The organism is Streptomyces sp. NPDC048278 (genome assembly GCF_040652195.1).
GTDB lineage: Bacteria > Actinomycetota > Actinomycetes > Streptomycetales > Streptomycetaceae > Streptomyces.
This window is the reverse complement of sequence record NZ_JBEZLP010000022.1, coordinates 115,344-173,014: the sequence shown is the minus strand read 5'-3', so window position 1 is coordinate 173,014 and position 57,671 is coordinate 115,344. Positions and strand designations below refer to the sequence as shown.

At 72.2% G+C, this 57,671-nt stretch carries 44 protein-coding genes and 2 pseudogenes (2 of these 46 cut by a window edge); 30 read left to right on the top strand and 16 right to left on the bottom strand.

Annotation, left to right across the window (positions count from 1 at the left end; all coding sequences use genetic code 11):
- Both AB0D74_RS32225 and AB0D74_RS32220 read left to right on the top strand, forming a co-directional pair.
- A protein-coding gene (locus AB0D74_RS32225) for an HSP90 family protein (RefSeq protein WP_362594811.1) crosses the window boundary here: on the top strand, window positions 1-853 show its final stretch. The gene continues 995 nt to the left of window position 1, outside the view; 853 of the gene's 1,848 nt are visible here — the last part of the coding sequence; the start codon falls outside the window, past its left edge; the stop codon is at window positions 851-853.
- Window positions 854-855: 2 nt separating this feature from the next.
- Window positions 856-3,798: a hypothetical protein gene (locus tag AB0D74_RS32220; protein ID WP_362594809.1), complete on the top strand. Its 2,943-nt coding sequence runs from the start codon at window positions 856-858 to the stop codon at window positions 3,796-3,798.
- A 19-nt stretch (window positions 3,799-3,817) separates the two neighbouring features.
- On the opposite strand, the gene AB0D74_RS32215 is transcribed toward AB0D74_RS32220, so the two are convergent.
- Window positions 3,818-4,981, bottom strand: coding sequence for a cytochrome P450 (locus AB0D74_RS32215; protein ID WP_362594807.1), 1,164 nt, complete (start codon window positions 4,979-4,981; stop codon window positions 3,818-3,820).
- A gap of 172 nt (window positions 4,982-5,153) precedes the next feature.
- On the opposite strand from AB0D74_RS32215, the gene AB0D74_RS32210 reads away from it, so the two are divergent.
- Both AB0D74_RS32210 and AB0D74_RS32205 read left to right on the top strand, forming a co-directional pair.
- Window positions 5,154-5,807 carry a helix-turn-helix domain-containing protein gene (locus AB0D74_RS32210; RefSeq protein WP_362594805.1) on the top strand — a complete coding sequence of 218 codons (654 nt, stop codon included), beginning with the start codon at window positions 5,154-5,156 and terminating at the stop codon, window positions 5,805-5,807.
- A 345-nt stretch (window positions 5,808-6,152) separates the two neighbouring features.
- Window positions 6,153-9,482, top strand: coding sequence for a lectin (locus AB0D74_RS32205; protein ID WP_362594803.1), 3,330 nt, complete (start codon window positions 6,153-6,155; stop codon window positions 9,480-9,482).
- A 78-nt stretch (window positions 9,483-9,560) separates the two neighbouring features.
- Here AB0D74_RS32205 and AB0D74_RS32200 read toward each other — a convergent pair whose 3' ends face one another.
- The 3 genes from AB0D74_RS32200 to AB0D74_RS32190 form a co-directional block, all read right to left on the bottom strand.
- Window positions 9,561-12,221, bottom strand: coding sequence for a trehalase family glycosidase (locus AB0D74_RS32200; RefSeq protein ID WP_362594801.1), 2,661 nt, complete (start codon window positions 12,219-12,221; stop codon window positions 9,561-9,563).
- Window positions 12,222-12,433: 212 nt separating this feature from the next.
- On the bottom strand, window positions 12,434-14,143 hold the full coding sequence (locus AB0D74_RS32195; RefSeq protein WP_362594799.1) for a carbohydrate binding domain-containing protein: 1,710 nt from the start codon (window positions 14,141-14,143) through the stop codon (window positions 12,434-12,436).
- A 388-nt stretch (window positions 14,144-14,531) separates the two neighbouring features.
- Window positions 14,532-15,458 carry an NADP-dependent oxidoreductase gene (locus tag AB0D74_RS32190; RefSeq protein ID WP_362594797.1) on the bottom strand — a complete coding sequence of 309 codons (927 nt, stop codon included), beginning with the start codon at window positions 15,456-15,458 and terminating at the stop codon, window positions 14,532-14,534.
- A gap of 50 nt (window positions 15,459-15,508) precedes the next feature.
- Between AB0D74_RS32190 and AB0D74_RS32185 the strand changes: the two genes are divergently transcribed.
- Window positions 15,509-16,144 (top strand): helix-turn-helix domain-containing protein, encoded by a 636-nt coding sequence (locus AB0D74_RS32185; protein ID WP_362594794.1) that lies wholly within the window; start codon window positions 15,509-15,511, stop codon window positions 16,142-16,144.
- Window positions 16,145-16,298: 154 nt separating this feature from the next.
- Here the strand turns inward: AB0D74_RS32185 and AB0D74_RS32180 are convergent.
- Together AB0D74_RS32180 and AB0D74_RS32175 are read right to left on the bottom strand one after the other, a co-directional pair.
- Window positions 16,299-16,790, bottom strand: a pseudogene (locus AB0D74_RS32180) (SDR family oxidoreductase); the annotation flags it as partial.
- Between the two features lie 38 nt (window positions 16,791-16,828).
- Window positions 16,829-17,701: an aldo/keto reductase family oxidoreductase gene (locus tag AB0D74_RS32175; RefSeq protein ID WP_362594792.1), complete on the bottom strand. Its 873-nt coding sequence runs from the start codon at window positions 17,699-17,701 to the stop codon at window positions 16,829-16,831.
- 131 nt (window positions 17,702-17,832) lie between these two features.
- On the opposite strand from AB0D74_RS32175, the gene AB0D74_RS32170 reads away from it, so the two are divergent.
- Window positions 17,833-18,267 carry a helix-turn-helix domain-containing protein gene (locus AB0D74_RS32170; protein WP_362594790.1) on the top strand — a complete coding sequence of 145 codons (435 nt, stop codon included), beginning with the start codon at window positions 17,833-17,835 and terminating at the stop codon, window positions 18,265-18,267.
- Window positions 18,268-18,378: 111 nt separating this feature from the next.
- Here the strand turns inward: AB0D74_RS32170 and AB0D74_RS32165 are convergent, their stop codons facing one another.
- Window positions 18,379-20,334 carry a LamG-like jellyroll fold domain-containing protein gene (locus AB0D74_RS32165; RefSeq protein WP_362594788.1) on the bottom strand — a complete coding sequence of 652 codons (1,956 nt, stop codon included), beginning with the start codon at window positions 20,332-20,334 and terminating at the stop codon, window positions 18,379-18,381.
- 516 nt (window positions 20,335-20,850) lie between these two features.
- Here AB0D74_RS32165 and fusA point away from each other — a divergent pair.
- The 9 genes from fusA (at window position 20,851) to AB0D74_RS32120 (ending at window position 30,839) form a co-directional block, all read left to right on the top strand.
- On the top strand, window positions 20,851-22,953 hold the full coding sequence (gene fusA / locus AB0D74_RS32160; protein ID WP_362594786.1) for an elongation factor G: 2,103 nt from the start codon (window positions 20,851-20,853) through the stop codon (window positions 22,951-22,953).
- A 413-nt stretch (window positions 22,954-23,366) separates the two neighbouring features.
- Window positions 23,367-24,683, top strand: coding sequence for a sugar ABC transporter substrate-binding protein (locus AB0D74_RS32155; protein WP_362594784.1), 1,317 nt, complete (start codon window positions 23,367-23,369; stop codon window positions 24,681-24,683).
- Between the two features lie 5 nt (window positions 24,684-24,688).
- On the top strand, window positions 24,689-25,681 hold the full coding sequence (locus AB0D74_RS32150) for a sugar ABC transporter permease (RefSeq protein WP_362594782.1): 993 nt from the start codon (window positions 24,689-24,691) through the stop codon (window positions 25,679-25,681).
- A gap of 7 nt (window positions 25,682-25,688) precedes the next feature.
- Window positions 25,689-26,528, top strand: coding sequence for a carbohydrate ABC transporter permease (locus AB0D74_RS32145; protein WP_362594845.1), 840 nt, complete (start codon window positions 25,689-25,691; stop codon window positions 26,526-26,528).
- A gap of 26 nt (window positions 26,529-26,554) precedes the next feature.
- The gene (locus tag AB0D74_RS32140) at window positions 26,555-27,913 is read left to right on the top strand and encodes a GH1 family beta-glucosidase (RefSeq protein WP_362594780.1); all 1,359 of its coding nucleotides are present in this window, start codon (window positions 26,555-26,557) and stop codon (window positions 27,911-27,913) included.
- Window positions 27,914-28,134: 221 nt separating this feature from the next.
- A complete protein-coding gene (locus AB0D74_RS32135; protein WP_362594778.1) occupies window positions 28,135-29,004 on the top strand; it encodes a helix-turn-helix transcriptional regulator in 870 nt (289 codons plus the stop codon).
- Entirely contained in the window at window positions 29,001-29,186 is a 186-nt protein-coding gene (locus AB0D74_RS32130) for a DUF397 domain-containing protein (protein WP_362594776.1), read from the top strand. The genes AB0D74_RS32135 and AB0D74_RS32130 overlap by 4 nt, the downstream gene beginning before the upstream one ends.
- A gap of 177 nt (window positions 29,187-29,363) precedes the next feature.
- Window positions 29,364-30,053 carry a hypothetical protein gene (locus tag AB0D74_RS32125; RefSeq protein WP_362594774.1) on the top strand — a complete coding sequence of 230 codons (690 nt, stop codon included), beginning with the start codon at window positions 29,364-29,366 and terminating at the stop codon, window positions 30,051-30,053.
- A 60-nt stretch (window positions 30,054-30,113) separates the two neighbouring features.
- Window positions 30,114-30,839, top strand: a complete 726-nt coding sequence (locus AB0D74_RS32120) for a YcnI family protein (RefSeq protein ID WP_362594772.1) — start codon at window positions 30,114-30,116, stop codon at window positions 30,837-30,839.
- A 238-nt stretch (window positions 30,840-31,077) separates the two neighbouring features.
- Here AB0D74_RS32120 and AB0D74_RS32115 read toward each other — a convergent pair whose 3' ends face one another.
- Window positions 31,078-31,950, bottom strand: coding sequence for a CDP-alcohol phosphatidyltransferase family protein (locus AB0D74_RS32115; RefSeq protein ID WP_362594770.1), 873 nt, complete (start codon window positions 31,948-31,950; stop codon window positions 31,078-31,080).
- Between the two features lie 121 nt (window positions 31,951-32,071).
- Here AB0D74_RS32115 and AB0D74_RS32110 point away from each other — a divergent pair, with 121 nt between their 5' ends.
- The 5 genes and pseudogenes from AB0D74_RS32110 to AB0D74_RS32090 all read left to right on the top strand — a co-directional run.
- The gene (locus AB0D74_RS32110) at window positions 32,072-33,055 is read left to right on the top strand and encodes a dehydrogenase (protein WP_362594768.1); all 984 of its coding nucleotides are present in this window, start codon (window positions 32,072-32,074) and stop codon (window positions 33,053-33,055) included.
- Between the two features lie 160 nt (window positions 33,056-33,215).
- Window positions 33,216-33,614, top strand: coding sequence for a 6-carboxytetrahydropterin synthase (locus tag AB0D74_RS32105; RefSeq protein ID WP_362594766.1), 399 nt, complete (start codon window positions 33,216-33,218; stop codon window positions 33,612-33,614).
- A complete protein-coding gene (locus AB0D74_RS32100) occupies window positions 33,611-34,813 on the top strand; it encodes a glycosyltransferase family 4 protein (protein WP_362594764.1) in 1,203 nt (400 codons plus the stop codon). The genes AB0D74_RS32105 and AB0D74_RS32100 overlap by 4 nt, the downstream gene beginning before the upstream one ends.
- Entirely contained in the window at window positions 34,810-35,829 is a 1,020-nt protein-coding gene (locus tag AB0D74_RS32095; RefSeq protein WP_362594762.1) for a trans-aconitate methyltransferase, read from the top strand. Before AB0D74_RS32100 ends, AB0D74_RS32095 begins: the two co-directional genes overlap by 4 nt.
- Window positions 35,826-36,752 (top strand): annotated as a pseudogene (locus AB0D74_RS32090) (lysylphosphatidylglycerol synthase transmembrane domain-containing protein); the annotation flags it as partial. The gene AB0D74_RS32095 and the pseudogene AB0D74_RS32090, both read left to right, overlap by 4 nt.
- Window positions 36,753-36,805: 53 nt before the next feature.
- On the opposite strand, the gene AB0D74_RS32085 reads toward AB0D74_RS32090, so the two are convergent.
- The gene (locus AB0D74_RS32085; RefSeq protein WP_362594760.1) at window positions 36,806-37,564 is read right to left on the bottom strand and encodes a creatininase family protein; all 759 of its coding nucleotides are present in this window, start codon (window positions 37,562-37,564) and stop codon (window positions 36,806-36,808) included.
- A 38-nt stretch (window positions 37,565-37,602) separates the two neighbouring features.
- Between AB0D74_RS32085 and ribA the strand changes: the two genes are divergently transcribed.
- Together ribA and AB0D74_RS32075 are read left to right on the top strand one after the other, a co-directional pair.
- Window positions 37,603-38,262, top strand: coding sequence for a GTP cyclohydrolase II (gene ribA / locus AB0D74_RS32080; protein WP_362594758.1), 660 nt, complete (start codon window positions 37,603-37,605; stop codon window positions 38,260-38,262).
- Window positions 38,263-38,317: 55 nt separating this feature from the next.
- The gene (locus tag AB0D74_RS32075; protein ID WP_362594756.1) at window positions 38,318-39,463 is read left to right on the top strand and encodes an FAD-binding oxidoreductase; all 1,146 of its coding nucleotides are present in this window, start codon (window positions 38,318-38,320) and stop codon (window positions 39,461-39,463) included.
- A gap of 16 nt (window positions 39,464-39,479) precedes the next feature.
- Here the strand turns inward: AB0D74_RS32075 and AB0D74_RS32070 are convergent, their stop codons facing one another.
- Window positions 39,480-40,703, bottom strand: a complete 1,224-nt coding sequence (locus AB0D74_RS32070) for a serine hydrolase domain-containing protein (protein WP_362594754.1) — start codon at window positions 40,701-40,703, stop codon at window positions 39,480-39,482.
- A gap of 233 nt (window positions 40,704-40,936) precedes the next feature.
- Between AB0D74_RS32070 and AB0D74_RS32065 the strand changes: the two genes are divergently transcribed.
- Window positions 40,937-41,362, top strand: a complete 426-nt coding sequence (locus AB0D74_RS32065; RefSeq protein WP_362594751.1) for a PPOX class F420-dependent oxidoreductase — start codon at window positions 40,937-40,939, stop codon at window positions 41,360-41,362.
- A gap of 68 nt (window positions 41,363-41,430) precedes the next feature.
- Window positions 41,431-41,772 (top strand): VOC family protein, encoded by a 342-nt coding sequence (locus AB0D74_RS32060; protein WP_362594749.1) that lies wholly within the window; start codon window positions 41,431-41,433, stop codon window positions 41,770-41,772.
- Here the strand turns inward: AB0D74_RS32060 and AB0D74_RS32055 are convergent.
- The 3 genes from AB0D74_RS32055 to AB0D74_RS32045 all read right to left on the bottom strand — a co-directional run bounded on the left by AB0D74_RS32055 (window position 41,669) and on the right by AB0D74_RS32045 (window position 45,806).
- The gene (locus AB0D74_RS32055; RefSeq protein ID WP_362594747.1) at window positions 41,669-42,883 is read right to left on the bottom strand and encodes a glycosyltransferase; all 1,215 of its coding nucleotides are present in this window, start codon (window positions 42,881-42,883) and stop codon (window positions 41,669-41,671) included. The two genes, AB0D74_RS32060 and AB0D74_RS32055, sit on opposite strands and share 104 nt — an antisense overlap.
- Window positions 42,884-42,958: 75 nt before the next feature.
- Complete coding sequence (locus AB0D74_RS32050; RefSeq protein WP_362594744.1) at window positions 42,959-44,281, bottom strand: nucleotide sugar dehydrogenase; 1,323 nt, start codon at window positions 44,279-44,281, stop codon at window positions 42,959-42,961.
- Window positions 44,282-44,384: 103 nt separating this feature from the next.
- Window positions 44,385-45,806, bottom strand: a complete 1,422-nt coding sequence (locus AB0D74_RS32045; RefSeq protein ID WP_362594742.1) for a glycosyltransferase family 4 protein — start codon at window positions 45,804-45,806, stop codon at window positions 44,385-44,387.
- Between the two features lie 101 nt (window positions 45,807-45,907).
- Here AB0D74_RS32045 and wecB point away from each other — a divergent pair, with 101 nt between their 5' ends.
- Genes wecB through AB0D74_RS32025 form a run of 4 tightly spaced genes read left to right on the top strand, consistent with a single transcriptional unit; the run spans window position 45,908 to window position 51,681 of the window.
- The gene (gene wecB / locus AB0D74_RS32040) at window positions 45,908-46,996 is read left to right on the top strand and encodes a UDP-N-acetylglucosamine 2-epimerase (non-hydrolyzing) (protein ID WP_362594740.1); all 1,089 of its coding nucleotides are present in this window, start codon (window positions 45,908-45,910) and stop codon (window positions 46,994-46,996) included.
- On the top strand, window positions 46,989-47,639 hold the full coding sequence (locus AB0D74_RS32035) for a methyltransferase domain-containing protein (protein ID WP_362594738.1): 651 nt from the start codon (window positions 46,989-46,991) through the stop codon (window positions 47,637-47,639). Before wecB ends, AB0D74_RS32035 begins: the two co-directional genes overlap by 8 nt.
- The gene (locus AB0D74_RS32030) at window positions 47,639-49,498 is read left to right on the top strand and encodes a hypothetical protein (protein ID WP_362594736.1); all 1,860 of its coding nucleotides are present in this window, start codon (window positions 47,639-47,641) and stop codon (window positions 49,496-49,498) included. The genes AB0D74_RS32035 and AB0D74_RS32030 overlap by 1 nt, the downstream gene beginning before the upstream one ends.
- Window positions 49,495-51,681, top strand: coding sequence for a glycosyltransferase (locus AB0D74_RS32025; protein ID WP_362594734.1), 2,187 nt, complete (start codon window positions 49,495-49,497; stop codon window positions 51,679-51,681). The genes AB0D74_RS32030 and AB0D74_RS32025 overlap by 4 nt, the downstream gene beginning before the upstream one ends.
- 14 nt (window positions 51,682-51,695) lie before the next feature.
- Here AB0D74_RS32025 and AB0D74_RS32020 read toward each other — a convergent pair whose 3' ends face one another.
- The 3 genes from AB0D74_RS32020 to AB0D74_RS32010 all read right to left on the bottom strand — a co-directional run bounded on the left by AB0D74_RS32020 (window position 51,696) and on the right by AB0D74_RS32010 (window position 55,128).
- The gene (locus AB0D74_RS32020) at window positions 51,696-52,580 is read right to left on the bottom strand and encodes an acyl-CoA desaturase (RefSeq protein ID WP_362594843.1); all 885 of its coding nucleotides are present in this window, start codon (window positions 52,578-52,580) and stop codon (window positions 51,696-51,698) included.
- 323 nt (window positions 52,581-52,903) lie between these two features.
- A complete protein-coding gene (locus AB0D74_RS32015) occupies window positions 52,904-54,265 on the bottom strand; it encodes an MFS transporter (RefSeq protein ID WP_362594732.1) in 1,362 nt (453 codons plus the stop codon).
- 197 nt (window positions 54,266-54,462) lie between these two features.
- On the bottom strand, window positions 54,463-55,128 hold the full coding sequence (locus tag AB0D74_RS32010; RefSeq protein ID WP_362594730.1) for a TetR/AcrR family transcriptional regulator: 666 nt from the start codon (window positions 55,126-55,128) through the stop codon (window positions 54,463-54,465).
- Window positions 55,129-55,285: 157 nt separating this feature from the next.
- On the opposite strand from AB0D74_RS32010, the gene AB0D74_RS32005 reads away from it, so the two are divergent.
- Window positions 55,286-56,167: a shikimate dehydrogenase gene (locus AB0D74_RS32005; protein WP_362594727.1), complete on the top strand. Its 882-nt coding sequence runs from the start codon at window positions 55,286-55,288 to the stop codon at window positions 56,165-56,167.
- A gap of 88 nt (window positions 56,168-56,255) precedes the next feature.
- Window positions 56,256-57,671 carry the 5' portion of a TIM barrel protein gene (locus tag AB0D74_RS32000; RefSeq protein ID WP_362594725.1) on the top strand. 366 nt of this gene lie beyond the right edge of the window, so the window shows 1,416 of its 1,782 coding nt (coding positions 1-1,416); the start codon lies at window positions 56,256-56,258; its stop codon lies beyond the right edge, outside the window.

The window sequence follows — 57,671 nt, the reverse complement described above, 5'->3', positions numbered from 1 at the left end:
CCTCGCCGCGGTCCGCGACGCCCTCGCCGAACGGCTGCGCTCCTGGATCGCCCGGACCGCCGCCAGCGACCCCGACCTCCTCGGCCGTTTCCTCCAGACGCACCACCTGGCCGTCAAGTCGCTCGCCGTGCACGACGACGAGATCCTGCGGATGCTGCTGCCGTGGCTGCCGTTCGAGACCACCGACGGACACGCCACCCTCGACGAGTTCGCGCGCACCCACCGCACCGTCCTCGTGACCTCCAGCGTCGAGGAGTTCCGGCAGGTGGCGGCGATCGCCGCGGCGGCCGGGCTCGGTGTCGTCAACGGCGGCTACACCTACGACCGCGAACTGGTCCACCGGCTGCCGGAGATCAGGCCCGAGGTCGCCGTCGCCGATCTCGACCCGGGCACCCTCACCGCCCACCTCGACACCGTCGACCGGGAGACGGAGCTCGCCGCCGCGGCCTACCTCGCGCAGGCCCGCGACGCCCTCGCCGTCTTCGACTGCGACGTCGCCCTGCGCACCTTCCAACCCGCCTCCGCGCCCGCCCTCCTCCTCGACAGCCGCGAGGCCCGGCACGAGCGCAGCCGCTCCCAGCTCGCCCGCGAGCAGCAGGGCGGCGTGTGGGGCGACATCCTCGGCCACCTGCGCCAGGAGGCCCCGCGGGCCCAGCTGATCCTCAACCAGCTCAACCCGCTGGTCCGCACCGCGGTCACCATCGACGAGCCCGAACTGGCCCGCACCAGCGCCGAAGCCCTCTACGGGCAGGCCGCGATGCTGTCCCGGCGCCCGCTCAGGCCCGCCGAGTCGAGCCTCATCAACCGCTCCTTCCTCGACCTCCTCGCCCACGCCCTCCGCAAGGACAGCTGACGATGCCCTCCGCACCCCATCCCCAGAACACGGACGAGCTGTACCAGGCGCTCCAGGAGAACGACCGGCGCCCCTACGGCCGCACCCGCACCGTCACGGCCGAGGAACTGACCGAGGCCGCCGAGCAGTTCGCGGAACCCCGGGCGCTCGTCCACGCGCTCCTGGAACTCCAGGAGGCCTACACCTACGGCTCTGAACCCCGTAAGTCGCCGGTCGTCTTCGCCCGCCTGCTCACCCTCTTCGACGAACAGCCCGACGTTTTCGACGAGCGGCTGCGGCACATGCTGTTCTGGCGGTTCAAGTGGGTGGCCAACGCCCTGATCGCGCTCCCCGAGATACCCCTCGCGAGTCTGCGCCAGTGGCTGACCGAGATGCGCGACCGGTACGAGAAGGCCGGCCTGGCGCTCCAGCCCTACTACGCACAGGCCTACCGGCTCGCCGCCCACGCCGGCGAGGACACCGGCCTCGCCTACGAACTGTGGGCGGGACGCACCCGGACCCGGCTCAGCGACTGCGAGGCCTGCGAGATCTGCGACCGCGCCCTGTACCACCTCGACGGGGACGACGACGAGCGGGCGCTGCGCACCTGGGAGCCCGTCCTGGCCGGGAAGGAGTCCTGCCAGGAGGAGCCCGCCCGGTCCGTCTCCTACGCGCTGCTTCCCCTGCTGCGCACCGGCGCCGCCGACCGGGCCCGCGCCCTGCACCTCTCCGGCTACCGCGCCTGCCGCCGCAACCCCTCGATGTCCGGCGAGGTCGGCCGCCACCTGGAGTTCTGCGCGCTCACCGGCAACGAGGCCCGCGGCCTCGAACTCCTCGCGGAGAACCGGAACCTGTTCGACGAGGTCGACTCGCCGCTGGACCAGCTCGGCTTCCTCACCGGCGTGGAGGTCCTCCTCCAGCGCGTCGAACTCCTCGGCCACGGCGGGCTGCCCGCCGCCGGCTACGCGGGCCGCACCTGGACGGTGGCCGGCCTGCGCGCCGAGGTGCGGGGCCGCGCCGACGACCTCGCCGCCCGCTTCGACACCCGCAACGGCACCACGGCCCACACCGACCGGCGCCGGGCCCGCCTCGACCGCGCCCCCCTCCTGGACGCACTCGAACTGACCCTGCGCGCCCGTGGCCTCGACGACGTGGCCCCGGCGGCCGTACCCGCGCCCGCCTCGGCGCCTGCCGCCGTGCCCGAGTCGCTGCCCGAACTCATCACCCGGGCACGGGAGCTGGACGACCGGGGACATCCGGACGCGGTGGCCTGCTGGGCCCGGCTGCGCACCCTCGTCGCCGCCCCCGGCTACGTCCACCCCGACGACCCGGCCGTGGGGCCGCTCGTACGGCTGCGCGCCGACCTGCTGGAGGACGAGGCGGGCCGGGCGGGCGACAAGGAGGAGTTCGACGAGGCCGCCGCCCGGTACGAGGAGGCCGCGGGCCTGTACGACGAGGCCGGGGCGCCCGGCCACGCGGCGCTCGCCCGTGCCTGCGCGCTGCTGCCCGCGGGCGGCCTTCCCGGCGAGCACGGCGACGAGGCCGAGGAGCGGGCCGCCGCGCTGACCGCCGCCCACGCGGCCCTGGTCCGGCTGCACGAGGAGGCGTCGGGCCTCGCCCCGTACCAGGAGGCCCGTCTGCTGCGGCTGCGGGCGACCGCGCTCGGCATGCGGTTGCAGACGTCGAGGAACGACGAACACATCGCGCCGGTCCTCGCCGAGGTGGACCTGCTGCTCGACTTCGCCACCCGGCACGACATCACCGGACAGGTCTCCGGCGCCCTTCTGCTGCGGGCCAGCACGTACGCCGTCTCCGGCGACCTGCCCACCGCGATCACGCAGATCGACGCCCTCCTCGACCGGCTGAAGGCGGACGGCCCCGCCTGGTACCTGCCCCGCACGTTCGCGCTGCGCGGCCGGATCCAGCTCGGCCTCAAGGATCCGAAGGCCGCGCACGCGGACCTGACCGAGGGCCTGCGGCTGGCGGCCGACTGGCCGTCCCACGCCGGCGGCGCCGCCCGCCTCCACGGTGACCTGGCCGAGGCGTCCATGCGGCTGGGCCGCCCCGACGAGGCGCTGCGGCACCTGACCCGCTCCGCGGAGCTGGAACTGCGCCGCGGCAGCCGCTTCGACGCGTTCTGCACCTACAGCAACGCGGCCCAGCTCACTCTCGACCTGGGCCGCGTCGAGGACTGCATCGCGCTGCTCGACTCCCTCCTGGCCGAACCGGACATCGCCGCCGGGGAGGTGGACGACCGGCTCGTCGCCCAGCTGCGCCTGGCCCGCGCCCGCGCGCTGCACGCGGGGGAGGACCTCAAGGCCGCCACGGCGGAGTACGCCGCCCTCGCGGCCGAGTCGGCCGGCTGGGACGACGACCCCGGCAGCCACGCCATGATCGCCGCGGAGACCGCCATGCTCCTCGCCGAGTCCGGCGAGTTCGGCCCGGCCCGCGAAGCCGCCGACCAGGCCCTCGCCGCGCACGCCAGGGAACCGCGCTACGAGCAGCTCAGCAGCTGCCTGCGCGAACTCGCCCGCCTCCAGGCCCAGCAGCAGGGTGCCGAGGGCCTGGCCGACGCGCTCGCCCTGCTCGCCGACGCCGGCCGGGTCGCCGACGAGGCCCGGGCCGCGGGGTACCGGGCCCGGGGCCGCGACCTGGACAGCGCCCTCGCCTACGAGCACGGGCGGGTCAACGCCTACGCCAAGGAGTACGAGACCTCCCTGACCGCTCTGGACAAGGCGCTCGTCCTCCTCGGTGAACCCGAACCCGACTCCCACGACCGGGACCACGTCGGCGAGTGGGCCGAGTGCGTCCGGCTCGCGGCCGTCGTGCAGGGCCTCTACCTGGAACGCCCCGAGCCCGCCCTCGCCCGCCTGGACGGGGCGGTCTCGCGGCTCACCGACCTGGGCCACGCCGAGGAGACCGAGCCGCTGACCACCCTGGCGGCCCGGCTGCGCGACGAGGGCTGACCCGGCGGGCGTGCCACCCTCACCAGGTCACGGGCAGCTCGCTGACCCCGCCGGTGAGGGTGGTGCGCATCGTGAGGTCGTCGACGTCCTTGGCGAGCCGCAGACCGGGCAGGCGTTCGGCGAGGGCGGCGAAGACGATGCGGAGTTCCGTGCGGGCCAGGCTCGCCCCGATGCAGAAGTGCGGGCCGTGGCCGAATCCGAGGTGGTTGCGTTCCGGACGGTCGGGGTCGAAGGTCTCGGCGTCGGTGTAGACGGACGCGTCGCGGTTGGCCGAGTTGATGGAGAGGATCACGGCGTCGCCGCTGCGGATGGTGACCCCGGCGACGTCGACGTCGGTGTGGGCGTAGCGCAGCAGACCGAGGTCGCCGGGTGCGCCCAGGCGCATGATCTCCTCGACCGTGGCGTTGACCCGGCCGGCCGGGTCGGCGGTCAGTGCCTGCCACTGGTCGGGGCGGGTGAGCAGGAAGAGCGTGCCCAGCCCGATGCGGTTCACGGTGGTCTCGTGGCCGGCGAAGAGCAGCCCGACGCAGAGCCTGATCATCTCGGAGTAGTCGAAGTCCGCGTCGGCGCTCTGGGCGCGGACGAGGTCGGAGATGACGTCCTCGCCGGGCCGGGGGCGTTTGGCCTCGGCGAGCGTCGTCATGTACTCGTTGAACTCCTCGCGGGCCCGTTCGGCCTCGCCGCCGATGGCGTAGTTCGCCATCCGCTCCGACAGCGAGGCGAAGTGCTCGCGGTCGCTCTCGGGCACGCCGAGCAGCCGGCAGATGACCGCGACGGGCACCGGGAAGGCGAGTCCTGCGTGCAGGTCGACCACGCCGTCGGGCGCGGCGGCCCGTTCGGCGAGCATCCGGTCGATGCAGTCGTCCACCAGCTGCCGTACGTGATCGGAGAGCATCACCATGCGCCGGGCGGAGAACGCCGGGGTCAGCAGGCGGCGCATCCGGGTGTGGTCGGCCTCCTCGGTGGCGTAGTCGCCCGAGGGGCCCTCCTGCACCGCGGCGCTCGTGATGCGGGACGCCCGTTCCGGCTCGGGATGGGAGCGGCCCAGCCGCTTGTCGCCGAGGAGGTCGCGGACCTCCTCGAAGCGGGTCACCAGCCAGGCCGGATCCCCGGCCGGGGTGGTGACCGGCGTGATCGGCGCCTCCCGGCGCAGCACCGCGTAGAGGGGTGCGAGATCAAGCACGTTCGGTCGTGCGAAAGGTAGTCGGGAACGCTCGGCGGCACCGTTCATGGTCCTCCTCCTGGACCTCGGAACGCGATCTTCCGGCACTTCGACCGTAACACTTTATTGTCAGTCACTGCCAATAATGTTTTCGGCCAGTCGCCGCACGGCTCCGGCGTGGTTGGATCGCCCGATGGAGGACGTGACGGTGGACAGTGGCCCGATAGCGCCCCGCCGCGGACGGCCCCCGGTGAGCGACCGGCAGCGGCAGCGGCAGCGCCTGGAGATCTCCCGCCACGCGGTCCGGCTGTTCGCCGCGCACGGGGTGGCCGCCACCTCCGGCGAGCAGATCGCACGGGCGGCCGGTGTCTCGGAACGCACGCTGTGGCGCTACTTCCCCAGCAAGGAAAGCTGTGTCGAGCCGCTGCTCACCCGGTCGGTCGCGGCCTTCCGCACGGTCCTGCACGCCTGGCCGCCCGGCGTCGACCTCACCGAGCACCTGCGCGCCGCCTACCGGCCCGCACTCGACCCGTCGGCCGACGGGGACGCCGAGGCGGTCCTCACGGTGATCCGGCTGACCCACGGCGAACCCGCGCTGCGCGCCGTCTATCTGGTGCTCAGGGAGCGTGCGGAGGACACGTTCGCCGAAGTGCTCGCCGAACGCGCGGGCGGGGCGGCCGACCCGCTCGACGTCCGGATGCGGGCCGCCACCATGAGCGCCGTGCTCAAGGTGGCGACCGACGACCTCGCCCGGGCCGTGGCCGAGGAGGGCGTCACCCCCGAGGCGCTGCGCCGGCACCGCGAACAGCTCGCCGACGCGCTCAGCCTCGTCTCCCGGGGACGGTAGGGGCGTTGCCAGGGAGCCGTAACTCCCGCAAGCGCCCACGGCATTGAGCCCGGCGCACGCCCCTTCGTGAACTTCGCGCCCAGAAAGTCTTGTTGGCCTCGTTGACACGCCGCAAGCGCAGGCGTTTCACTCGACTCTCGTGCATGGCAACGTTGTCAGGCCGTGGGAGCGACCGGATTCGTTGCCTGTCGCCGGCATTCCGGTGGTTTTCGGCGCGCCGACACCTGATGTGCGAAGCACGAACTGCTGCGGAGGCAACCGATGGTGAGACCCCGACGTCCAGCCGCACCACGCTCCACCCGAGAGAGATTCCGCAGGCGCCTCGCCGTGGTCTGCGTCCTGGGCATGGCAGCCCTGCCGCTCACCGCGGCGGGCAGCGCCCATGCCGCGAGCGCCGGCACGCCGGCCCTCGTGACGGACCCCGCGTCCCTCGTCAACCCCCTGATCGGCACCTCCGGCGCGGTGGACACCTTCCCCGGCCCCGACATGCCGGCCGGCATGGTGCAGTGGGGTCCCGACACGACGCCGAACCGCCCCGACGGCGGCGGCTACGAGTACGCCGACAAGAAGATCTCCGGCTTCAGCCTCACCCACGTCTCGGGACCGGGCTGCCCGGTCGCGGGCGACCTGCCCGTGCTGCCGGTGACCGGCGCGCTCTCGGGCAACCTCGGCAGCACGTCGGTCGGTTTCAGCCACGCCGACGAGCAGGCGGCCGTCGGGTCGTACAAGGTCACCGACGCCAACGGCGTGAAGACCGAGCTGACCGACACCACCCGCGCCGGTCTCGGCACCTTCACGTTCCCCGCGGGACAGCAGGCGAACCTGCTGTTCAAGCTGAGCGGGGGCGCCACCCAGGTCGACGGGACCCGGGTCCAGGTGGTGAACGGCAAGGAGATCAGCGGCGCGATCGACAGCGGCCACTTCTGCGGCGCGAGCAACCGGTACACGCTGCACTTCGACATCAAGTTCGACCGGCCGTTCGCGGCGAGCGGCACCTGGGTCGGCAGCACCATCACCCCCGACGCGAAGTCGCTGAAGGCGGGCAAGGTCAGCCCGGCCCCGCAGAAGTCCACGTCCAGGCCGCTGAAGGAGAAGCACTTCACCGTCCCGGCGAAGCCGGCCCCGACGGTCCACGGAAACGCTGCCAAGGCCTCCGCCAAGACCTCCGCGACCCCGAGCGCCAGTGCCGCCTCCCGGCTGTCCAAGGCCGCCGACGCCGCCCAGCCGCCCACGACCGGCGCCAACGGCATGTACCTCACCTTCGACACCTCCGCGAACACCACGGTCACCGCGAAGGTCGGCATCTCGTACACGAGCGACGCCAACGCGGCGGGCAACCTCTCCGCCGAGATCAGGAACTGGAACGCCGGCGCCGTCGAGAAGGCCAACCACGACGCCTGGAACGCGGTGCTGAAGAAGATCGAGGTGGGCGGCGGATCCGCCGACCAGCAGACGCAGTTCTACACCGCGCTCTACCACGCCCTGCTGCACCCGAACGTCTTCTCCGACGCCAACGGCCAGTACATGGGCATGGACAACCAGATCCACAAGCTCGCCAAGGGCCAGAAGGCGCAGTACGCCAACTACTCGGGCTGGGACACCTACCGCTCCCAGACCCAGCTGATGGCGCTGGCCGAGCCCAAGGTCGCCAGTGACGTCGTCACCTCGATGCTCAACGGCTACGACCAGACGGGCCTGCTGCCCAAGTGGGCCTCGAACAACGGCGAGAGCTACGTCATGGTCGGCGACCCGGCCGCCGGCATCATCGCCGACGCGTACGCCTTCGGCGCGACGGACTTCGACACGGCCAAGGCCCTCGCCGCCCTCCAGCACGAGGCCACCGTCCCCAACAACGACCGCCCCGGCGAGTCGGTACGGGACGCCAAGGGCTACCTCCCGCTGGACGAGAACGACTACAACTGCTGCAACTTCTACGGCCCCGTCTCCACCCAACTGGAGTACGACAGCGCCGACTACGCCCTCGCCGCCTTCGCGAAGTCGCTCGGAAAGACGGACGTCTACACGAAGTTCGCCACCCGCGCCCAGGACTGGATGAACGTCTTCAACCCGCAGACCGGCTACATGCAGGCGAAGAACAAGGACGGCCAGTTCGCGGGCGGCTTCACCCCCGGCACCTCCAACGGCTTCGTGGAGGGCACCTCCGCCCAGTACACCCCGATGGTCCCCTTCAACCTGCAACAGCTCATCCAGGCCCGCGGCGGCACCAAGGCGTACTCGGCCTACCTGGACAGCCTCCTCGACGACATCACCAGCCCCGGCGGCACCGACGCCGACCTGAGCAACGAGCCCAGCGTCGAGATCCCCTGGGAGTACAACTACACGGGCCAGCCGTGGAAGACGCAGGCGGCCGTCCGCGCGGCCCAGCAGGGCCTGTACTTCAACGCCCCGGTCGGCTCGTTCGGCAACGACGACCTCGGCGCCATGAGCTCCTGGTACGTCTGGTCCGAGCTCGGCATGTACCCGGAGACCCCGGGCACGGACACCCTGGTCCTCGGCAGCCCGGCGTTCCCGACGGCGCAGGTGACCTTCGGCAACGGCAGGACGGTGCGGATCAACGCCCCGCAGGCCGCGCCCGACGCGCCCTACGTGCAGTCGCTCGACGTCAAGGGCAAGGCGTGGAACGCGTCCTGGCTGACGTTCCAGCAGTTCAAGGGTGCGGGCACGCTCGACTACACGCTCGGCACCCAGCCGAACACCTCCTGGGCGTCCGGCCCTTCGGCGGTACCGCCGTCGGACACCACGGGCGGCGGCCGGGTCCTGGCGGCGACCGGTCCCAGCAACGGCCTGGTCCTCCAGCCGGGCACCGGCGACGACGCCACCCTGAACCTGACCAACCTCGGCGCCAAGGCCGTCACGGTCGACTGGACGGCGACGGCGCCCTCCGGCGTCACCCTGGACACCGCCTCCGGCTCGCTGACGGTGCCCGCCGCGGGCAGCGCCGAGGCCAAGGTCCACGTGACGGCGGGCGCGACCGAGGGAACGTACCCGGTCACCTTCGCCCTGACCGACCACGCCACCGGTACGGCCCTGTCCGGCGCGACCCTGCGGGTGGCCGTCGCCAAGGCCGGCGCGCTGTGGCCGTACGCCACCAACGAGGGCATCTACCCCGACGGCACCACCTATTCGGGCGGGTTCGACGGCGGCGGCTGGGCCTACTCGCAGAACGCGCTGTCGGCGGCCGGCGTCACGAGCGGCTCCACCCTCACGGTCGACGGCGTCTCCTACACCTGGCCGACGGTGACCTCCGGTCAGCTCGACAACCTGGAGATGGCCGGCCAGACGATCCCGATGCCGGCCGGCACCTCCGGGTCGTCGCTCGGGCTGCTGGGCTCCGCGGTCAACGCACCGACCGACGGCAGCGGGGTCTCGGGCACGCTCACCGTCACCTACACCGACGGCACCACCTCCCAGGCGACGGTCGGCTTCTCGGACTGGACGCTCAACGGCGGCCCGAGCAAGCCGCTGCCGGGTGACACCACGGCCGTCACCACCGCCTACCGGAACACCGGGAGCGGCGGCCGGGACGGCGTGAAGACCTACGTCTTCGCCACGAAGGTCGCGCTGGATCCGTCCAAGCAGGTGGCGTCGGTGACGCTGCCGGTGACCGGCCAGACCGGCACCGACCACCTGTTCGCCTACGGCTTCGGTCAGTAACTCCGCTGACTCCACGGGAAAGAGGGCCGGTTCCCCGGGCATCCGCCCCGGGGGACCGGCCCTCCTCCGCGCCTGCCGCTACTGGACGTAGCAGTTCTTGACCGTCCCGGCCGCCGGGTCGTCGAAGACAGCGTTGTCACAGGGCGTGCCGCCCGTGAAGCTGCCGTAGGCGTAGCGGCCGTCGGCCCCGTAGGCGACCTCGTGGGTGCCGGTGAACGAACAACTCCCGTTCTCCGCCGCGCAGGTGGTCCACGTCGTGAACGTGGGCGGCGGGGCCGTCAGGTAGCAGGACTTGGCGGTGCCGGGCGTGGGGTCGGGGAAGGCCGTGTTGTCGCAGGCGGTGCTCGGCACGGTGGCATAGGTGTACGTGCCGTTCGCGCCGTAGGCGACGGTCATCACCCCGGCGTACGAGCAGGTGCCGCCCTCGGTGGCGCAGGGGGTCCACACGTTCGTCGTGGGCGGCGGGGCCTGGACGTAACAGGCCTTGGCCATGCCGCTGACCGGGTCGTCGCCGAACGCCGTGTTCGTGCACGCGGTGTCTCCGGTGGCGGTGAGGTAGTCGAACCGGCCCTGGGCGCCGAAGGCGAGGGTCTGCGTGCCGGAGACGGCGCAGCTGCCGTTCTCCAGTGCACACTGCGCCCAGGTGCCCGGCAGCGCGGTGTGCTCGGTGGGCGACACGGTGCCCGTGGCGGGATAGGCGACGGTGTACGAACCGGGCTGCACGCCGCGGAAGTAGATGTAGTCGGCGTCCTGGTCCGCGCTCGCGACGCCGGTGGCGCCGGTGAAGGCGGTGCCGTTCCATGCGGTGGTGCCGTTGATCGTGACCGTGTGGTCCAGCCCGAACCTCGGTACGGCGATCACCCCGGTGGAGCCGGTGTCGGAGCCCGTGTCGACCCGCAGGGTGAAGTCGCCGGCGGCGGGGTGGTCGTAGCCGACGTGGACGGTCTTTCCGGCGGCCACGGTCAGGGTGCCCTCGACATGGGTGAGGTCACCGGGGTGCGGGACGACCTGGTAGGCGGTGCCGCCCGCGCCGGTCGGCTGGATGCCCAGGACGTCGGAGGTGAGCGCGCCGGTGGGCCCGGTGGACCAGCCGTGCGCCATGCTGGTGAAGGAACCGCCGTAGGGGCCGACATCGCCCTGGTTCGAATACCCCTCCCAGAACGTGCTGTTGGTGCCGATCGGCGAGTCGAGCATGAAGCCCCACTCGGTCCTGATGAGGTTCAGGGCGTTGGTGTCGTCGCCGGCGGCGAGGTGGGCGTAGACCTCCATGGAGCCGGTGAACGGCGAGATGTTGTTGTTCCACTCCGGGGTCTGCGCGCCGCGGCTGCCCCAGCGGGTGCGCAGGTAGGCGGTCACGCTGTCGGCCTGTGCGGCGGAGGAGGTCACGCCGTACCAGACGGCGAGGGAGTTCCCGTCCTGCGGGTGGACGGTGCTGGTGGGGTTGTCCTTGTAGGCGCCGGTGGACGCGTCCCACAGACGGGAGTTGATCTGCGTCCTCAGGGCCGCGGCCTGGTTGCCGTAGCCGGTCGCCAGCGTGCCGTCGCCCTCGGTGCGGGCCAGGGACGCGCCGGTGGTCAGGACCCGGTAGAGCATGGCGTTGGCCGCGATGTTCTCCCCGCCCTGGCCGGTGCGGGCCCAGTCCAGGGTCCCGGTGACACCGAGCAGACCGTTCGAGTCGACCTTGGCGGTGATGAAGTCCACGCCGCGCTTGTACTGCGCCCAGATGCCGTCGAGCCAGCTCCGGTCGGCGGTGTCCAGGTAGTAGGTGTAGGTGCCGAGCAGCGTCCACAGGTGGTATGTGTCGGACCCGAAGAGATTGAACTCCGGCCCGCCCCAGGGGAGTTCGCCGGTCGGCTGCTGGATCTGGTAGACGGTGGTCAGGGAGTTGCGGGCGGCGGTCATGTCGCCGGTGCTCACATATGCCGTGGGTATGGAGATGCCCAGGTCGCCGGGCCACACGGAGCGGTCGCGCTTGGCCCCGTCGGACAGCACCTCGCTGCCCACCCCCACCACCGCGTTGTTCTCCCACCCGGAGGAGACCGGCGGATACGGCCGCCCCTGGGTCGGATCGATGGTGTCCATCTGCACGGTGTAGGCGCCCGCGTACCAGATGCGGTTGAGCAGCGTGTCGTTGGAGTAGAAGTAGTCCGGGTAGGCCGCCGGATTCGTGGCTCCGGGGGCGGCCGAGAACGCGAGCGAGACGCCGTTGACGTCCACCCAGCCACCGGAGTCGAGGAAGAGCGTCAGATAACGGAAGCCGCCGCGCAGCTTGTCGGCGGGCATGGTGTAGCTGCCGGCGCCGTCGGCCGTCGCGTAGATCGCGCCGTCCGTACCGCCGCCCGAGTTGTCGCTGCTGTTGCCGACGTACAGCGACGACTCGCTGAAGGCCAGCCCCACGCGCTGCCCGGCACCGCTCGCCCCGGAGAAGGAGAGGGTGACGATGCCGCCGACCTCCTTGCCGAAGTCCAGGGTCACGGCGGAGCCGTTGCCGTTCAGCCGGGTGGCCTGGTGCGACAGCACATGGGTGGGGTCGTTCACCGAGCCGGCGGTCCGGTACACCGAGACCGGTGCGAGCGTCCGCGAGGTCGGAGCGAGGTCGTAGGGGTCGCCGGGGGTGGCCGCGGCCGAGGTGGCGGCCTCCGCCGGCGGCGGGGACCCGAAGGGCGCCACGCCGCCGAAGGCCAGGCCGAGGCCGACGACGAGCGCGATGCGGAACGCGCCTTTGAAGGAATGGTTCACGGGATGTCTCTCCTCGGTCTCGTGGGGGAGGGCTTGCGTGCTTGAAACGTTTCAATCAAGGGCCGCATCCAGGCAGGCAAGGTTGACGCGTGCAAGTCGACAGGGTTGCGGAGCCTCGTCGTCCGGGCCGGAGCGGAGCGCGAAGCACGCCCCGCCGGCTCGCCCGGGGGTGAAGCCCGAGTTCGCCGCCGGGGCGCGCGTGGACGGCGCCGTCAGGTGAGGGTGAAGTCGTCCGCGTAGACGTCGGCCTGGCCGTACCAGCCGTGCACGAAGACGGTGACCGCCCCGCTGCTTCCGGTGGTGAAGCTGACCGTGAGCTGGTTCCAGCTGCTGCTGTTGGACCAGGTGCTCGCGGAGGCGCCGCCGCTGACGCCGATGTAGGCGTACGGGCCCTGCACCCAGGCGGTGAGGGTGTAGGTGTGGTTGGCGGACAGGGTGACGCTCTGGTCGCACTCGCCGGTGCTGCTGGAACTCGGCGCGACCTGGAGACTGTGGCTGCCTCCGTGGACCGGGCTGGAGACCACCGCGCTGCCGCCCGTGCAGGTCCAGGGGCTCGGACTGCCGGTCTCGAAGCCCGCGTTGGTCAGCGAGCCCCCGCCGCCCCCGCCGCCGGAGGAGGAGGTGACCGTGAGCGAGAAGGTCGCGCTGTGGCTGCCGCTCGCGGCCGTGCCGGTGACGGTGATCGGGTAGGTGCCCGCCGCCACGGACGAGCCGACCGTCGCCGTCAGCGTCGAACTGCCGCCGGACGTCACGGAGGTGGGGGAGAAGGAGACGCTGACGCCGGAGGGCGCGCCGGAGGCGGAGAGGCCGACGGACTCTGCGCTGCCGGAGGTGACGGCCGTACCGACGGTCGCGGTCGCCGAACCGCCCTGGGCGGCCGAGGCGGAACCCGGCGACAGGGACAGCGAGAAGTCGGTGGTGGTGCCTCCGCCGCCCCCGCCCGTGCTGCCCTCGTAGGGCACGAACGCGTCGGTGAACGCGAGCGTGTTCTGGCTGATCTCACTGCACGTGGAGAGCGAGTTGGCGCTGCCGCTGCACGGCTGGTCCCGGTTGGCCGACCAGAACGACAGGCGTCCGACGCCGTTCTGTGCGGCGAAGGACTCCACCGTCTGGGCGTCCGCGAGGGTGAAGGTGGACCCGTCGTCGTTCTTGCCGATCATCGGCGTGATGCCGAGGTTGGCGTAGGTGTAGCCGGAGTCGACGGACTGCATCTGCGCCAGCGTGGCCCTGGCCGCGGAGACCGCGCCCTGGCCCATCTCGGTGCCGGTGCCCGCGTAGTAGTCCATGGCCATGACGTTGACCACGTCGATCTTGATGCCCGCCGTCTTCGCGGCCTTGAGGATGTTGACGCCGTCGCCGGTGAGCCCGCTGGTCAGCACGGGCAGGGTCATGGAGAACTTCAGGTTGGGGTTGGACGCCTTGAGGTCCTTCATCGCCTGCATCTGGCGGGCCGCCGCCGCGGTGTCCGCGATGGCGGCGCCCTCGACGTCGAAGTCGAGCTGGGTGACGCCGTAGTCGTTGATGATGGCCTGGTAGCCGGCGTCGATGCTGCTCTGGGTCGAGCAGGTCCAGGCGAGCGGCTCTCCGCTGGCCCCGCCGGAGGAGATGATGACGGAGGCGCCCTCGGACTTCGCCCTGGCGATCTCGGGGTCGGTGTAGGAGTCGTTGCCGATGGGGAGCGTGTCGCCCCAGATCTGGGTGCAGCCCTCGCCGAGTACGAAGGCCGCCGTGTAGGCCTTGAGTCCGTGTCCCGTGACGGCGGTGTCGAGCAGTCCTTCCTGACCGTTCGACATGTCGACGTAGGGAGCGACGGAGTAGACGCTGCTCCCCGCGGCGCTGCCGGCGGGGGCCAGCGCGACGGTGACGCCGGTGGCCGCGAGTGCGAGCGCACACGCGGAGGCCGCAAATCTTGCCAGGTGCATGACATTGGCCCTTTCGGGATGCCCATCGAGGGCGGGATGGTGGGGGTGGGCCGAGATTTGGTACATACCAAACCGCCGTCGGGGCCTGCCAGTCAAGAGGACTAGACCAACTCCATACCATTCGGATGCCTCCCGTCTCCGGCGGACGGGCCGGAGACGCGGGTCCTCAGGTTCGGGGTCGTGCGATGGCGTCACGGCCCGCGGTCCCGTGTGCCGTCTCACGCCGTGTCATCCCTCGGTCGTCTCACCTTCCGTGTCGCTTCCTCGCTCGCCCCGGCGTCGCAGGGCGGCGCGGCCGGCACCACCGGGCCGGCATCGGCCGCCGTGCGCAGACCGGCGGCCCGCGCGCCGCCGCCGATGCGCGCGGCGAAGATCCGCCGGACAGGCCCTACGGGGTGAGTGCGATCTTTCCCCGTGCGTGCCCGGTTTCGCTCAACAGGTGGGCCGCTGCCGCGTCTTCAAGGGCGAAGGCGGCGGCCAGGGGCACGGTGAAGCGGCCCTGCTGTGCGAGGGCGGCGGCCTCGGCGAGCCCGTCGACGGCCTGCGGGTCCGCGTCGGGGCCGGCCGAGCGGGAGAGGTGGACCCCGTACCTGGCCGCGTTCAGGTCGGCGATGGTCACCACCCGGTCCGGGCTTTCGGCGAGGTCGACCAGGTCGGGCAGCGAACCCGAACCGGCGCAGTCCAGGACGGCGTCGACTCCGCCCAGTTCCAGGGCGCCGACCCGCTCGGCCGTGCCGGGTCCGTAGGTGATCGGTATCGCCCCCAACTCCGCTACGAACGCGTGATTACGGGAGCTCGCCGTACCGATGACGGTAGCGCCGCGAGCCGCCGCCAACTGGACGGCGACCGTGCCGACCCCGCCGGCCGCGCCCTCGATCAGCAGGACCGTGCCGGCGTCGGCCTTCAGCCGGTCGAGCGCGCGGGCGGCGGTCTCGATGTTCGCCGCCGCCGCGGCCTGTTCCCAGGTCAACGCGTCGGGCTTGGGCGCCCACGTCGCCAGGACGGCGTACTCGGCGTTCGCACCGCCGAGCTCGGCGAGATCGACGATGCCGAACACCGCGTCTCCCACCCGGACACCGGTGACGCCAGGACCGACCTCGTCGACCACACCCGCGGCGTCCACGCCGAGCACATGGGGCAGCGGCACCGGCATCATCGTGCGCAACCGGCCCGCGCGGAGCCTGCAGTCGGCGGGAGTGACGCCGGAGGCCCTTACGGAGACCCGGACACGGCCCGGCCCGGCGTGGGGTTCCGGCACGTCCGTCACCTCAAGGACGTTCGCGGGACCGTATACGGAGAAGGTCAGTGCTCTCATGCAGCCGGACGCTAACGGAACACCCCGTCCGTTTGACTAAAGTGAGAGCGGTGACGAACCGTTTGCCTCACTCGCTGCGCTCGGACGCCCGGGACAACCGGGAACGCATCCTCGCCGTGACGCGGGAGCTGTTCGCCGCGCAGGGCCTGGATGTGCCGATGCGGGAGATCGCCCGGCGTGCCGAGGTGGGCCCGGCAACCCTCTACCGGCATTTCCCGACCAAGGAGGCCCTGGTCACCGAGGTCTTCACCGAGGAGATGGCAGCCTGTACGGCCATCGTCGACGAGGGGCTGGCCGATCCGGATCCGTGGCGGGGCTTCTGCCGGATGATCGAGCAGGTGTGTGAACTGCACGCGCGGAACCGGGGCTTCACCGCGGCGTTCGTCTCGGCCTTCCCCCGCGCGATCGACTTCGCCGCGCAACGGGAGCGGGCGCTGGGCAAGGTCGCCGAACTCGCCCGCCGGGCCGGCACGACAGGCAGGCTGCGCCCGGACTTCGTCCTGGACGACCTGGTCATGGTGCTCATGGCCAACAGCGGTATCCGAACCACCACGCAGGACCTTGCCGTGGCCGCCTCACGACGCTTCGCCGCCCTGCTGGTCCAGGGCATGCGGGCCGAGTCGGCCATGCCCCCGCTGCCACCTGCGGTTCGTCTGCCGCTGACGGTGATGAACGTCCACCCATGACCCGCAGGTCCCGGCGGACCGACTGCATCCCGGGACCACGCCTCCTGCCGTGCGGGTCCGGGACCGATACCGGACGCGGCGCCGGTGATCGCCGTACTGCTGCCATGCAGGTGTGTGCCTGAGGGAGTGGCCCGGGGTGCGGGCCGCTCCTGTTTCAGGCGCCGGCGCCGCCGTCGACGGGGACGATCGCGCCGGTCACGTACGAGGCTCGGTCGCTGAGCAGCCACGCGGCGGCCTCGGCGATCTCCCGGGGCTCGCCCATCCGGCCCATCGGGATCCTGGCGCTCATGCCTTCGATGATTCCGGGCGTCGCCGCTTCCCATTCGTCGATCATCTCGGTGGCGGTGCCGCCGGGGGTGATGCCGTTCACCCGGATGTTGGCGGGAGCCAGATCGACCGCGGCGGTCTCGGTGAGGCTGTTGAGTGCGCGCTTCATGGCCCCGTAGGCGGGCAGGCCGGAATTGGCCCGGCGGCTACCGATGCTGGAGGTGTTGACGATGGCCCCGCCGCCGCCCTGCCGCATGAGCGCGACCTCGGCGTTCATGGCGGTCCAGTGCGAGCGGAAGTTCACGGTGAACTGCTCGTCGATGTCCTCGTCGCTGGTGGCGTCGACCGGACCGGGCCGCCGGCCACCGCGAGCACCGTGGCCGACAGGGGCGACGCGCATGCTGGACGGTTCGATGTTCAGTGGCCGATGCCGTTCAGTTCGCGCAGGTCTTCGTCTCCGAGGGAGAGGCCGGCGCCTGCGATGTTCTCGCGCAGGTGGGCGGTGGCCGAAGTGCCGGGGATGAGCAGGATGTTCGGGGAACGCTGCATCAGCCAGGCCAGCGCGACCGACATGGGCGTCGCCCCCAGCCGGTTCGCGACCTGCGAGAGGGCCTCCGACTGGAGCGGCGTGAAGCCTCCCAGGGGGAAGAACGGCACGTAGGCGATGCCGTCGGCGGCGAGGCGGTCCACGAGGTCGTCGTCGTGGCGGTGGGCGAGGTTGTACATGTTCTGCACGCACACGACCGGGGCGATGCTGCGCGCCTCGGCGACCTGCTCTGCGGTGACATTGCTGACGCCGAGGTGGCGGATCAGGCCCTCGTCCCGGAGGTCGACGAGCGTCTCGAATGCTTCGGTGATCGAGCCCGGCCGGGGGCCTTGAGCGTCGCCCATACGCATGTTGACCAGGTCGAGGGTCTCGACGCCGAGGGATTCGAGGTTCTCATGGACCTGTTTGCGCAGGTCTTCGGGGCGCCGGGCCGTGGGCCAGCCGCCCTGCGCGTCGCGGGTCGCACCCACCTTGGTGGCGATGAACAGCGGCTCCGGGTAGGGGTGCAGCGCTTCACGGATCAGCTCATTGGTGACGCGCGGTCCGTAGGCGTCGCTGGTGTCGATGTGGGTGATCCCGAGGCCGACCGCCGTGCGCAGCACGGTCAGGGCACCGTCGTGGTCCGCGGGCGGCCCCATGACCCACGGGCCGGCGAGCTGCATCGCGCCGTAGCCGAACCGGGTTACGGAGGAGTCACCCAGCGTCCAGGTTCCGCCGGGAAGAGGTGCGGAGGGCGTGTTCATCGTGGCGCCTTTCACTTCGTGCAAGGGGGTGGTGTCTCCAGCCCCCTTGCACCAGTGTTGGAGAGGAACTTCATGTCGGGAAGTAGGCACTCTGAGGTGCGTAACGACCCAGAAGGGGAGAGGCGAGATCGGTGACGACGACGAAGGCCGACGAGAAAGCGCAGGCCAAGGCGGAATACAACGCGTTCCTTGCGGTGTGCCCCAGCCGTCAGCTCCTCGACCGGATCTCGGACAAGTGGGTCGTCCTGATCCTGTGCGCACTGGGCGGTGACACCTCCGAACAGCCCGGCGCGTCCCCTGCCCCGAAGGCGATGCGCTACTCCGAGCTCGCCCGGCTACTGGTCGGCGTCAGCCAGAAGATGCTGACCCAGACCCTACGGGCCCTCGAACGCGACGGCCTGCTCACCCGCACCGTGACCCCCACGGTCCCCGTCACGGTCACCTACGAGCTGACCGACCTCGGCCTCTCGCTCCACCACCTGACAGGCGGGCTCAGACAGTGGGCCCAGACGCACATGGGACAGGTCCTCGTCAATCGCGAGAGCCACGACGCACGAGCTTCCTAGCGCGGACGGCGTTCTCCGTCGCCGTTCGGCCATCGCTCGGCCATCGCTCGGCCAGTGTTCGTGAGATTCGGCCGCAGGTTCTGAGATGCCGAAGGAGACGGGAGACCCGGCTCACCGCGCCGTCAGGAACTCGTCCGCGGCCAGCGGGCGGTTCACGATCCGGATGTCACCGACGCTGCCGTGGAACACCATGTCGACCGCGCCCGCGTACTCGTGGCCGCCCACCAGCCACGGCAGCCCGAGCGAGGTGAGGCCGGCCGACAGCCGGTTCGGGTTGTCGACGACCGGGGCGCCCTCGACGTACAGCCTCGTGCGGCGGCCGTCGTTGACCACCGCCAGGTGCCACCACTTGAGCTCCACCAGGCCGTGCCCCCAGTTGGTCGTCGGCCAGGTGGCGTTCAGCGGGTAGTGGTTGAACTGCGGCTCGCGGCCGTTGTTCGAGATGGAGAGCTGGAGCACCGGCTCGCCCGGGTCGGTGTTCCTGCCGTGCTTTCCGGCGTCCCCGGCCGAGCCGCGGCGGCTGAGCACCGACGCCCAGCCGTTGTTCCCGGCGTCCCAGTCCAGCGGCAGCATCACGAACGTCTCGATGGTGTACCCGGACTCGAACGTCTCGCCGTTCAGCGGGGCGTGTGTCCCGGTGGTCAGGTACGAGCCGTGCAGCGGGTTGCGGCCCCCGCCGAACCTCAGGCTGGCGTGCGCGGGCTGGTCGGGGTGGTGGTCGGCGGACCAGGTGAGCGCGTCGGCCGCGGTGCCCGGCAGGGTCACCACCGTCAGGTCGTTGCCCTTCCCGGACAGGTCACGGACGGTGTCGCCCGCACCGAGCGCGGTGCCGGGCGCGCCCTGCCCGTCGAAACGCCAGTACGCCAGCGTGCCCTTCACCAGCTCCCGGGCGGCCGGCCGGGCGGGCCGGGCCGGCACCGGGGCGAAGCCGGCGAAGCGTCGCTCGAAGTCGATCGGCACCGAGAAGTCGTCCACCGGACCGGTGATCCGGGCGTGCTCGGCCGCCAGTTCGGAACGGGACTCCGGCTCCTGGGCCAGGATCCACGGGTTGACCGTCTCCACGTCGATCGTGTTGCGGGCCAGGTCGAAGTGGTACAGCCGGATCATGCCGCCACCGCCGAAGTAGCGGTTCTGGTAGTTCGTGATGTGCAGGTGCACATCGTTGCCGGCGGCGTTCTTCGCGGTCGTCCGCGCGGGCGGCCAGTAGTGGCCGTTGAGGGTGAGGAAGATCTGGTCGTTGCCGTCGATCAGCCGGTCCCAGACCGTCCGGCCGTAGGCGGAGAGGACGGCGTTGTCCTCGGGGTCCCCCGACTCGTACGGGAAAACGTTGTCATCGTAGTCGGAGTAGACGAGGTCGTGCGTCGTGAGGATCACCGGCAGCTTCGGGTGGGCCTTGACGACGCTCTCGGCCCACGCGAAACCCTGCTCGCTGGTCCGCCAGTCCAGGGCGAGCAGCAGCCAGGAGCGGCCGGCGGCCCGGAAGATGTGCGCGGTGTTGTACCCGGTCGGGTCGGCCCCGGCGAACGTCTTCGCGTGCGCGAACCGCTGCGGGCCCATGGTCCGCAGGTACGGCGTGTCACCGCGGCTGTCGTCGCCGCTCACGTCGTGGTTGCCGGCCAGCACGCTGTAGCCGGCACCGTGCCCGTCCAGCAGCGCGAAGGCCTTGTCGACCTGCTGGAAGGAGGACGGGTCCGCGTCCTGGGTCAGGTCGCCGAGGTGCGCCATGAACACGATGTTGTCGCCGTTCGCGTCCCCGCTGTTCTCGACGACATAGCGGAACGACGCCTCCTGCGGCGTCCGGTTGACGCTGTCCTGGCTGCCCCAGTAGAGGAACTGGGTGTCCGGCATGACCGCGAGGGTGAACCGGAGAGCGTCCGTGTCCGGTCTCCAGGTGCCGGTCCTGGCACCGCCGTCGGCCTCCGCTGCGGACGCCGGCGGCGCGCCGAGCACGACCGCGCCGGTTCCCGCTGCCGCCGTTCCCGCGCCGGCCAGCGCCGTGCTGCGGAGAAAACCGCGCCGGCTCTGCCCGGTGTTCGCCTGTGCCGGGGTGTCGTCTCGATGGGACATGGGTCCGCCTTTCCCGTGCCGATGGCTCAAACGCGACGACGCTACCCAGCGGCGCTTCCGGTCGGGCGGCCAAGAGGTGACAGTCGAAGACCGGGCGCCTGTCCGGGACTTGAAGGATCGGGACGGCCGGTCGAAAACCGGGTGCCGGGCCCCGCGCCCCCTGCCTACACTCGTCCACTGTCACGCACCGTAGCCGCGACCCGCGGTCGCGGGGCTCTGCCGTGACGAGTCCGGACGAACGAGGGGAGAGGGCCATGCGTGAGCGCACCGCTGTCGTCCCCTCCCTTCCCCGCGCCCTTTCCCGCTTTGACGTGATCCTCGTGTCCCCGTCCCTCCGGTGCCCGCCGCGCGGTCGGCACCGGACTCCGTGACGCGCGACCGGATCCGTCAACCATCGGTACGTGTACCTGATCTGATGTCTCGTCAGGCATGACCGATCGGGCCTCGCCGCACGGGAAATCGCGCCGCCCCTTCCGGGAGCGATTCCGGGAACCGTCGTCCGAAAGGCACCGGGCCATGCGCACCGAACCCCGCACGAACTCCGTCAACCCCCTTGCCGCCGTTCGCAACCTGGGCATCCTCGCCCACGTCGACGCAGGGAAGACCACCGTCACCGAACGCATCCTCTTCGCCACCGGCACCATCCACCGACGCGGCGAGGTGCACGACGGCACCACCGTCACCGATTTCGACCCCCAGGAGCGCGACCGCGGCATCACCATCTTCGCCGCGGCCGTCAGCTGTGCCTGGGACGGTCACCGCATCAACCTCATCGACACCCCAGGACACGTCGACTTCGCCGACGAGGTCGAACGCTCGCTGCGCGTCCTCGACGGCGCGATCGCCGTGTTCGACGCGGTCGCCGGCGTGGAGCCGCAGAGCGAGTCGGTGTGGCGGCAGGCCGACCGGCACGGCGTGCCCAGGATCGCCTTCGTCAACAAGCTGGACCGTGCGGGCGCCGACCTCGACAGAGCCGTCGAGTCGATCCGCACCCGCCTGCACCCGGCCCCGCTCGTCGTCCAGTTGCCCATCGGCACCGAGGACGGCTTCACGGGCGTGGTCGACCTCGTGCGCATGCGGGCGCTGGTCTGGGCGGACGACGGCGGTACGGCGACGGAGGGGCCCGTCCCCGAGGAGCTGAGGGAGGCGGCGGACCGGCGCCGGCACGCGCTGGAGGAGGCGGTGGCCGCGCTGCACCCGACCGCGCTGGAGGAGTTCTGCGCACCGCCCGGCCGGCTGTCCGCCGACACCCTGGCCGGCGCTCTGCGCGACCTCACCCTGAGCGGCGAGGGCGTCGTCGTCCTGTGCGGCTCCGCCTACCGCAACCGGGGCGTCGAACCGCTCCTCGACGCGGCCGTGGCCTACCTGCCCGCGCCGCTCGACGTCCCCGCGGTGCGCGGTACCCACCGGGGTGCCGAGCAGCGGCGGGCCGCCGACCCCGAGGGGCCGTTCGCGGCGCTCGCGTTCAAGGTGACCGCGACCGCCACCGGGCGCCTCACCCACGTCCGGGTCTACTCCGGCACGATCGAGAAGGGAGACACCGTGTGGGACCCGGCGACGCGCCGCACCGAACGCGTGGCGCGCATCCTCCGCGTCATGGCCGACCGGCACGAGCCCCTCGACCGGGCGGTGGCCGGTGACATCGTCGCCGTCGTCGGCCTGAAGTCGGCCCGCCCCGGTGCCACGCTGTGCGCACCGGACGCCCCGCTGCTCCTGGAGCCGCCGACCGCCGCGGAACCGGTGGTCTCGGTCGCCGTCGAGGCCCGCCGCCGTACCGACACGGACCGGCTGGCGCAGGCGCTGGCCCGGCTGGCGGAGGAGGACCCCTCGCTGGTGGTCCGGACCGACGCCGAGACCGGGCAGACCGTGCTGTCCGGGATGGGCGAACTGCATCTGGAGGTCGCGGTGGAGAAGATCCGCAGGGACGGCGGCCCCGAGGTCACGGTGGGCCGGCCGCGGGTCGCCCTGCGGGAGACCGTGGCCCGCGGGGTGACCGGCTTCGTGCACCGGCACGTCCACCAGACCGGCGGGGCCGGGCAGTTCGCGCACATCGTCCTGGACGTCGAACCCCTGGGGCACGAGGACGGGCGCGAGGGCGAGCACGACGGCGGCTGCGCGGGCGGCTTCGCGTTCCGGTCGGCGGTCGTCGGCGGCCGGGTGCCGCAGGAGTACGTCCGCGCGGTCGAGGCCGGCTGCCGGGACGCCCTGGCCGAGGGGCCGCTCGGCGGGCATCCGGTGACCGGGCTGCGGGTCACGCTGACCGACGGCTCTACGCATGTGAAGGACTCCTCCGACACGGCGTTCCGTACGGCGGGGCGGCTCGGCCTCCGGGAGGCTCTGCGGGCCTGCGCGATGACGCTCCTGGAGCCGGTCGCCGAGGTCACGGTCACCGTGCCCGAGGACGCGGTGGGCGGCGTGCTCGGCGACCTGGCGGCTCGGCGCGGCCGGGTCACCGGTTCCGTGGCGCGGGGCGGCGCGGCGGTGCTCACCGCCACCGTGCCGCTGGCCGAACTCTTCGGCTACGCGACCCGGTTGCGCGGTCGCACCCAGGGCCGCGGCACCTTCACGGCACGCCCGTCGGGCCACGCACCGGCCCCCGCGGCGGCCTCCACCCGGTGACACGGGTGGTCCCGGCCGTGGCTCCCGTCCGGTGACGCCGGAGGCGGGGGCCGGGGAGCACCTCCCCGGCCCCCGCCACCTCGCGTCGGCGCCCGCAACCGCCCGTCGAAACACAACCGTTGTGGAACGGCGGCCGGCCCCTCCCCACGCAGGTCACCCCGCTTCGGCCCAGGTCACGCCGTCGGGCGTGGGCGCGGCATCGCCGCGGAACCGGCTGTTCCCCGGCCCGCCTGCACGGATACCCGTGCCGGATCCCTTGACGAGCTACTGTTCGGGGGATTAACTCACGTCCTAAATTAAGCCATGAGGGGCTTTGGAAGCCGAACGTCGGTCCAGGCGTCCGCACCCGCGGGCGCCGGCCTTCGCGAAGCCCTCTCGGGGTTCTCGACTCCCGGAAAGGCACAGCTGGAGCCATGCGCAGCATCCGAGCCGCGGCCGTAGGCGCCGTCACCATGTCTCTCGCCCTCGCGGCCACGGCCTGCGGTGGCGGTTCGTCCACCGGGGGCGGGTCCGACGACTCCCCGAAGACGCTCACCTACTGGGCCTCCAACCAGGGTGCCAGCATCGAGGTCGACAAGCAGGTCCTCCAGCCGGAGCTCGACAAGTTCCAGAAGCAGACCGGCATCAAGGTCAAGCTGGAGGTCGTGCCCTGGTCGGACCTGCTCAACCGGATCCTGACCGCGACCACCTCCGGCCAGGGCCCCGACGTGCTGAACATCGGCAACACCTGGAGCGCCTCGCTCCAGGCGACCGGCGCGCTGCTGCCCTGGGACGCCAAGAACTTCGGCAAGATCGGCGGCAAGGACCGCTTCGTCGACTCGGCGCTCGGCTCCACGGGCGCCGAGGGCAAGGACCCGGCGGCCGTACCGCTGTACTCGATGGCGTACGCGCTCTACTACAACAAGAAGATCTTCGCCGACGCCGGCATCGCCAAGCCCCCGGTCACCTGGGACGAGCTGGTCGCCGACGGCAAGAAGATATCGGCCAAGGGCAAGTCGGTGCTCGGCGCCGAGGGCGGCAACGTCTCGGAGAACATCCACCACGTCTTCGTCTTCGCCAAGCAGCACGGCGCCGACTTCTTCACCGCCGACGGCAAGCCGGACTTCACCAACGACAACATCGTCGCCGCGGTCAAGCAGTACGTCGACCTGATGGCCAAGGACAAGGCCATCCCGACCGGTGACGCCGAGTACGCGCAGAACCAGTCGGTCAGCGACTTCGCCAAGGGCAAGCAGGCCATGCTGCTGTGGCAGTCGGCCTCCTCCAACCTCAAGTCGCAGGGCATGAGCGACAGCGACTACGGCATCGCGCCCGTCCCCGTGCAGTCCGGCACCCCCGGCACCGGCGCCCAGGTCAACTCGATGGTGGCCGGCATCAACCTGGCCGTCTTCAAGAACACCAAGAACCTCGACGGCGCCACCACGTTCGTGAAGTTCATGACCAGCGACGACGAGCAGAAGATCCTCAACACCGCCTACAGCTCCATCCCGCCGGTCAAGGCGGCCCAGGAGGACGCGGCCTTCAACACCCCGGCCAACTCCGTCCTGAAGGACACCCTCGCCACCAGCGCCGCGGCCCTGCCCCAGGTGGCTGCGGAGTCGCAGTTCGAGACCACCGTCGGCACGGCGGTGAAGAACCTGTTCGCCGACGCCGCCGCCGGCCGCGCCGTCACCACCGAATCCGTCAAGGCCGAGCTGGAGAAGGCCCAGCAGCAGATGCCGGCGGCCTGAACGCGATGACGACCACCACCACCGCCGTGCACGAACCGGCGCAGGTGAACTCCCCCGGGGCGGCGGGCGGCTCGGGCCGCCGCCCCGGGCGGATCCGCCGCATCGGACTGCCCTACCTGCTCCTGCTGCCCGCCCTGCTGCTCGAACTCCTCGTCCACCTCATCCCGATGGTCATCGGCGTCGTGATGAGCTTCAAGGAGCTCACCCAGTTCTACATCCGCGACTGGACCACCGCCCCGTGGGCCGGATTCGACAACTACAAGCTGTCGGTCGAGTTCAACGCCCCCATCGGCAAAGCCCTGTTGCACTCGTTCTCCGTCACCGTCGGCTTCACCCTGCTCTCCGTCGGCCTGTGCTGGCTGATCGGCACCGCCGCCGCGGTCTTCATGCAGGACACCTTCAGGGGCCGCGGCCTGCTGCGCGCCCTGTTCCTGGTGCCGTACGCGCTGCCGGTCTACGCGGCCGTCATCACCTGGGTGTTCATGTTCCAGCACGACAACGGCCTGGTGAACCACGTCCTGCACGACCAGCTGCACCTCACCGACAAGCCGTCCTTCTGGCTGATCGGCGACAACAGCTTCTACGCCCTGCTCACCGTGTCCGTGTGGAAGGGCTGGCCGTTCGCCTTCCTGATCGTGATGGCCGGCCTCCAGAACATCCCGAAGGAGCTGTACGAGGCCGCCGCCCTGGACGGCGCCGGCATGTGGCAGCAGATCCGCCGGATCACCCTGCCGTCGCTGCGCCCGGTCAACCAGGTGCTGGTCCTGGTGCTGTTCCTGTGGACGTTCAACGACTTCAACACGCCGTACGTCCTGTTCGGGAAGTCCGCGCCGGAGGCCGCCGACCTCATCTCGGTCCACATCTACCAGGCCTCCTTCGTCACCTGGAACTTCGGCGCCGGCTCGGCCATGTCCGTGCTCCTGCTGCTCTTCCTGCTGGTGGTGACCGGCGTGTACCTGGTGTTCACCTCGCGCGGACGGAGGACCTCGGATGTCTAGCTCGCCCATGGCCCCGCCGCGGTCCTTCCTCTGGTCCCGGCGGATCTTCCTCACGCTGCTCACCGGGTTCGTGCTGATCCCCGTGTACGTGATGATCTCCAGCTCGCTCAAGCCGCTCTCCGACGTCACCGGCAAGTTCCGCTGGCTGCCGAGCGGGCTGACCGTCCGCCCGTACATCGACATCTGGTCGACGATCCCGCTCGCCCGGTACTTCGTGAACTCGCTGATCGTGGCGGTCTCGGCGACCGTCTGCTCGGTCGTCGTCGCGGTGTTCGCCGCCTACGCCGTCAGCCGCTACGAGTTCCGCGGCAAGCGCGTCTTCACGGTCACCGTGCTGTCCACCCAGATGTTCCCGGGCATCCTCTTCCTGCTCCCGCTGTTCCTGCTGTACGTCAACATCGGCAACGCCACCGGCATCGCCCTGTTCGGCTCCCGCGGCGGCCTGATCCTCACCTACCTGACGTTCTCGCTGCCGTTCTCGATCTGGATGCTGATCGGGTACTTCGACTCGGTGCCGCGGGACCTGGACGAGGCGGCCCTGGTGGACGGCTGCGGACCGCTCGGCGCGCTGCTGCGGATCGTCGTGCCCGCCGCGATCCCCGGCATCGTCGCGGTCGCCGTCTACGCCTTCATGACCGCCTGGGGCGAGGTGCTCTTCGCGTCGGTGATGACCAACGACACCACCCGCACCCTCGCCGTCGGCCTCCAGGGCTACTCCACGCTCAACAACGTGTACTGGAACCAGATCATGGCCGCCTCGCTCGTGGTCAGCGTGCCCGTCGTGGCCGGCTTCCTGCTCCTCCAGCGCTACCTCGTCGCCGGGCTGACCGCCGGCGCCGTCAAGTGAACCCACCCAGTTCCGAAGGGAATTTCGTGACCATCGACCTCGCCGCCCTCCCGCACGACTTCCTGTGGGGCACGGCAACAGCGGCGTACCAGATCGAGGGAGCCGTCGCGGAGGACGGCCGTGCACCCTCCATCTGGGACACCTTCTCGCACACCCCGGGGAAGATCGCGGGCGACGACAACGGCGACGTCGCGTGCGACCACTACCACCGCTGGCGCGAGGACATCGGCCTGATGCGGCAACTGGGCGCGAACGCCTACCGGTTGTCGGTGGCCTGGCCGCGCGTGCGGCCCGGCGGGGACGGCCCGGTCAACGCCAAGGGCCTCGACTTCTACGACGAGTTGATCGACGCCCTGCTGGCGGCCGGCATCACCCCGTCGGTCACCCTCTACCACTGGGACCTGCCGCAGGCCCTCCAGGACCGCGGCGGCTGGCCCGAGCGGGCGACCGCCGAGCACTTCGCCGCCTACGCCGCCGTCGTCGCCGAGCGGCTCGGGGACCGCGTCCACCACTGGACCACCCTCAACGAGCCCTCCTGCTCCGCCTGGATCGGCCACCTGGAGGGCAAGATGGCCCCCGGCTGGACCGACCTCACGGCCGCCGTCCGGGCCTCCTACCACCTGCTCCTCGGCCACGGCCTGGCCGCCCAGGCGATCCGCGCCGCCGCGCCCGGCGCCGAGGTGGGCATCGTCAACAACCTCTCCACCGTGTTCGCCGCCACCGACCGCCCCGAGGACGTGGCCGCCGTCCGCCGCCACGACGGGCACGTCAACCGCTGGTGGCTGGACCCGGTGCACGGCCGCGGCTTCCCGGCCGACATGGTCGAGACCTACGGTGTCGAACTCCCCGAGCGGCCGGGCGACCTGGCGACCATCGCCACCCCGCTCGACTGGCTGGGCCTGAACTACTACTTCCCGGCCTACATCGAGAACGACCCGGACGGCCCCGCGCCCCACGCCCGTTCCGTCTACCGCACGGACGTCCCGCGCACCGGCATGGACTGGGAGATCGACGCGAGCGGCATCGAGACCCTGCTGCTGCGCCTCACGGACGAGTACGGCGCCCGCAAGCTCTACGTCACCGAGAACGGCTCGGCCTACCCCGACGTGGTCCGCCCCGACGGCACCGTCGACGACCCCGAGCGCCAGGCCTACCTGGTCAGCCACCTGGCTGCCTGCGCCTCGGCGGCCCGCAAGGGGGCCCCGCTGGCCGGCTACTTCGCCTGGTCGCTGCTGGACAACTTCGAGTGGGCGTACGGCTACGACAAGCGCTTCGGCCTCGTCCACGTCGACTACGACACCCAGGTCCGCACGATCAAGGGCAGCGGCCACCGCTACGGGGACATCATCCGCGACCACCGGGGACAGGCCCGCAGGGCGGCCTGACCCCGCACGACCGCGGTGGGCGCGGACCAGGGGAGTACCGCGCCCACCGCACGTTCGACCGTCATACGCGTGAGCGACGACGACGCCCCCTTCCGGGTGCGTGATGCGTACGCTGCGTCGGCGTACGAGGGCAAGACGTGGACCGTACGTGGATCTTGCCGTCACTCTGGGTGAGTTGAGCGTGGGGAGCGGAGCGCGCACGTGCCTGGAGGTGGCCGCGTATGACGAACGGTGCGGACGAGAGTGACGGCGACGACCTGACGGGCTGCGAGGTGGAGCGCGAGCCCGATCCCTCCGACAGCCTGCGGACCTTCGGGGCCGTCGTCCATGCCCTGCGGGAGCACGCCGGGTACAGCAGGTCCGAGTTCGCCGAACTGGTGCGGTACTCCAAGCACACGGTCGCCTCCGTGGAGCTGGGAAGGCGGATGCCGGACCGGGCGCTGGTGGAGCGGGCCGAGGAAGTGCTGGGCAACACCGGGGCGTTACGGAAGGCGGCCCAGTTCCTGACGCGGGGCGACAAGGGGTTGGCGGTCTGGTTCCGGCAGTGGGCCCGGCTGGAGCGGATCGCGGTCAGCCTGTGCACGTACGAGTGCCGGCTGGTGCCGGGGCTGTTGCAGTCGGACGGATACGCGCGGGCCGTGTTCGACGGCACGATTCCGGTGGTCACCGACGAGGGGCTGGAGAACCTGCTCGACGTGCGGATGAAGCGGCAGCGCATGCTGTTCGAGCGGCCGACGGTGCCGTTCAGCTTCATCGTCGAGGAGCACGTGTTCCTGCGGCGGTTCGGGGGCGCGGAGCTCATGCGCGAGATGTACGACCATGTGCTGGAGCGGGCCGCTCTGCGCAACGTGACACTGCAGATCGTGCCGTTGGCGGCGGGGTTGCACGCGTGTCTGGACGGACCGGTCCAACTCTTGGAGACGCCGGAGGGGCGGCGCTTCGCGTACTCGGAAGGACAGCAGAACGGGCGGCTGATCGGTGACGTGAAAGAGGTGAGCCTTCTCCAGCAGCGCTATGACACACTGCGCTCGCAGGCCCTCAACCCCAAAGAATCGCAGGGCTTGTTGGAGCGACTGCGAGGAGAACTATGAGCACGACGGAACTCGCCTGGTTCAAGTCCAGCCACAGCGGCAGCCAGGGAGACAGCTGCATCGAGGTCGCTGTCACCGAGCAGGCCGTCCGCGTACGGGACTCCAAGGACGTGTCCCGACCGCACTTCGCCGTGTGCCGTGACGGTTGGACGGAGTTCGTGGCGTTCGTCGCCGAGGCCTGACCCTCGCGGTACCCGTCAGGGCTTCCACGCGTTCGGGTGATGCGTTCGCTGCGTCGGGGCGAAGATCGCGGACCGCGCTCACAGCAGACCACGGCCCACGCACGGGAAACACCCAGCCACGAGTGAACGGGGCGTCCGTGCCTCCCGTATCCACCCATCGTGGGAGGATCGCTCACCATGAGTGCGTCACCGGCGGTACGGAGCCTGCGTGCCGCGGTGTTCGCCGCGGTGTGCGTGCTGCTGGCTGCCGCCGGTCACGGCCTCGCCATGGGCGATCTGCCGCCGCTGTGGGCCGACGCGGCCGGGTTCCTGACCGTGTTCGTCCTGGGGCGGGCCCTCGCCGGGCGCGAGCGCGGCCTGCCGGAGATCGGCGTGGGCATGCTGCTCACCCAGGCCGGTCTGCACTTCGGTTTCGACGCGGCCCGCGCGGTCACCCCGGCCGCTTCCGCGCCCGCCGTGACCATGGCCCACATGCGCATGCACGGTCAGGCCATGACCGGCATGGGCGGTATGGGTGTTATGGGCGGAATGACTGGTGTAGCCGGTCCGGCGGGTGCGCGTGGAGCGGTGCAGTCGTACCCCCACGTCCATGTCCTGACCGCGCACGCCACCCTCGCCCACGTCGTCGCCGCGCTCGTCGCCTCCTGGTGGCTGCGGCGCGGCGAGGCCGCGCTGTGGTCGCTGCTGCGGCGGACCGCCGCGCTCGTCCCCGGTCTGGCCGCCTGGTGGCACGACGCCCCGCTGCCCGCCCCGGCCGGCGGCCCCCGCCTGGCCCCGGCCGCCCCGATACGGCCCCGTCCGCTGCTCGCACTGCGGCACGCGGTGAGCCGGCGCGGCCCGCCGAACCCGATCCCGTACCCGGTCTAACACCCGCAAGAGCCTCTAACAGACTTCACTCGTACGGAGATCGACTCACTCATGTCCGCCATGTCTGCAACCCGCCGCACCCTGCGCCGCGCCGCTACCGTCACCACGCTGGCCTCCGCGTCGGTCCTGGCCGCCGCCGGTATCGCCGCCGCGCACGTCACCGTCCACCCCGAGAGCTACGCCAAGGGCGCCACCGACGGCGTGCTGACCTTCCGCGTGCCCAACGAGGAGGACACCGCCTCCACCACCAAGGTCCAGGTCTACCTGCCCACCGACCACCCGGTCCTGGGCGTCCTCGTCACCCCGCACGACGGCTGGACCGCCAAGGTGACCACCACCAAGCTCAAGACGCCGGTGAAGACCGACGACGGCACCATCACCGAGGCCGCCTCCGAGATCACCTGGACCGGCGGCAAGATCGGCGCCGACCAGTTCGAGGACTTCGACGTGGCCTTCGGCCAGCTGCCCGAGGACACCGACCAGCTGACCTTCAAGACCCTCCAGACCTACTCCGACGGCAAGGTCGTCCGCTGGATCGAGGAGGCGCAGAGCGGCGACGACGAGCCGGAGAACCCGGCGCCGACGCTCAAGCTGACCGCCGCGGGCGACGACTCCGCCGCGTCGGCCGCGCCGGCCACGAAGAGCAGCGGCAAGGCGACCACGACGGCCGCCGACTCCAGCGACTCCACCGCCCGCGGCCTCGGCATCGCGGGCCTCGTCGTCGGCGTCCTGGGCCTGGCGGCAGCAGCGTTCGCCATCGTACGGACGCGGGGCGCCCGGTCGTAGGCCAACACCGGTGGGCCAACACCGGTGGGCCAACATCGGTGGGCCAACACCGGTAGGCCAACACGGGTGGGCCAACGCCCGTAGACCTACCGGCGTTGGCCCACGGGCGTTGGCAATCGCCCGTAGGTCAACGCTCGTAGGCCAAAGCTCGTAGGTCAACGCTCGTAGGCAGGACCCCGTAGGCAAGACGAGGGGCCCGGACCATCCCCCGGTCCGGGCCCCTCGCGCTGTCTTCGGCTCACCGCACCGCGGCCAGCTCCCGTGCCCCGGATCCGGCCCCGGCTCCAGCGCCGACCTCGATCTCGATCCCGGCTCCGATCCCGGCCTCCAGCTCGGCTTCGAGGTCGGCCTCCGACCCGGTGCCCGCCACCGTCGCCATCGTCCCGGCCGCCGCGGCCGGCCGGGCGTTGCGCCACAGCCACAGCACGTCCCGGCCGAAGGACCACACCAGGGAGCCGAGCGCCAGCAGCACCACGGCCAGGTTGGCCAGGTACGGCAGCAGGTCCGCGCCGGCCAGCAGCAGGCAGATGCCCTGCATCGCGGCGACCGTCTTGCGGGCCATGGAGTGCGGCAGCGGGGCGTTCAGCCAGGGCGCGGCCTTCGCCGCCGCGACGAACGCGTAGCGCATCCCGCCGATCAGGAGGACCCAGGGCCCGAGCTGCGTCGAGACGTACACGCTCAGCACCAGGATCAGGAACGCGTCGACCTCCATGTCGAAGCGCGCGCCGAGCGCGGTCGACGTACCGGTCTTGCGGGCCACCTTGCCGTCGACGCCGTCGAGGATCAGGGCCACGGCCGTCAGGCCGACCAGCAGGGTGACCGGCGGGGAGCTCTCGAAGGAGTCGGCGACCAGGGCGGTCACGCCGCCGACCAGGATCGCGCGGCCCAGGGTCACCCGGTTGGCCGGGCCGAAGGACCGCGGCCGGGTGCGGTGCAGGGCCCGGGAGAGCACCGCCCAGGTGGCTATCGCGAACGCGAGCCCCGTCAGCCAGCCGGCCGGCCCCATGCCGATCGCCGTCCCCAGCAGGGCCAGCAACAGGATCTGCACGCCCGCTCCCACAGCGGTCTCCTGCTGGACCAGCCTGGCTTCGTAAGTGTTGTTCAGGGCCACCGCACGTCCTCCGGCCGAATGACAGAGTCGATCAACGCCGCGTACTGTGCGCGGCCTGTGCACTTCTCGCTGTGCACATCTCCGTACGTGAACCACTTCCCGATCGTTCAGGAGGATTCCGATGAACTCCTCGGCCCGCGCGTTCTGGCTCCGCTCCCCGGGCCACGGAGAGCTGCGTGACGTCACCCTCGCGGAGCCCGGTGAGGGCGAGGTGCTGGTGCGCGCGCTGTACTCCGGAGTCAGCCGTGGCACCGAGACGCTGGTGTTCCGCGGTGGCGTGCCCGAGAGCCAACACGCGGTGATGCGGGCGCCGTTCCAGGAGGGCGACTTCCCCGGCCCGGTGAAGTACGGCTACCTCAGCGTCGGCGTGGTCGAGCAGGGCCCCGATGCGCTGACCGGGCGTACGGTCTTCTGTCTGTATCCGCATCAGACGCACTACGTCGTTCCGGTGAGCGCGGTGACGGTGGTACCGGAGCGGGTACCCCCGGCACGTGCGGTACTCGCGGGCACGGTCGAGACCGCCGTGAACGCCCTCTGGGACGCGGCGCCGCTGCTCGGCGACCGGATCGCGGTCATCGGCGGCGGCATGGTCGGCTGCTCGGTCGCCGCCCTGCTCGCCCGCTTCCCCGGCGTACGGCTCCAGCTCGTGGACGCCGACCCGGCCCGCGCCAAGACCGCCGAGGCCCTCGGCGTGGACTTCGCGGCCCCCGGGGACGCCCTCGGGGAGTGCGACCTGGTCGTGCACGCAAGCGCCACCGAACAGGGCCTCGGCCGCGCGCTGGAGCTCCTCGCGCCGGAGGGCACGGTCCTCGACCTGAGCTGGTACGGCGACCGGCGCATCGCCCTCCCGCTAGGCGAGGCCTTCCACTCCCGCCGGCTCACCGTGCGCAGCAGCCAGGTCGGCACCGTCTCCCCGGCCGCCCGCGCCGGCCGCACCTACGCCGACCGGCTCGCCCTGGCCCTGGAGCTGCTGGCCGACCCGGCGCTGGACGCCCTCATCACCGGGGAAAGCGCGTTCGAAGAGCTGCCGGAGGTGCTGCCGAGACTCGCCTCGGGGGAGCTTCCGGCCCTCTGTCACCGGGTCCGCTACGGCGACAACGGCTGACGGAACGTCCAATAACGTCCACCGCACGCCCCCAAGAGGTCCTGACCTGAGAAAAGAGTGAGAGTGGACTGAACGCGGGGAAGCCAAGAGCCGTATTAAGGGCATCCCCCGGCAGGGATCAGCCGGGGGACCAGACGCGCCGCACCTGGAGGGTCGTCCGTTGTTCAGCATCACCGTCCGCGATCACATCATGATCGCCCACAGCTTCCGCGGCGAGGTGTTCGGGCCCGCGCGGCGACTGCACGGCGCCACGTTCCTGGTGGACGCCACCTTCCGTCGCGAACAGCTGGACGACGACAACATCGTCGTCGACATCGGTCTTGCCACCCAGGAGCTCGGCGCCGTGGTGAGCGAGCTGAACTACAGAAACCTGGACAACGAGCCCGACTTCGCCGGGATCAACACCTCCACGGAGTTCCTCGCGAAGGTCATCGCCGACCGGCTTGCCGAGCGCATCGAGAAGGGCGCGCTCGGCGAGGGCGCCCGGGGCCTCGCCGGACTGACCGTCACCCTCCACGAGTCGCACGTCGCCTGGGCGAGTTACGAGCGTGCCCTGTGACCGACATGGCCATCGGCCGCCCGTCGGCCCTCACCTACGTGCCCGCACAGCGCGCGGCCACCACCGAAAGCAAGGCTCCGGCGAGCATCGGGATCCTCCCCATGTCCCTGCGCAACGTGCACTTCGTCATGCCCGGCGGTGTGGACGACCCGGCCAGCCCGAGCGGCGGCAACGCCTACGACCGGCGGGTCTGCCTGGACCTGCCCGGCTTCGGCTGGCAGGTCACCAGGCACGCGGTGGCCGGTTCCTGGCCGCGCCCCGGCACCGCCGACCGCGACGCCCTCGCCCGCACCCTGCGGGAGCTGCCCGACGGCACGGCCGTCCTCCTCGACGGCCTGGTGGCCTGCGGGGTCCCGGAGATCGTCGTACCGGAGACGGAGCGGCTGCGCCTCGCCGTCCTCGTACACCTCCCGCTCGGCGCCGAGACCGGGCTCGACCCGGCCGTCGCCGCCGACCTGGACGCCCGCGAGCGCACGGTGCTGCGCGCCGTACCGGCCGTGATCGCGACCAGCGACTGGGCGGTACGACGGCTGGTCTCGCACCACGGCCTGGCACCCGAACGGGTGCATGTGGCCGCCCCGGGCGCCGACATCGCCCCGCTGGCCGGCGGCACCGACGGCGTCTCGCACCTGCTCTGCGTCGCCGCCGTCACCCCGCGCAAGGGCCAGCACCGGCTGATCGAGGCCCTCGCGGCGGTCCGGGACCTGCCCTGGACCTGCACCTGCGTCGGCGGACTCGACACGGCTCCCGAGTACGTCGCCCACCTGCGGTCGCTGATCGCGGAGCACGGGCTGACGGACCGGCTGCACCTGGCGGGCCCGCGCGCCGGCGCCGACCTGGACGCCAGCTACGCCGCCGCCGACCTGATGGTCCTCACCTCGTACGCCGAGACCTACGGCATGGCCGTCACCGAGGCCCTCGCCCGCGGCATCCCGGTGCTCGCGACCGACGTCGGCGGCCTGCCGGAAGCGGTCGGCCGCGCCCCCGACGGCGGGGTGCCCGGCATCCTCGTGCCGCCGGAGGACCCCGCCGCCCTCGCCGTCGAACTGCGTGGCTGGTTCGGCGAGGCGGACGTACGCCGTCGTCTCAAGGCCGCCGCGCGCGGCCGGCGGGCGGCGCTCGACGGCTGGGCGACCACCGCCCGCAGCCTCGCCGGAGTCCTGCTGCGGCTCCCTGACGAACCCCGGAGGGCGGCATGACCAGCGAGACCACGACCACTACTCCGGTCGGCGCGATACCCGCGCAGCCGGGGCCGACGGATGTTACGGATGCAGGAGTGGGACGAGAACGCGAACAGGCGCCCGCCGAGGTGATACCCGGGGCCGGACCCGTCGTCCGTCCGGGCGAGCGGGCCACCGTACGGCTGCGCGAGGCCGGGCCCGAGGAGCCGCCGCGGTACGCCCCCGAGTGGCTGGAGTTGCGGGAGAGCGCGGACGCCGCCGCCCGGGCGGGCGACCTGCTGGACCCGCTGCGGATCCGGCTGGCCAACCTGCCCGGCAAGGCCGGCACCGTCGTGCACGACCTGGGCTGCGGCACCGGCTCGATGGGCCGCTGGCTGGCGCCCCGCCTCGACGGCTCCCAGCACTGGATCCTGCACGACCGCGACCCCTACCTGCTGCACTTCGCCGCCGTCGCCTCGCCCCGCGCCGCCGCCGACGGCAGCCGGGTCACCGTGGAGACCCGGCGCGGCGACGTCGCCCGGCTCACCCCCGACGCGCTGATCGGCGCCTCCCTGGTGACCGCGTCCGCGCTCCTGGACGTCCTCACCCGGGAGGAGGTCGACATCCTCGCCGAGGCCTGCACCGGGGCCGGCTGCCCCGCGCTGCTCACCCTCTCGGTCGCCGGACGGGTCGAACTGAGCCCCGCCCACCCGCTGGACCAGGAACTCACCGAGGCGTTCAACGCCCACCAGCGGCGCGGCGGCCTGCTCGGCCCGGACGCCGTCACCGCCGCCTGCGAGGCGTTCGCCGACCGGGGCGCCACCGTGAAGGTGCACCCCAGCGCCTGGCGGCTCGGCCCCGACGAGAAGGCGCTCACCGAGCAGTGGCTGCGCGGCTGGGTCGGCGCCGCCGTCGAGGAGCGCCCCGAACTGGCCGACCGGGCCGACGCCTACCTGGCCGAGCGGCTCGCCGCCAACGCCGCCGGTGAACTGCGGGTCGTCGTGCACCACAGCGACCTGCTCGCGCTCGCCCGGCCGACCGGAGGCACCTCATGAGCACTCCCACCCTGGTCCGGGAGACCGCGCCCGTCGCTCCGCTCGCCGTGCCCCGGCGCCTCAACCTCCGCGCCGTCCGCACCCACCTGGGCACCGTCGCCGGAGCCGCCATCATCGCCGTGCTGCTGTGGCGGCTCGGCACCGGCGTCTTCCTCGACGGACTGCGCCGCATCGACACCCCGACGCTCGTCGCCGGCCTGGTGATCGGCGCGGTCACGACCGTACTGAGCGCCTGGCGCTGGCAGTTGGTGGCCCGCAGCCTCGGCCTCCGGCTGCCGCTCGGGCCGGCCGTCGGCGACTACTACCGGGCCCTGTTCCTGAACGCGGCCCTGCCCGGCGGGGTCCTCGGCGACGTGCACCGCGCCGTCCGGCACGGGCAGAGCGAGGGCGACATCGGGCGCGGGGTCCGCGCCGTCGTCCTCGAACGCACCGCGGGACAGATCGCGTTGACGGTGTTCGGCGCGGGCGCGCTGCTGATCCTGCCCTCGCCGGTCCGCGACGAGGTGCGCAGCTTCGCCCCGCTGGCGGCGGCCGGGCTGGTCGGCGCGTGCGCGATCGTGGTCGCCCTGCGCATGAACAAGGCCCCGGGCAAGCGCGCCGGCGCCCTGCGCGCCACCCTCGGCGAGGCCCGCCGCGCGCTGCTGTCGCGGCGGAACGCGCCGGGCGTCGCCCTCTCCTCGGCGGTCATCCTCGCCGGGCACGTGGGGATGTTCGTGGTGGCTGCCCGGGTCGCCGGCTCGGCCGCCCCCGTCGCGGTCCTGGTCCCGATCTCCGTCCTCGCCCTGGTCGCCATGGGCCTGCCGCTGAACGTCGGCGGCTGGGGCCCCCGCGAGGGCGTCACCGCCTGGGCGTTCGCCGCGGCCGGCCTCGGCGCGGACAGCGGGCTCGCCACCGCCGTCGTCTACGGCGTGCTCAGCTTCGTGGCGGCCGTGCCGGGCCTGGTGGTCCTCCTCGTCCGCTGGTACGCCGGACTGCGCTACTCCCGCCCGGCGGTGAGCAGTTCGAAGAGCGCGCCGAAGGAATCCGCGAGGCTCGACAGGAGTTCCTTCCCCTTTTCCGCCGAACCCAGGGAGGGACGGCCGATGACGCCCGATTCGGTATAGGCGGACATTCCCAGGGTGAGGAGATGACGACGGTCGTCAGCGGTGAAATCAGCGGACTCGTATCCAGGGCGGACCAATTCGGGATGAGCGTGCAGCAGAATGGAGGTCTCGATTTCTCCGGCATGCATGTCGGTGAGCGCCGAGGTCTCCACGCCGGCCCGGCCCAGAGCCGACTCCCAGTCCTCCGCCGCCGGGTACAGCGCCAGCCGCTCGCCCCGCGCGGACGCCTCCTGCACGACGTTGCCCAGCACGTAGTTGCCGCCGTGGCCGTTGACCACGACCAGCGCCTCGACGCCCGAGCGGCGCAGCGAGCCGGCGATGTCGTTCACCACCGCGTGCAGCGTCACCGCGGAGATGCTGACGGTGCCCGGCCAGGCCGCGTGCTCGTGCGAGCAGGAGACCGTCACCGGCGGAAGGAGGTGCACCGGGTACGCGGCGGCGATCTCCCGGGCGACGGCACAGGCGACGAGGGTGTCGGTCGCGAGCGGAAGGTAGGGGCCGTGCTGTTCGAAGCTCCCCACGGGAAGGACGGCGACCTGTGTTGAAACGCCCGCCCCCCTGGTCCGTACCTCTTCCGTAGTGTCCGCCGGCAACAAGCCGTAAGCCGCCGTACGCGCGCCCGAACCACTCATCTTTTCACGGCCTTTCGTCTCTGCTTAGGAATCAGATCATGACAGAAAACATCGGCGTACTCGGCAAGAAGTCCCCACGGCGTTCGGGCGTGGAACGCGTCGTGAATGCACCGCTGCCCACCGTGTACGGCAAATTCCAGGCGATCGGCTACCTGGACCACGACCGCGGTGACGAGCAAGTCGCCCTGGTGTACGGGGACATAGACAGCGACCGGGTGCTGACCCGGCTGCACTCCGAGTGCCTGACCGGGGACGCGTTCGGCTCCCAGCACTGCGAGTGCGGTGACCAGCTGGCCGCCGCACTGCGCGCGGTCGTCACCGAAGGCAGCGGCATCGTCGTCTACCTGCGGGGACACGAGGGCCGCGGCATCGGCCTGCTCGCCAAGCTGCGCGCCATGGCCCTCCAGGCGGAGGGCCTGGACACGGTCGAGGCCAACCTCGCGCTCGGACTGCCCGTGGACGCCCGCGACTACGGCGTCGCCGCCGGCATCCTGAGCGACCTCGGGGTGCGTTCGGTGCGCCTGATGTCCAACAACCCGCGCAAACGCGAGTCGTTGGTACGGCACGGCATCGAGGTCGCCGAGACGGTCCCGCTGCTGATCGAGCCGTGCGAGAACAACATCACCTACCTGCGGACGAAGCGCGAGCGCCTCGACCACGTGCTGCCCCACCTGGACGCGGTGGCGCACTGGTCCTGAGGTACCGGGTGGCCTCCCGGGGAAGGATCGGGGGAGACCGACAGGAGGTACACGCGTGAATCTTCGGGCCCAGGCAGTGATCATCGGCGGCGGGGTGATGGGCACCAGCATCGCCTACCACCTCGCGAGCGCGGGCGTCCGCGACGTCGTCCTCGTCGAACGGGACGAGCTGGCCGCCGGATCCACCTCGAAGGCCGCGGGCGGAGTGCGCGCCCAGTTCTCCGACGAGCTCAACGTCCAGCTGGGCGCGCGCAGCTTAGAGGCCTTCGCCCGGTTCGGCGAGGAGATCGGGTACGACATCGGGCTGCGCCGCGTCGGCTACCTGTTCCTCCTCTCCACCCCCGAGGAGGTCGCCTCCTTCGAGGCGGGCGTCCGGCTCCAGAACCACCTCGGCGTGCCCAGCCGGATGCTGACCCCGAAGGAGGCGGCCCGGCTCTCCCCGCTGATCGGCACGGACGGGCTGCTGGCCGCCGCGTACTCCCCGGACGACGGCCACTGCACCCCCGAGTCCGTCGTGCACGGCTACGCGGCTGCCGCCCGCGCCCACGGCGCCCGCGTCCTGCGCCACACCGAGGTCACCGGCATCGAACGGGACGGCCCCTACCTCACCGCCGTGCACACCACCCTCGGCCGGATCGCCACCGAGACGGTGATCTGCGCGGCCGGCGCCTGGTCGCGGGCGGTCGGCGCGATGGCCGGCGTCGACTTACCGGTGCAGCCGCTGCGCCGCCAGATCGCGGTCACCGAACCGGTCCGGGGACTGCCGCCGACGCTCCCCATGACGATCGACTTCACCACCAGCCTGTACTTCCACGCCGAGGGCCCGGGCCTGCTGCTCGGCATGTCGGACCCCGACGAACGGCCCGGCTTCGCCACCGACACCCACGACCGCTGGATCCCGCGGCTGTACGCGGCGCTGGAACGGCGGGCCCCGGCCCTGCTCGACCTGCGCCGCACCGGCGGCTGGGCGGGCCTGTACGAGAACACCCCCGACCACAACGCCCTGATCGGCGAGGCGCCCTCGGTCTCCCGGTTCCTGTACGCCACCGGGTTCTCCGGCCACGGCTTCCTCCAGGCACCGGCCGTCGGCGAGGTGGTCCGCGACCTGTACCTGGGCCGCACGCCCTTCCTGGACGTCGGCCCGCTCGGCGCCGGCCGGTTCGCGGCCGACGCTCCGCGCCCGGAGTCGAACCTGGTGTGACCCGGGCGGGCGGCGCTCAGTCCAGGATCGTCTCGTGGACCAGCCGGCGCAGGTCCGGGAAGACCTTCAGGGACTTCGGCCGGAGCTGCGTGTGGAACTGCACGGTCAGGTCGTGGGTGGGGTCGACCCAGAACGCGGTGGTGGCCGCGCCGGTCCAGCCGTAGGCGCCCGGGCTGCTCGGGGAGAGGGTGCGGCCCGGGTCGATCACCACGGAGACGCCGAGGCCGAACCCGAGCCCGTCGTTGCCGGGCTCCTGGTGGACCGGGGCGCCGTAGGCCCGCAGATCGGCCCCGCCGGGCAGGTGGTTGCTGGAGAGCAGCCCGACCGAGGCGGGGGACAGCAGCCGGACGCCGTCCAGTTCGCCGCCCCGGCGCAGCATCTCCATGAACCGGTGGTAGTCGTACGCCGTCGCCGCGAGGCCGCCGCTGCCGGACAGGAAGCGGGGGCGGCCCCGCAACGGCAGCCCGGGGATCGCCTCGATGCCGCCGCCCTCCGTCTCGCCGTACAACTCCGAGAGCCGGTCGGCCTGTTCGGGCACGATGTGCAGGCCCGCGTCCGGCATGCCGAGCGGCCGGAAGATCCGGCCGGCGAAGAACTCGTCGAGCCGCTGCCCGGAGACCACCTCGACGACCCGGCTGAGCACGTTGAAGCCGACGGAGTAGTTCCACTGGGTGCCCGGCTCGAACTGGAGCGGCATCCGGGCGTACACCGCCATCGCCTCGGCGAGGTCCGCGCCCGACGGCACCGAGAACTCCAGGCCCGCCTCGCGGTAGCAGGCGTCCACGGGGTGCGTGTGGTAGAAGGCGAAGGTCAGCCCGGCGGTGTGGGTGAGCAGATGACGGATCCGGATCGGGCCGTCGGCCGGCCGGGTCACCATGTCGTCGCCCGCACCGGAGACGTGGACCCGCGGGGCCGCGAACTCCGGCAGGAACCGGTCGACCGGGTCGTCCAGGGACAGCAGCCCGTCCTCCACCAGCAGCAGCACGGCGACCGCGGTGACCGGCTTGGTCATGGAGTAGACCCGCCAGATGGTGTCCGCCTCGACCGGCAGTCCGGCCGCGCGGTCACGGTGGCCCTGGGCGGTGAGGTGGGCGACCCGGCCGCCGCGCGCCACGGCCACCAGGTAGCCGGGCAGCCGCCCTTCGTCGACGTAGTGGGCGAAGTGCTGGTCGAGGCGGTCGAGCGCCTTCACGTCCAGCCCCACCTCACCGGGGTCGACTTCCTGTCGCAGCTGTGCCATCGCTCTCCTTGGGTCGTGTCGTCCGCGGTGCGGTCCGACCTCGGACCTCATCGTCGCGCAGGAAGTGGGGAACGGTCCCGCTCATCCACGTGTGGTGTGACGGACGCTATAGAAGAGGCACCGAAAAACCGAAAAGCGGACGCGCCGTCGCCACCGTTGCCGGGTTGTGCGCCCGGCGCGCCGTACCGTGGCCCGACGGGAATGCACGACGGACGCGGAGGGGTTCCCCCGACATGACCCAGGAAGCACTTCTGAAGCTGCTCGGCGAAGCACACGACGGGGTGCTGGTCACCCTCAAGAGCGACGGCCGCCCCCAGCTGTCCAACGTCAACCACGCCTACCACCCCGACGAGCGCACCGTCCGCGTGTCGGTCACCGACGGCCGCGCCAAGACCCGCAACCTGCGCCGCGATCCCCGCGCCTCCTACCACGTCACCAGCCCCGACCGCTGGGCCTTCACGGTCGCCGAGGGCACCGCCGAACTCTCGCCGGTCGCCGAGGACCCGTACGACGCGACCGTCGAGGAGCTCATCCGCCTCTACCGCGACATCCGCGGCGAGCACCCCGACTGGGCCGACTACCGCGCCGCGATGGTCCGCGACCGCCGCCTGGTACTGCGGCTGCGGGTGGAACGGGCGTACGGCATCCCGCGCCCCTGACGGGCGGCGGGGCCCACGTGTGGCGGCGGGTGCTTGCCGCCCGGCCTCTGCGGGGCTAGCCTCCGCGCGTGATCAATGGGGCACATGTGGTGATCTACACCCGGGACGCCGAGGCGGACCGGGTCTTTCTGCGGGACGTGCTGGAGTGGCCGCACGTCGACGTGGGGCACGGCTGGCTGATCTTCCGGCTGCCGCCGGCCGAGGTGGCGTGCCATCCGGCCGACGGCGAACCGTCGCACGAACTGATGCTGATGTGCGACGACCTGGACGAGACGGTCGCCGAACTCACCGCGAAGGGGGTCGAGTTCACCCGACCCGTCCAGGTCGCGGCCTGGGGCCGGGTGACGGGCCTCCGGTTGCCGGGCGGAGGCGAGGTCGCCTTGTACGAGCCGCGTCACCCGCGCGCCTAGGACCGCCCTCCTCCCGCACCCAGGTCTCCAGCCACTGCGCGAACTCGGCCGCCCTGTCCGGCCAGTTGAAGTGGGTCAGGGCCGCCTCCCGGCCGCGCTGGGCCGCGGTGTGGCGCAGGATCGCGTCGGCGCCGAGCCTGCGTATCGCCTCCGCCGCCGCCCGCGGATCCTCGTACGGGACGACGATCCCGCAGCCGTGCCGCTCCACCATGTCCGCCGCCAGCGGGGTCGGCGTGGTGATGACGGGCACGCCGTGGGCCATGTACTCGACGACCTTGGTGGGCCGGGAGTGGCGGTAGTTGGGCTGGTCGTGCAGGAGGGAGAGACCGGCCAGGGCACCCGGGAACAGGGCGAGGGCACGGTCGTTGGGCAGGAAGCCGTGCCAGCGCAGGACGCCGTCCCGGTCGGCGGCCGTGAGCGCGTCGCGGACGTCGGGGTCGGCCGCGCCGGCCACCTCGATACGCGGGCCGGGGCCCAGGTGCCGGGCCGTCTCTATCAGGTCCAGCGCGCCGCGCGCCCGTGACAGGTGGCCGACGTAGACGACCCGTTCGGTGCCCGGCGGTTCGGGCGCCTCGGCCGGGGCGGTGGTGAAGTTCGGCACCACGGGGTGGGTGCGGCGGAACCGCTCCTGGTAGGCGTCCTCGGCGAGCAGCAGCCGCAGATGGCGTTCCGCCAGCCGTTCGGCCGTGCGGACGCCGAGCCGCAGCGGTGGCCGCAGCGCCCTCGGCACCCAGCGTTTCATGGCGAGCGCGGCGGCGGTGTCCTCGTGGACGTCCCAGACGACCACGGGCCCGGTACCGGACCGCCGCCAGCGGCGCAGCGTGCCGGGCAGGGCCAGCAGCAGTTCCGGGTCGTGCAGCAGGATCACGTCCGCCTCGGGCCCGCGCCGGGCCAGCAGGGCCCGGGCCGCGCCGACGGCCGCGCGGCGGCTGCGGCCCGCGGCCCGCGGCAGGTCGATGCCTTCGAGGTCCGGGCGGGGCCGTACCTCGCGGGCCGAGAACGGCGCCGCGTAGACGACGTGGTGCCCGCGGTCCCGCAGCGCGGTGATCTGCCGGTGCAGAATGCGCGCGTCCTCGGGGTGGTGGACGACGGTGACGACGAGTATCCGCATCTGAGCGCCTTTCGACTCCGTGGCCCGGAGTGCTTCGACTCCGGGCCACGGAAGGGGAGTTGCTACGCAGGTCGGCTACAGCACCTCGACGCCGGGCCGGAAGATCCGCCCCCGGGTGTCGAAGAGCAGGCGGGCCTCGTCGCCGAGGGCCGGGAGGTCGTACGCGGAGTGGTCCTGGAGCAGGATCGTCAGGTCGTGCGAGCGCGCCGCGGCCATGACGTCGGTGACCCGCGGCACGGCCTCCCCGTCCACGAACCAGGCCGGTACGAGCGGGTCGTGGAAGGCGATCTCGGCCTCCCGCTCCCGCAGCAGCCGGGCCACCGGCACCGCAGGCGCCTCGCGCTGGTCGGCGACGTCCGGCTTGTAGGTGACGCCGAGGAGCAGCACCCGCGAGCCGTGCAGCGCGAGGCCCTCGTGGTTGAGCAGGTCCTGGGCGCGCCGGACGACGTACTCCGGCATGTGTGCGTTGATCTCCCGGGCGAGTTCCACGAACCGGAACTCGTAGCCGATCGAACGCACCTTGTAGGAAAGGTAGTTGGGGTCGATCGGGATGCAGTGGCCGCCCACCCCGGCGCTCGGCCGGAAGGGCTGGAAGCCGAACGGCTTGGTGCCCGCGCAGCGGATCGCGTCCCACACGTCGACGTGCAACTCGCGGCAGAGGATGGCCAGTTCGTTGACCAGCGCGATGTTGACGTGCCGGTAGGTGTTCTCCAGGAGCTTGGCCATCTCGGCTTCCCGAGTGCCCTTCGCCTGCACCACCGTGTCGACGAGCTTGCCGTAGAAGGCGGCTGCCTTCGCCGCGCACGAGGGGGTGCAGCCGCCGACCACCTTGGGTGTCTGGCGCAGGCCGTGGGTGGTGTTGCCGGGGTCGATGCGCTCCGGGGAGAAGGCGAGCGCGAAGTCGTCGCCGGCCCGCAGTCCCGACTCCTCCAGGAGCGGTCTGACGATCTCCTCGGTGGTGCCCGGATAGGTGGTCGACTCCAGGACGACGAGCTGTCCGGGGTGCAGCCGGCCCGCGACCGCCCGCACGGCGGAGGTCACCGCGCCCAGATCGGGGCCGCCGTCCTCGCTGAGCGGGGTCGGCACGCAGATCACCACGGTCTGCGCCCGGGCCAGGCACTTGTCGTCGGTGTACGCGGTGAACCCGGCCGCCCGCATCCGGGCGACGTCCTCGTCGGAGACGTCGTCCACATGGGAGTGCCCGGCGTTGAGGCCCTCCACGACCCGTGGGTCGAGGTCGAGCCCGGCCACTCTCAGGCCGACCAGCGACGCCTCCCGCGCGAGCGGGAGTCCGACGTAGCCGAGCCCGATGACGGCCAGTTCGAAACTGTCGGTCTGTTCCTCGTCCCCGAGCGATGCGCTCGATTCCCCGAGCGGTACGGCCTTTTCGACCTGCATAGGGATTCACTCCGCCCTCGACGGCAGCAACGGCAGACGCTGTGCGGACGCCGTATGGATCCGAAGGGCCCGGACGGTGAGCAGTGGTTCCGGGCGCGGGGTCTCAGACACATCCAAGGGCGCGGTACGCCTCTCGGGTCGTGGCAGCGACCCTTTTCCAGGTGCGTTCACGCGCCACCAGCGCGCGGGCGGATGCTCCCCATTCATGCCGCCGTTTTCGACTGTAAAGCAATACTTCGAGAGCTTCTGCCCAAGCTTGTGGAGATTCAGGCTGGATGAGCCGCCCGTTCACTTCGTCTTGCACCAGCTCTCGCAGGGCTGTGAGATCACTGGCCGCCACGGGAAGACCGCTCGCCATCGCTTCGACCGGCTTGAGCGGGGTGACCAGACGGCAGACCCGTTCGTCGGTGCGCGGCACCGCGAAGACGTCGAGAACGGCGTGGTAGGCCCGCACTTCGCGGTGCGGCACGCGACCGGTGAACAGGGCGCCGCCGTCGCCCAGCCCGAGCCGTCCGGCGAGCGCCTGGAGCCGGCCGCGCTCGGGCCCGTCGCCGACGATCAGCAGCCGCAGCGGGACCCCCCGGCGGCGCAGCTCGGCACCCGCATGGAGCAATGTGCCGATTCCCTCGTGTGGAGTAAGGCTGCTCACGGTGCCCACCACGAAGTCGTCCGCCGCGATGCCGAGCCGGGCGCGCAGTTCCGCCCCGTCCGGCGGCGGCGCGAGGAACGCGTCGTCCACCGCGTTGGGCACGATCAGGACCCGCTCCGCGGGCACCCCGCGGGCCACGATCTCGGCCTTCATCGCCGCGCCCAGCGTCAGCACCAGGTCGGCCCCGCGCATGCAGTACGTCTCCAGGGCGCGCCGGGCCCGGTACGACGGGTCGTCCGTACCGCGGCCGGGCGCCTGGGTCAGCCAGGTCTCCTCCAGGAAGCCCCGCACCTCGTACACCACCGGCAGCCCGTAGGTCTCGCGCAGCGCCAGCGCCACCCGCCCGTTGCCGTGGTCGGTGGCCGCGTGCAGCACCGCCGGCCGCAGCCGCTCCACCAGGCGCCCGGCCAGCTCGGCGTTGCGGGCCAGCACCGCACTCTGGCCGTAGGGCAGGCCGTACGGCAGCAGCCGGTGCTGCGGCACCCCGTTCACGACCTGCCACGGGCGGGCGTCCAGCACGCCCTGCGCCACCGGGAACCCGATCCGGGTCACCACGTGCGGGTCGAGCCCGGCGGCCCGCTGGGCCTCGACGAGCGCCTGGGTGCGCACGGTGTAACCGGCGTGCCTGAACGGCAGCCCGTTGGTGACCAGATGGAGCACCCGGCCCGGCTCGGGCCGCACCGCCCGCCCGGCGGGCGCCGGCACCCGGGCGGCGGACGGCGTGGCGGCGGGCCCGGCCGTACGGGCCCGGGCGGCGAGCCGTTTCTCGACGGGCTCCAGCCCGCGCCGCACCCGCCCCGGGAGCAGCCGCACGCCGAGCAGCGCGGCCCGGGCGGGGTCGTGCCGCAACTCGCCCCAGGCGACGGATGCGGCCAAGCTGAGTGCACGGGGGATCCGGGAAACACGGCGCGGCAGGCGAAGAGACGGACGTCGGGCCATGTCGCCAAGGTAGGCCGACAGAGCGGAGAACGTACGACATGAACGGCCGCGTACTCCATGTCGTAGGGACCAGGCCGAACTTCGTGAAGGCCGCGCCCGTCGTCGCCGCCCTGCGCACGACCGGGCACGACCAGGTCCTCGTGCACACGGGTCAGCACTACGACGAACGGATGTCGCACATCTTCTTCCGGGAGCTGGGCCTGCCCGCCCCGGACACCGACCTCGGCGTCGGCTCCGGCAGCCACGCCCGGCAGACCGCGGACCTCCTGGTGGCTCTGGAGGGCGAGCTGCTCGCCCGTGCCCCGGCCCTGGTCGTCGTCTACGGCGACGTGAACTCCACCCTGGCCGCGGCCCTGGTCGCCGCCAAGCTCGGCATCCCGGTCGCCCATGTCGAGGCGGGGCTGCGCAGCTTCGACATGGCGATGCCGGAGGAGGTCAACCGGCGCCTGGTCGACCAGCTCGCCGAGCTGCTCTTCGTCACCAGCCCGGAAGCCGTCGGCCACCTCGCCCGCGAGGGCGTCGCCCCGGACCGGGTGCACTTCGTCGGCAACCCGATGATCGACACCCTGCTCACCCATCTGGAGCATTTCGACCCGGCCGCCGCCCGCGCCGCCCACGCGCTGCCCGAGCGGTACGGCGTGGTCACCCTGCACCGCCCGGCCAACGTCGACGACCCCGAGGCCGCCGAGGCCGCCGCCCGCGCCCTCACCGAGGCCGCGACCCACCTCGACCTCGCGGTGCCGCTGCACCCGCGCGGCCGGGCGGCGCTGCGCAGGGCGGGCCTCGCCGACGCGCCCGGCATCCACCTGCTCGAACCGCTCGGCTACGTCGAGTTCATGGGCCTGGTCCGCGGGGCCGCCGCCGTGATCACCGACTCGGGCGGCGTCCAGGAGGAGACCACCGTGCTCGGCGTGCCCTGCCTGACGCTGCGCACCACGACCGAACGCCCGGTCACCGTCACCCACGGCACCAACCGCCTGGTCCGGCACGGCGAACTGGTGCCCGCCCTGCGCAAGGTCCTCGACGGGCGGGCGGCGGCGGACCCCGAGGGACCACCGCTGTGGGACGGCAAGGCCGGCCCCCGGATCGCCCGCGTGCTCACCGAGTGGCTGGAGCGCCATGACTGACGCCACCCGTACCTGCCCCGAAGCCCCGCTCACCTACTGGGACACCCGGCACCGCGAACGCGACGACCTCGCCTCCGGCGGCCACATCGGCCTGGACCGGCCCGGCAACGAGATCTTCTACGCGATCCGGCTCGGCCAGCTCCTCACCCTGATCGGCGACCTGTCCAGCCCCGCCGCCCCGCTCTTCGTCCTCGACGCGGGCTGCGGCAAGGGGCACTTCGCCCGCTCGCTGGCCCGCTGCGGCCACCACGTCGACGCCTTCGACGCCAGCGAGGCGGCCGTCACCCACGCCAGGACCGAGGGCGGCGGCCCCCGCTACGCCGTCGCCGGCCTCGACGAGTGGCGCAGCCCCTGGCTCTACGACGTGGTGATGTGCGTGGACGTCCTCTTCCACCTCCTGGACGACGCACAGTGGGCGGCGAGCCTGCGCAACCTCGCCTCGCTCGTCCGGATCACCGGCCGGCTGATCGTCACCGACGAGAACATCCACGAGCCCGTCCCGCGCGGCGACTACATCCTGCACCGCCCGCTCGCCGCCTACCGCGAGGAACTCGATCCCCTGGGCCTGAGCCACACCCTCTTCCGGCCCTACGGCTTCCGCGAGAACCGGGTCGGCTTCCATGTCTTCACAAGGACCCGCTGATGCGCCTGACCGATCTGCTCCACCCGCACCTGGACGACGTGACCTCGGTCGTGGACGCGACGAGCGGCGGCCTGCGTCTGGACCCCTACCTGCACCTGCCGCCCGGCGTCACCCTGCGGCGGCACCAGGAACCCGTCGGCGAGGGCGAGCTGATGCTCCTCTGCTACGGCCCCGACCCCGACCTGCACGGCGCCGAGGCGGACTGCCTGGCCGCGCTGGAACGGATGCGGCCCGGCGGCCGGGGCCTGATCGTCTTCGGCCACCCCGGCACCGACCTGCCCTACCACCGGCTCCTCGACGCCCTGGTGGCACACCGCTGCCAGGTGCTGCACGCCGCCGCGCTCGGCTACACGCACCTGCACGCCGGCGCGGTGGTCGCCTGCACCCAGGAACTCCTGCCCCCGCACGACTGGTTCGGCCGCCCGCTGCCGGCCGACGGCTTCGCCACCGCGCTCCGGATCGCCGACGAGTACGTCCTCGCCGACTTCGTCTCCCGCTCCCAGCGGGCCCGCCTGATCGACCTGGAGCGGGCCGCCGAGGAGACCGCCCGCGCCCTGGAGACCGCCCGCGAGGACGGCCTCGCCGAACGGCTCGCCGCCGCCGTCCGGGACAAGGACCAGCTCTCCACCGCACTGCGCCGGGCCCGGGAACGGACCGGCGTACTGGAGGCGCGGGTGGCCATGCTGGAGGGCTCCACCTCGCTCCGGGTCGGCAAGGCACTGGTGTCGGCGGCCCGGTCGCCGAAGCGCCGCGCGGCCCGGCTGCCGGGCGAGCTGTACGGGCTGTGGCGGCAGCGGAAGGCCACGGGCCGCCCCGCCGGCTCCCGGACCACCGCCGCCTCCGCATCGGCCTCCGGATCGGCCTCCGCCTCCGCTTCCGCCTTCGCCTTCGCGCCGGATGCGCAGGCCGACGACCGCTTCCACCTCTCCCACCGGGCCCTGTCCGTGGCCCCCCGCGACCGGCTGGTGATCACCGGCGTGCTCACCGACCGCACCGCCCGGGACTTCGCGGCGGACGCCGTGGTCAGCCGGGTGCTGCCGCACGACGGACGGCTGCTGGTCGAACGCACCGACCCCGACGTCCTCCTCGTCCAGCTGAGCGCGTGCGCCGCCCAGGACGGACCCTGGTCGCTCACCGGCACCGGACTCGCCCCCGACCTGGACCGGCACCTCGCCGAACTGGTCTCCCGGGCCAGGGGGCTGGGCCGCGCCGCCGTGCTGTGGCGGGACGGCCCGGCGTCGTCCGCCCCGGGCCTGTCCCTGCTGCCCTGGGACACCGTCCTCGACGGCGACACCGGCACGGCGCTCTTCCGCCTCGACCCGGTCACCGACGGCCGCGACCGGCTCCGGGACGTCTTCCTCCAGGACAGCACCCGGGTCCGGCTGGCCCGGCTCGCCGCCCTCACCGGCGGCCCCGACCCGCTCGCCGAACGCCGGATCGCCGTCCTCGCCGCGCCCCGGGACGCCACCGACGTGGCCCGGCTCGTCGCCCAGGCGCTCGGCCAGCTGCACCGGCCGGCCGAGGTGGTCGTCGCCGACCCGGCCGGCCTCGCCCTCGACGAACTCACCGCCGCCTCGGTCGCCGTGCACACCGGACCGCCCACCGCACCCTGGGTCGCCGACTGGACGGACCTGACCGAGGACCGCCCGGACACCCTCCTCCTCGACCTGCTCTGCGCCCAGGAGTTCTCGGGCGCCGACGCGGTGGGCCACACCCCCGCCGCCGACGACTACGCCTTCGTACCGGCCCTGAAACCGCTGCTCGTGCGCCGGTCGCTCCTGGACTCCGGCACCCCGCCGGACAGCTGGTCGCGCGCCGGGCACCGCCTGTTCGCCGTGCGTGGAAAGGAACCGTCATGACCCGCACCCTCAGGGCGCTCGTCTACGGCGACGTGGACCTCAACCTCATCGACGGCTCCGCCGTCTGGGCCCAGTCGACGGTCCAGGCACTCTCCCGCGCGGGCTGCCGGACCCGCCTCGTCCTCAAGTCCCCGGTCGAGACCGGCCGGTTGACCGACCCCCTCGCGGGCCTGCCCGGGGTCACCGTGGTGCGGCCCTACGAGGAACACCTCGTCCCCGGCCAGGGCGCGCACCCCCTCTCGCCGTTCCAGGCCTCGCAGTTGCTCGCCCGGCTGGACGCGGAGGAGCCCTGCGACCTGCTGGTGCTGCGCGGCCGTCGGCTGGTCAAGCAGATCGTCGGGGACGGCGCCTTCGACGGCCGGATCTGGGCCTACCTCACCGACATCCCGCAGTCCCCGGCCGACATGACCGAGGAGGCCCGCGCCGACCTCGCCCGCATCGCCGTCGCCTCCCGGCAACTCCTGTGCCAGACCGAGGAGTTGCGCTGCTTCCTGGAGGCCTGGGTGCCCGAGGCCTGCGGCCGGTCCGTGCTCTGCCCGCCCGCGGTGCCCGAGCCCGGCTTCCCGGCCCCGGCCCGCAACGGCCTGCACGATCCGGTACGCCTCGTCTACACCGGCAAGTTCGCGCCCCGCTGGAACACCCTGCCCATGACCCGGCTGCCCGCGATGCTCGCCGAACGCGGCATCCGCACCGAACTGCACGCCGTCGGCGACAAGATCCACAAGGATCCGGGCCACCCCGGCTTCGACACCGCCATGGCCGAGGCGCTGCGCACCACCCCCGAGGTCGTCCACCACGGCGGCGTGCCGCGCGAGGAGGCCATGCGGCTGGCCGCCGACTGCGACCTCGGCCTCGGCTGGCGCGACGCCTCCCTCGACGCCAGCCTCGAACTCTCCACCAAGGTCCTGGAGTTCGGCTCCCTCGGGCTGCCCGTCGTACTCAACCGCACCCCCGCCCACGAGGCCCTTCTCGGCGCCGACTACCCCCTGTTCGTGCCGGGCGCCGCCGGCCTCGCGGACGCGGCGGACGCCGTCGCGCTCGCCGTACGCGACACCGCGGCCCGGCACCTCGCCGCCGACCGGTGCGCGGCGGCGGCCCGCGAGTACACCATGGAGGCCGCCGCGGCCCGCTGGCGCGGCCACCTCGACCGCGCCTTCCCCGCCGCACCCGCCGCCGTCGCCACCCGGGCCCGCCCGCTGCGGGTCGGCGTCGCGGGGCACGACCTGAAGTTCCTCACCCGCCTCCTCGACCACCTCCGCGCGCTGCCCGGCCTCGACGTCCGGATCGACGCCTGGCCCGCGCTGGCCCGGCACGACGCCGCCGCCAGCCGCGAACTCGCCGACTGGGCCGACGTGGTGGTCGTCGAATGGTGCGGCCCGGCGGCCATCTGGTACAGCCGCCACAAGCGGCGCGGCAGCCGGCTGATCGTGCGCCTGCACCGCTTCGAACTCGACGCCGGATACCCGCGCCAGGTCGACATCGACAACGTCGACCGGGTGGTGTGCGTCAGCCCCTACTACGCCCGCGCCACCCGGGACCGCACCGGCTGGCCCGCCGCGAAGATCACCACGATCGGCAACTGGGTCGACGTCGACCAGCTCGACCGGCCCAAGGCGCCCGGCGCCCGCCACCGCCTCGGCATGATCGGCATCGCGCCCAGCCGCAAACGCCTCGACCTCGGCCTCGACGTCCTCGAAGCGCTCCGCGCCCGCGACCGGCGCTGGCACCTCTCGGTCAAGTCCAAGCCGCCGTGGGAGTACTGGTGGATCTGGAACAAGCCCGAGGAACGCGAGCACTACGACGCGATCCTGCGCCGCATGCAGACCTCGCCGCTCCTCGAAGGGGCGGTCGTCTTCGACCAGTTCGGTCCGGACGTCCCCAACTGGCTGCGCCGCGTCGGCCATGTGCTCTCCACCAGCGACGACGAGAGCTTCCACCTCTCCCCGGCCGAGGGCATGGCCTCCGGCGCCGTACCCGCGCTGCTGCCGTGGCCGGGCGCCGACGAGATCTACGACCGGCGCTGGATCCACGACACCCCCCAGGCGATGGCCGATGCCGTCGCCGGGCTCGCCGAGCAGGAGGACTGGCAGTCCGCCGGGGCGACGGCCCGCGAACAGGTGCGGGAGGGGTTCTCGCTGGAGCGGGTGGCTAAGGACTGGACGGAGCTGCTCGTGTCCGGGTGAGTCCGGCGGAGCCGTCAGGCCGCCGACTCCTGGCGGCCGGCCGGCTCGGGCAGCAGGCGGGCGCCGAGGCGGTCCGGGCTCGGCCAGCGGACGTCGTGGGCCCAGCCCAGCTTCTCGAAGATCCGGATCAGGCGGGCCGACGGGTCGATCTGGCCCGGCAGGACACCGTGGCGCGCGCCCGTGGGGTCGGCGTGGTGCGAGTTGTGCCAGCTCTCGCCGAAGGACAGCAGAGCGAGCGGCCAGAAGTTGGTGGCCTTGTCCCGGCTGGCGAACGGGCGCCTGCCCGCGACGTGGCAGACCGAGTTCACCGACCAGGTGACGTGGTGCAGCAGCGCCATCCGCATCACGCCGGCCCAGAAGAACCCGGTCAGCGCACCGGCCCAGGTGCCGGTGACGAGCCCGCCGACCAGCGCGGGGGCGAGGAGGGAGACGACGGTCAGCGGCCCGAAGAGCCGGCCGACGATCCGCAGGTCGCGGTCGGCGTCGATGTCGGGCGCGAACCTGGCCCGGTTGCTCAGCTCGCGCTTGAGCATCCAGCCGATGTGCGCGTGCAGCAGCCCCTTGAGCAGCGCGCGGGTGTCGGTGCCGAAGCGCCAGGGCGAGTGCGGGTCGCCCTCGCGGTCGGCGAAGGCGTGGTGGCGGCGGTGGTTGGCCACCCACTGCACCGGCGAGCCCTCGACCCCCAGCGAACCCGCGACGGCCAGCGCGATCCGCAGACCCCGCTTCGCCTTGAACGAGCGGTGCGTGAAGAGGCGGTGGTAGCCGACCGTGAGGCCGAAGCCGGAGACGAGGTAGGCGACCACGGCCATGGTGACGTCAAGGGCCGACAGGCCCCGCCCCCACAGCAGCGGCACCGCGACGACCAGGCAGAGCAGCGGGCCGACCACGAAGATCCACATCGCGACGCCCGCCGCGGCGTTCTGCGGGGCGTCCAGGAGCGGCTTGGCCCCGGCCCCGGCCGCGGAGTCGGCGTCGCCTTCGGTGACGGTCTGTTCGGAACGGTCAGCTGTGCTCGGGTTCATCGGTTCCCCGCCGTTGCTCAAGGATGTCGGACACGGTGCCGCCTACCGCCCACGATCGCACCGGACGGCATCCCCGCAGGTCATCGCTCATGTCCAGGGTGTGAACGGCGTGGGACCAAATCTCCTTCGAGCGGGACGCGACGGTCCGCCCGGGCGCGTGCCCGGGCGGACGTGTGCCCGCATCGCACATCGGACGGGGATCAGGCGGTCACGGTCTCCGGCCGGGACGCCTCGCGGGGGGTGCGGGACCCGAGGTCCTCCGTGGCCACCGCGTGGGTCTCGCGGGCGGACAGCGCGGCGATCACCGGCGGCACGCACAGCGCGGCCGTGAAGAGTGCCACCGCCGACCAGTCGTCACCGCCGGGACCCGCGATCTGCGCCGCGAAGGTCACCGCGAAACCGGCCACCGCGAACCCGATCTGGGTGCCGATCGCCATGCCCGACAGCCGTACCCGGGTCGAGAACATCTCGCCGTAGAAGGACGGCCAGACACCGTTCGCCGCGCTGTAGACGACACCGAAGGCGACGATCCCGAGCAGCATGATCAGCGGGTACGAGCCGGTGGAGATCGCCCACAGGTAGCCGAACATCGCGACCGCGCTGCCCACCGCACCGATCAGGTACACCGGCCGCCGGCCGATCCGGTCCGACAGCGTCGCCCACGCCGGGATCGCGCCCAGCGCCACCAGGTTCGCCAGCGCACCCACCCACAGCATCGACGTCTTCGACATCCCGACCGAGTCGCTCGTCGCGTACGCCAGCGCCCACACCGTGAAGATCGTGCTCACCGAGGCGATCAGCGCGCCCCCGACCACCCGCAGCACGTCCGCCCAGTGGTAGCGCACCAGCGTCACCAGCGGCAGCCGTACGACACCCTCGCCCGCCGCCTGCTCGGCGAAGGCCGGGGTCTCCTCAAGCCTGCGCCGGATGAACCAGCCGGCCACGGCCACCGCGACGCTCAGCCAGAACGGCACCCGCCAGCCCCAGGACATCAGCTGGTCCTCGGGCAGCTGGGAGACCGCGATGAAGACCAGGGTGGCGATCAGCTGACCGCCCTGGGTGCCGCCGAGCGTGAAGCTGGTGAAGAAGCCGCGCCGTTTCGGCGGTGCGTGTTCCAGGGTCATGGAACTCGCGCTGGCCTGCTCGCCGGCCGCCGAGATGCCCTGCAGCACCCGGCACAGCACCAGCAGCACCGGAGCGAGGCCGCCGACCTGGGCGCGGGTCGGCAGACAGCCGATCAGGAACGTCGACAGGCCCATCAGCAGCAGCGTGAAGACCATGATCTTCTTGCGGCCGATCCGGTCCCCGAAGTGCCCGAGGAACAGCGCCCCGACCGGGCGGGCCGCGTACGCCACCCCGAACGTGGCCAGCGAGAGCAGAGTCGCGTTGGCCGGGTCCGACTCGTCGAAGAAGACCTTCGGGAAGATCAGCGCGGCGGCGCTGCCGTAGATGAAGAAGTCGTAGTACTCCAGGGCGCTGCCGATCCAGGCGGCCAGGGCGGCCTTCTTCGGCTGGCCACCCGGTGGTACGGCGGTGGCGGCGGGCTGGGCGGGGACGGACACGGCGGTGCTCCTTCGGGGAACTCAAACGTAGGCGGAGTGAGCGGCGGGGGAGAAGGCCGGTTCCCAGGGATGACGGGGTCGGCGGACCAGGGGCCGGTGCTAATTAACCCACTGGGTAGTTAGTCGCGATGGGTACGGATGTTGCGCTCGCGTTTCCCCGGTGTCAAGAGGTCGCGCCGGACACTCCGGTGCGACGGTCAGTCCGCCGCCCGCTCCGCGGTGAGGTAGGCGATCACCATGTCGCCGAGCATCGCCCGGTAGTGCGCGCGCTGCGCGGGGTCCACCAGGTCACGGCCGAAGAGGGCGCGGAAGGTGGCCCGGTTCGCCACCCGGAAGAAGCAGAACGAGCTGATCAGCGCGTGCAGGTCGACGGCGTCCACGTCGGCCGTGAACAGGCCGGACTCCTGTCCGGCGGCCAGGATCCGGCGGATCACCTCAAGGGCCGGCGAGCCGATCCTGCCGAGCTTCTCGGAGGCCGCGATGTGCTCGGCGCCGTGGATGTTCTCGATGCTGACCAGCCGGATGAAGTCCGGGTGCTGCTCGTGGTGGTCGAGGGTCAGCTCGGCGAGCCGGCGGATCGCCGCCACCGGGTCCAGGTGCTCGACGTCCAGCTGCTGCTCGGCCTCGCGGATCACGCCGTACGCGCGCTCCAGGACCGCCGTGAACAGCTGCTCCTTGCCGCCGAAGTAGTAGTAGATCATCCGCTTCGTGGTGCGGGTGCGGGCCGCGATCTCGTCGACGCGGGCCCCGTCGTACCCGGCCCGGGCGAACTCCTGGGTGGCCACGTCGAGGATCTCGGCCTGGGTGCGGGCGGCGTCACGGAGCCGTCCGTTGGTCTGTGCCGGTTCGTCGACGCTGGTCATCGGGTTCCTATCGGGTGCCTTCGCGGGGGTGGCCGGTGCGGAGATTCTAGAAGCCCCTGCCGGAGACGTTCGCGGAGAGGTCTTCCCCCGTCGCGGTGACCGGTGCTATAGCTAACGTACTAGTTCGTACATTAGCTATGCCGCTCTGGAGGGCCACGTGGCCAAGGACTCGTATCTCGTCGGACTGATCGGTTCCGGCATCGGCCCCTCGCTCAGCCCGGCCCTGCACGAGCGCGAGGCCGACCGGCAGGGACTGCGGTACGTGTACCGGCTGATCGACATCGACGTGGTCGGCGTTCCGCCGGAGGCCGTGGGGGAGCTGCTGCGGGCCGCGCGTGATCTCGGCTTCGACGGGCTGAACATCACCCACCCCTGCAAGCAGCTGGTCATCGAGCACCTCGACGCCCTCTCCCCGCAGGCCGAGGCGCTCGGCGCGGTCAACACGGTGGTCTTCGAGGCCGACGGGAGGGCCGTCGGCCACAACACGGACGTGACCGGGTTCGCGGCGTCGTTCGCGCGTGGGCTGCGGGACGCCTCGCTGGAGAGGGTCGTGCAGCTCGGCGCCGGGGGCGCGGGGGCCGCCGTCGCGCACGCGACGCTCACGCTGGGGGCCGAGCGGGTCACCGTCGTGGACGCGCTCGCCGACCGGGCCGTCGATCTCGCGGGCTCGCTGAACCGGCACTTCGGCGCGGGGCGCGCGGTCGCCGCGGGCTTGGACCGGCTGCCGGAACTGCTGGCCGGTGCGGACGGGCTGGTGCATGCGACGCCGACGGGGATGGCCGCGCATCCGGGGCTGCCGGTGCCCGCGGAGCTGCTGCGGGCCGAGTCGTGGGTGGCCGAGGTGGTGTACCGGCCGTTGGAGACGGAGCTGGTGCGGACCGCTCGGGCGCTGGGGTGTGCGGTGCTGGACGGGGGCGGGATGGCCGTGTTCCAGGCGGCGGATGCGTTTCGGTTGTTCACGGGGCGGGAGCCGGACGCCGCTCGGATGCTGGCCGACATCGCGGAGCTGGCAGAGAGCTCGGCGGGTCAGGTTGTGTGACGGGTGCGGGCCGGTGGGGGTTGATCGCGCAGTTCCCCGCGCCCCCAAAAAAACGCAGGGGGTTGCAGTGAACGTGAGGGAAAAGGTCATGCGTACTTCCATTGCCACCGTTTCGCTCAGTGGGTCACTGACCGAAAGGCTCACCGCCGCCTCGCGGGCCGGGTTCGGTGGGGTCGAGGTCTTCGAGAACGATCTGCTCGCCAGTCCGCTTCCGCCCCGTGAGATACGGGCCCGGTGCGTCGATCTGGGGCTCACCGTCGACCTCTATCAGCCCATGCGGGACATCGAAGCCGTCCCCGGCGACGAGTTCGCGCGCAATCTGCGGCGCGCGCGGCACAAGTTCGAGCTGATGCGGGAGCTGGGGGCCGACACCGTGCTCGTCTGTTCCTCCGTGTCGCCGCTCGCGATGGACGACGACGGTCTCGCAGCCGAGCAGCTGTCCCGACTGGCGACGCTCGCACAGGACTTCGGCGTCCGCGTCGCCTACGAGGCGCTCGCCTGGGGGCGGCACGTCAGTACGTACGACCACGCCTGGCGGATCGTCGAGGCGGCAGGGCACCCCGCGCTCGGGACGTGCCTCGACAGCTTCCACATCCTCTCCCGGGGGTCCGATCCCAAGGGCATCGAGGAGATACCCGGGGAGAAGATCTTCTTCCTGCAACTGGCCGACGCCCCGCTGCTCGCCATGGACGTGCTCCAGTGGAGCCGGCACTACCGGTGCTTCCCGGGGCAGGGCGGGTTCGACGTCGCCGGGCTCGTGCGGCACGTGCTGCGCACGGGGTACGAAGGGCCGCTCTCCCTGGAGGTCTTCAACGACGTCTTCCGGCAGGCGGAGGCCGGGCCGACCGCCGTCGACGCGCACCGTTCGCTGCTGGTGCTCCAGGAGGCCCTCGGGGCCGGGGAGCTGCCCGCGCCGGTCGTGCCGACGGGGGTCGCGTTCGCCGAACTGGTCACCCCGGACGCCGAACCGGTCTCGGCGCTGCTCGGTGCGCTCGGCTTCGCCAGGACCGCCCGGCACCGCAGCAAGCCCGTCGACCTGTGGGAGCGGGGCACCGCCCGGATCCTCGTCAACACCGGTCCCGCCGCCCGCCGCGACGGCACCGGGCTCGCCGCGATCGGCCTGGAGTCACCGGACCCGCGGGCCGCCGCCCGCCGCGCCGAGGCCCTGCTCGCCCCCGTGCTGCCCCGCCGCCGCGCCCCCGAGGACGCCCCGCTCGACGCGGTCGCCGCCCCCGACGGCACCGAACTGTTCTTCTGCGCCACCGGCCGGGATCCGGAACTCCCCGACTGGCGGGCCGACTTCACGGACGTACCGCACACCCCGCCGGCCGCCCCCGCGCACATCGACCACCTCGCGCTCACCCAGCCCTGGCACCAGTACGACGAGGCGGCCCTCTTCCACCGCAGCGTCCTCGGCCTGCACGCCCAGGAGAGCGTCGACGTCGCCGATCCCTACGGGCTGCTGCGCTCCCGGGCCGTCACCAACGCCGACGGCAGCGTCCGG

Excerpts from the sequence above, each read along its gene's own strand:
- AB0D74_RS32220 (WP_362594809.1), top strand. The coding sequence starts at position 856 with ATGCCCTCCGCACCCCATCCCCAGAACACGGACGAGCTGTACCAGGCG.
- AB0D74_RS32210 (WP_362594805.1), top strand. The coding sequence starts at position 5,154 with ATGGAGGACGTGACGGTGGACAGTGGCCCGATAGCGCCCCGCCGCGGA.
- AB0D74_RS32205 (WP_362594803.1), top strand. The coding sequence starts at position 6,153 with ATGGCAGCCCTGCCGCTCACCGCGGCGGGCAGCGCCCATGCCGCGAGC.
- AB0D74_RS32195 (WP_362594799.1), bottom strand. The coding sequence starts at position 14,143 with ATGCACCTGGCAAGATTTGCGGCCTCCGCGTGTGCGCTCGCACTCGCG.
- AB0D74_RS32190 (WP_362594797.1), bottom strand. The coding sequence starts at position 15,458 with ATGAGAGCACTGACCTTCTCCGTATACGGTCCCGCGAACGTCCTTGAG.
- AB0D74_RS32175 (WP_362594792.1), bottom strand. The coding sequence starts at position 17,701 with ATGAACACGCCCTCCGCACCTCTTCCCGGCGGAACCTGGACGCTGGGT.
- AB0D74_RS32165 (WP_362594788.1), bottom strand. The coding sequence starts at position 20,334 with ATGTCCCATCGAGACGACACCCCGGCACAGGCGAACACCGGGCAGAGC.
- fusA (WP_362594786.1), top strand. The coding sequence starts at position 20,851 with ATGCGCACCGAACCCCGCACGAACTCCGTCAACCCCCTTGCCGCCGTT.
- AB0D74_RS32155 (WP_362594784.1), top strand. The coding sequence starts at position 23,367 with ATGCGCAGCATCCGAGCCGCGGCCGTAGGCGCCGTCACCATGTCTCTC.
- AB0D74_RS32150 (WP_362594782.1), top strand. The coding sequence starts at position 24,689 with ATGACGACCACCACCACCGCCGTGCACGAACCGGCGCAGGTGAACTCC.
- AB0D74_RS32145 (WP_362594845.1), top strand. The coding sequence starts at position 25,689 with ATGGCCCCGCCGCGGTCCTTCCTCTGGTCCCGGCGGATCTTCCTCACG.
- AB0D74_RS32135 (WP_362594778.1), top strand. The coding sequence starts at position 28,135 with ATGACGAACGGTGCGGACGAGAGTGACGGCGACGACCTGACGGGCTGC.
- AB0D74_RS32130 (WP_362594776.1), top strand. The coding sequence starts at position 29,001 with ATGAGCACGACGGAACTCGCCTGGTTCAAGTCCAGCCACAGCGGCAGC.
- AB0D74_RS32125 (WP_362594774.1), top strand. The coding sequence starts at position 29,364 with ATGAGTGCGTCACCGGCGGTACGGAGCCTGCGTGCCGCGGTGTTCGCC.
- AB0D74_RS32120 (WP_362594772.1), top strand. The coding sequence starts at position 30,114 with ATGTCTGCAACCCGCCGCACCCTGCGCCGCGCCGCTACCGTCACCACG.
- AB0D74_RS32110 (WP_362594768.1), top strand. The coding sequence starts at position 32,072 with ATGAACTCCTCGGCCCGCGCGTTCTGGCTCCGCTCCCCGGGCCACGGA.
- AB0D74_RS32095 (WP_362594762.1), top strand. The coding sequence starts at position 34,810 with ATGACCAGCGAGACCACGACCACTACTCCGGTCGGCGCGATACCCGCG.
- AB0D74_RS32085 (WP_362594760.1), bottom strand. The coding sequence starts at position 37,564 with ATGAGTGGTTCGGGCGCGCGTACGGCGGCTTACGGCTTGTTGCCGGCG.
- ribA (WP_362594758.1), top strand. The coding sequence starts at position 37,603 with ATGACAGAAAACATCGGCGTACTCGGCAAGAAGTCCCCACGGCGTTCG.
- AB0D74_RS32070 (WP_362594754.1), bottom strand. The coding sequence starts at position 40,703 with ATGGCACAGCTGCGACAGGAAGTCGACCCCGGTGAGGTGGGGCTGGAC.
- AB0D74_RS32065 (WP_362594751.1), top strand. The coding sequence starts at position 40,937 with ATGACCCAGGAAGCACTTCTGAAGCTGCTCGGCGAAGCACACGACGGG.
- AB0D74_RS32055 (WP_362594747.1), bottom strand. The coding sequence starts at position 42,883 with ATGCGGATACTCGTCGTCACCGTCGTCCACCACCCCGAGGACGCGCGC.
- AB0D74_RS32050 (WP_362594744.1), bottom strand. The coding sequence starts at position 44,281 with ATGCAGGTCGAAAAGGCCGTACCGCTCGGGGAATCGAGCGCATCGCTC.
- wecB (WP_362594740.1), top strand. The coding sequence starts at position 45,908 with ATGAACGGCCGCGTACTCCATGTCGTAGGGACCAGGCCGAACTTCGTG.
- AB0D74_RS32035 (WP_362594738.1), top strand. The coding sequence starts at position 46,989 with ATGACTGACGCCACCCGTACCTGCCCCGAAGCCCCGCTCACCTACTGG.
- AB0D74_RS32030 (WP_362594736.1), top strand. The coding sequence starts at position 47,639 with ATGCGCCTGACCGATCTGCTCCACCCGCACCTGGACGACGTGACCTCG.
- AB0D74_RS32025 (WP_362594734.1), top strand. The coding sequence starts at position 49,495 with ATGACCCGCACCCTCAGGGCGCTCGTCTACGGCGACGTGGACCTCAAC.
- AB0D74_RS32020 (WP_362594843.1), bottom strand. The coding sequence starts at position 52,580 with ATGTGGATCTTCGTGGTCGGCCCGCTGCTCTGCCTGGTCGTCGCGGTG.
- AB0D74_RS32010 (WP_362594730.1), bottom strand. The coding sequence starts at position 55,128 with ATGACCAGCGTCGACGAACCGGCACAGACCAACGGACGGCTCCGTGAC.